General features: G+C 74.5%; 46 protein-coding genes and 1 tRNA gene (1 of these 47 cut by a window edge). 24 read left to right on the plus strand and 23 right to left on the minus strand.

Features of this window, described 5'->3' with window-relative positions; all coding sequences use genetic code 11:
- Together EV188_RS27105 and EV188_RS27110 are read left to right on the plus strand one after the other, a co-directional pair.
- On the plus strand, positions 1-873 hold the 3' portion of the coding sequence (locus EV188_RS27105) for a heparinase II/III family protein (protein ID WP_133829450.1). 1,305 nt of this gene lie to the left of the window's left edge; the window shows 873 of its 2,178 coding nt (coding positions 1,306-2,178); the start codon falls outside the window, past its left edge; it ends in the stop codon at positions 871-873.
- Between the two features lie 124 nt (positions 874-997).
- Positions 998-3,109: a lipopolysaccharide biosynthesis protein gene (locus EV188_RS27110; protein WP_133829451.1), complete on the plus strand. Its 2,112-nt coding sequence runs from the start codon at positions 998-1,000 to the stop codon at positions 3,107-3,109.
- Positions 3,110-3,219: 110 nt separating this feature from the next.
- Here EV188_RS27110 and EV188_RS27115 read toward each other — a convergent pair whose 3' ends face one another.
- Both EV188_RS27115 and EV188_RS27120 read right to left on the minus strand, forming a co-directional pair.
- On the minus strand, positions 3,220-4,251 hold the full coding sequence (locus EV188_RS27115; protein WP_133829452.1) for a hypothetical protein: 1,032 nt from the start codon (positions 4,249-4,251) through the stop codon (positions 3,220-3,222).
- Positions 4,248-5,009 carry a polysaccharide lyase family 20 protein gene (locus EV188_RS27120; RefSeq protein WP_133829453.1) on the minus strand — a complete coding sequence of 254 codons (762 nt, stop codon included), beginning with the start codon at positions 5,007-5,009 and terminating at the stop codon, positions 4,248-4,250. The genes EV188_RS27115 and EV188_RS27120 overlap by 4 nt, the downstream gene beginning before the upstream one ends.
- Positions 5,010-5,483: 474 nt before the next feature.
- Between EV188_RS27120 and EV188_RS27125 the strand changes: the two genes are divergently transcribed.
- Positions 5,484-6,572, plus strand: coding sequence for a glycosyltransferase family 2 protein (locus EV188_RS27125; protein ID WP_166660114.1), 1,089 nt, complete (start codon positions 5,484-5,486; stop codon positions 6,570-6,572).
- The gene (locus EV188_RS27130) at positions 6,569-7,783 is read left to right on the plus strand and encodes a glycosyltransferase family 4 protein (protein WP_133829455.1); all 1,215 of its coding nucleotides are present in this window, start codon (positions 6,569-6,571) and stop codon (positions 7,781-7,783) included. Before EV188_RS27125 ends, EV188_RS27130 begins: the two co-directional genes overlap by 4 nt.
- Positions 7,784-7,804: 21 nt before the next feature.
- On the opposite strand, the gene EV188_RS27135 is transcribed toward EV188_RS27130, so the two are convergent.
- A complete protein-coding gene (locus EV188_RS27135; protein WP_133829456.1) occupies positions 7,805-8,953 on the minus strand; it encodes a class I SAM-dependent methyltransferase in 1,149 nt (382 codons plus the stop codon).
- A 51-nt stretch (positions 8,954-9,004) separates the two neighbouring features.
- Between EV188_RS27135 and EV188_RS27140 the strand changes: the two genes are divergently transcribed.
- Positions 9,005-9,553, plus strand: a complete 549-nt coding sequence (locus tag EV188_RS27140; RefSeq protein WP_133829457.1) for a dTDP-4-dehydrorhamnose 3,5-epimerase family protein — start codon at positions 9,005-9,007, stop codon at positions 9,551-9,553.
- Between the two features lie 41 nt (positions 9,554-9,594).
- Here the strand turns inward: EV188_RS27140 and EV188_RS27145 are convergent, their stop codons facing one another.
- From EV188_RS27145 to EV188_RS27165, 5 genes are read right to left on the minus strand one after another with little or no spacing between them, the layout of a single operon-like run.
- Positions 9,595-10,620, minus strand: coding sequence for an NAD-dependent epimerase/dehydratase family protein (locus EV188_RS27145; RefSeq protein WP_133829458.1), 1,026 nt, complete (start codon positions 10,618-10,620; stop codon positions 9,595-9,597).
- A 35-nt stretch (positions 10,621-10,655) separates the two neighbouring features.
- On the minus strand, positions 10,656-11,312 hold the full coding sequence (locus EV188_RS27150; RefSeq protein WP_133829459.1) for a PIG-L deacetylase family protein: 657 nt from the start codon (positions 11,310-11,312) through the stop codon (positions 10,656-10,658).
- 3 nt (positions 11,313-11,315) lie between these two features.
- Entirely contained in the window at positions 11,316-12,137 is an 822-nt protein-coding gene (locus tag EV188_RS27155) for a glycosyltransferase family protein (RefSeq protein WP_133829460.1), read from the minus strand.
- On the minus strand, positions 12,134-13,405 hold the full coding sequence (locus tag EV188_RS27160) for a class I SAM-dependent methyltransferase (protein WP_243742028.1): 1,272 nt from the start codon (positions 13,403-13,405) through the stop codon (positions 12,134-12,136). Before EV188_RS27160 ends, EV188_RS27155 begins: the two co-directional genes overlap by 4 nt.
- A gap of 10 nt (positions 13,406-13,415) precedes the next feature.
- The gene (locus tag EV188_RS27165) at positions 13,416-15,230 is read right to left on the minus strand and encodes a sugar transferase (protein WP_243742029.1); all 1,815 of its coding nucleotides are present in this window, start codon (positions 15,228-15,230) and stop codon (positions 13,416-13,418) included.
- 545 nt (positions 15,231-15,775) lie between these two features.
- On the opposite strand from EV188_RS27165, the gene EV188_RS27170 reads away from it, so the two are divergent.
- From EV188_RS27170 to EV188_RS27190, 5 genes are all read left to right on the plus strand, one after another.
- Positions 15,776-16,732: a polysaccharide lyase family 20 protein gene (locus EV188_RS27170; RefSeq protein ID WP_208114389.1), complete on the plus strand. Its 957-nt coding sequence runs from the start codon at positions 15,776-15,778 to the stop codon at positions 16,730-16,732.
- Between the two features lie 73 nt (positions 16,733-16,805).
- A tRNA-Gln gene (locus EV188_RS27175) sits at positions 16,806-16,876 on the plus strand.
- 174 nt (positions 16,877-17,050) lie between these two features.
- Positions 17,051-18,061: a helix-turn-helix transcriptional regulator gene (locus EV188_RS27180; protein ID WP_166660116.1), complete on the plus strand. Its 1,011-nt coding sequence runs from the start codon at positions 17,051-17,053 to the stop codon at positions 18,059-18,061.
- A gap of 197 nt (positions 18,062-18,258) precedes the next feature.
- Entirely contained in the window at positions 18,259-20,289 is a 2,031-nt protein-coding gene (locus EV188_RS27185; RefSeq protein WP_166660117.1) for a lipopolysaccharide biosynthesis protein, read from the plus strand.
- Positions 20,290-20,426: 137 nt separating this feature from the next.
- Positions 20,427-21,395 (plus strand): polysaccharide lyase family 20 protein, encoded by a 969-nt coding sequence (locus tag EV188_RS27190; protein ID WP_133829464.1) that lies wholly within the window; start codon positions 20,427-20,429, stop codon positions 21,393-21,395.
- A gap of 7 nt (positions 21,396-21,402) precedes the next feature.
- Here EV188_RS27190 and EV188_RS27195 read toward each other — a convergent pair whose 3' ends face one another.
- Positions 21,403-22,341, minus strand: a complete 939-nt coding sequence (locus EV188_RS27195) for a glycosyltransferase family 2 protein (RefSeq protein WP_133829465.1) — start codon at positions 22,339-22,341, stop codon at positions 21,403-21,405.
- Positions 22,342-22,580: 239 nt separating this feature from the next.
- On the opposite strand from EV188_RS27195, the gene EV188_RS27200 reads away from it, so the two are divergent.
- Both EV188_RS27200 and EV188_RS27205 read left to right on the plus strand, forming a co-directional pair.
- Entirely contained in the window at positions 22,581-23,672 is a 1,092-nt protein-coding gene (locus EV188_RS27200; RefSeq protein ID WP_133829466.1) for a carboxylate--amine ligase, read from the plus strand.
- A 48-nt stretch (positions 23,673-23,720) separates the two neighbouring features.
- Entirely contained in the window at positions 23,721-25,142 is a 1,422-nt protein-coding gene (locus EV188_RS27205; RefSeq protein ID WP_133829467.1) for an MFS transporter, read from the plus strand.
- A 1-nt stretch (position 25,143) separates the two neighbouring features.
- Here the strand turns inward: EV188_RS27205 and EV188_RS27210 are convergent, their stop codons facing one another.
- A complete protein-coding gene (locus EV188_RS27210; RefSeq protein WP_133829468.1) occupies positions 25,144-25,944 on the minus strand; it encodes a phosphatase PAP2 family protein in 801 nt (266 codons plus the stop codon).
- Positions 25,945-26,116: 172 nt separating this feature from the next.
- Here EV188_RS27210 and EV188_RS27215 point away from each other — a divergent pair, with 172 nt between their 5' ends.
- The 4 genes from EV188_RS27215 to EV188_RS27230 all read left to right on the plus strand — a co-directional run bounded on the left by EV188_RS27215 (position 26,117) and on the right by EV188_RS27230 (position 31,020).
- The gene (locus EV188_RS27215; protein ID WP_133829469.1) at positions 26,117-27,835 is read left to right on the plus strand and encodes a GGDEF domain-containing protein; all 1,719 of its coding nucleotides are present in this window, start codon (positions 26,117-26,119) and stop codon (positions 27,833-27,835) included.
- Between the two features lie 131 nt (positions 27,836-27,966).
- Positions 27,967-29,433, plus strand: a complete 1,467-nt coding sequence (glmU, locus tag EV188_RS27220; RefSeq protein WP_133829470.1) for a bifunctional UDP-N-acetylglucosamine diphosphorylase/glucosamine-1-phosphate N-acetyltransferase GlmU — start codon at positions 27,967-27,969, stop codon at positions 29,431-29,433.
- Between the two features lie 8 nt (positions 29,434-29,441).
- Entirely contained in the window at positions 29,442-30,413 is a 972-nt protein-coding gene (locus EV188_RS27225; RefSeq protein WP_208114397.1) for a ribose-phosphate diphosphokinase, read from the plus strand.
- Complete coding sequence (locus tag EV188_RS27230; RefSeq protein ID WP_133829472.1) at positions 30,406-31,020, plus strand: class I SAM-dependent methyltransferase; 615 nt, start codon at positions 30,406-30,408, stop codon at positions 31,018-31,020. Before EV188_RS27225 ends, EV188_RS27230 begins: the two co-directional genes overlap by 8 nt.
- Before the next feature lie 276 nt (positions 31,021-31,296).
- On the opposite strand, the gene EV188_RS27235 is transcribed toward EV188_RS27230, so the two are convergent.
- The gene (locus tag EV188_RS27235) at positions 31,297-31,932 is read right to left on the minus strand and encodes a class I SAM-dependent DNA methyltransferase (protein ID WP_133829473.1); all 636 of its coding nucleotides are present in this window, start codon (positions 31,930-31,932) and stop codon (positions 31,297-31,299) included.
- 150 nt (positions 31,933-32,082) lie between these two features.
- Here EV188_RS27235 and EV188_RS27240 point away from each other — a divergent pair, with 150 nt between their 5' ends.
- Positions 32,083-32,793, plus strand: a complete 711-nt coding sequence (locus tag EV188_RS27240; protein WP_133829474.1) for a 50S ribosomal protein L25/general stress protein Ctc — start codon at positions 32,083-32,085, stop codon at positions 32,791-32,793.
- A 9-nt stretch (positions 32,794-32,802) separates the two neighbouring features.
- Complete coding sequence (gene pth / locus EV188_RS27245) at positions 32,803-33,393, plus strand: aminoacyl-tRNA hydrolase (protein WP_208114390.1); 591 nt, start codon at positions 32,803-32,805, stop codon at positions 33,391-33,393.
- Here pth and EV188_RS27250 read toward each other — a convergent pair.
- Genes EV188_RS27250 through EV188_RS27260 form a run of 3 tightly spaced genes read right to left on the minus strand, consistent with a single transcriptional unit; the run spans position 33,390 to position 36,171 of the window.
- A complete protein-coding gene (locus EV188_RS27250) occupies positions 33,390-34,034 on the minus strand; it encodes a response regulator transcription factor (protein ID WP_133829475.1) in 645 nt (214 codons plus the stop codon). The two genes, pth and EV188_RS27250, sit on opposite strands and share 4 nt — an antisense overlap.
- Entirely contained in the window at positions 34,025-35,767 is a 1,743-nt protein-coding gene (locus EV188_RS27255; protein WP_133829476.1) for a sensor histidine kinase, read from the minus strand. The genes EV188_RS27250 and EV188_RS27255 overlap by 10 nt, the downstream gene beginning before the upstream one ends.
- Positions 35,764-36,171, minus strand: a complete 408-nt coding sequence (locus tag EV188_RS27260; RefSeq protein ID WP_133829477.1) for a LytR/AlgR family response regulator transcription factor — start codon at positions 36,169-36,171, stop codon at positions 35,764-35,766. Before EV188_RS27260 ends, EV188_RS27255 begins: the two co-directional genes overlap by 4 nt.
- Before the next feature lie 111 nt (positions 36,172-36,282).
- On the opposite strand from EV188_RS27260, the gene EV188_RS27265 reads away from it, so the two are divergent.
- Genes EV188_RS27265 through EV188_RS27275 form a run of 3 tightly spaced genes read left to right on the plus strand, consistent with a single transcriptional unit; the run spans position 36,283 to position 38,140 of the window.
- The gene (locus EV188_RS27265) at positions 36,283-37,029 is read left to right on the plus strand and encodes a CPBP family intramembrane glutamic endopeptidase (protein WP_166660119.1); all 747 of its coding nucleotides are present in this window, start codon (positions 36,283-36,285) and stop codon (positions 37,027-37,029) included.
- Entirely contained in the window at positions 37,026-37,538 is a 513-nt protein-coding gene (locus EV188_RS27270) for a DUF6653 family protein (protein WP_133829479.1), read from the plus strand. The genes EV188_RS27265 and EV188_RS27270 overlap by 4 nt, the downstream gene beginning before the upstream one ends.
- A complete protein-coding gene (locus EV188_RS27275; RefSeq protein WP_133829480.1) occupies positions 37,538-38,140 on the plus strand; it encodes a hypothetical protein in 603 nt (200 codons plus the stop codon). The genes EV188_RS27270 and EV188_RS27275 overlap by 1 nt, the downstream gene beginning before the upstream one ends.
- Here the strand turns inward: EV188_RS27275 and EV188_RS27280 are convergent.
- From EV188_RS27280 to metG, 6 genes are all read right to left on the minus strand, one after another.
- Entirely contained in the window at positions 38,088-39,881 is a 1,794-nt protein-coding gene (locus tag EV188_RS27280) for an ABC-F family ATP-binding cassette domain-containing protein (protein WP_133829481.1), read from the minus strand. The genes EV188_RS27275 and EV188_RS27280 overlap by 53 nt on opposite strands.
- A gap of 82 nt (positions 39,882-39,963) precedes the next feature.
- Complete coding sequence (locus tag EV188_RS27285; protein WP_133829482.1) at positions 39,964-40,968, minus strand: 4-(cytidine 5'-diphospho)-2-C-methyl-D-erythritol kinase; 1,005 nt, start codon at positions 40,966-40,968, stop codon at positions 39,964-39,966.
- 38 nt (positions 40,969-41,006) lie between these two features.
- Entirely contained in the window at positions 41,007-41,909 is a 903-nt protein-coding gene (gene rsmA, locus EV188_RS27290) for a 16S rRNA (adenine(1518)-N(6)/adenine(1519)-N(6))-dimethyltransferase RsmA (protein ID WP_243742030.1), read from the minus strand.
- 21 nt (positions 41,910-41,930) lie between these two features.
- Complete coding sequence (locus EV188_RS27295; RefSeq protein ID WP_133829484.1) at positions 41,931-43,460, minus strand: resuscitation-promoting factor; 1,530 nt, start codon at positions 43,458-43,460, stop codon at positions 41,931-41,933.
- A 302-nt stretch (positions 43,461-43,762) separates the two neighbouring features.
- Positions 43,763-44,620 carry a TatD family hydrolase gene (locus EV188_RS27300; protein WP_243742031.1) on the minus strand — a complete coding sequence of 286 codons (858 nt, stop codon included), beginning with the start codon at positions 44,618-44,620 and terminating at the stop codon, positions 43,763-43,765.
- 31 nt (positions 44,621-44,651) lie between these two features.
- On the minus strand, positions 44,652-46,451 hold the full coding sequence (metG, locus tag EV188_RS27305; RefSeq protein ID WP_133829486.1) for a methionine--tRNA ligase: 1,800 nt from the start codon (positions 46,449-46,451) through the stop codon (positions 44,652-44,654).
- A gap of 94 nt (positions 46,452-46,545) precedes the next feature.
- Here metG and EV188_RS27310 point away from each other — a divergent pair, with 94 nt between their 5' ends.
- Entirely contained in the window at positions 46,546-47,523 is a 978-nt protein-coding gene (locus EV188_RS27310) for a helix-turn-helix transcriptional regulator (RefSeq protein ID WP_166660120.1), read from the plus strand.
- On the opposite strand, the gene EV188_RS27315 is transcribed toward EV188_RS27310, so the two are convergent.
- From EV188_RS27315 to EV188_RS27325, 3 genes are all read right to left on the minus strand, one after another.
- Entirely contained in the window at positions 47,520-48,632 is a 1,113-nt protein-coding gene (locus EV188_RS27315; RefSeq protein ID WP_133829488.1) for a class II histone deacetylase, read from the minus strand. The two genes, EV188_RS27310 and EV188_RS27315, sit on opposite strands and share 4 nt — an antisense overlap.
- Positions 48,633-48,728: 96 nt before the next feature.
- Positions 48,729-49,358 (minus strand): uracil phosphoribosyltransferase, encoded by a 630-nt coding sequence (gene upp, locus EV188_RS27320; protein ID WP_133829489.1) that lies wholly within the window; start codon positions 49,356-49,358, stop codon positions 48,729-48,731.
- On the minus strand, positions 49,351-50,259 hold the full coding sequence (locus EV188_RS27325) for a haloalkane dehalogenase (RefSeq protein ID WP_133829490.1): 909 nt from the start codon (positions 50,257-50,259) through the stop codon (positions 49,351-49,353). The genes upp and EV188_RS27325 overlap by 8 nt, the downstream gene beginning before the upstream one ends.
- Positions 50,260-50,354: 95 nt before the next feature.
- On the opposite strand from EV188_RS27325, the gene EV188_RS27330 reads away from it, so the two are divergent.
- Complete coding sequence (locus EV188_RS27330) at positions 50,355-51,713, plus strand: primosomal protein (protein ID WP_133829491.1); 1,359 nt, start codon at positions 50,355-50,357, stop codon at positions 51,711-51,713.
- 150 nt (positions 51,714-51,863) lie between these two features.
- Positions 51,864-52,916 carry a PA containing protein gene (locus EV188_RS27335; protein WP_133829492.1) on the plus strand — a complete coding sequence of 351 codons (1,053 nt, stop codon included), beginning with the start codon at positions 51,864-51,866 and terminating at the stop codon, positions 52,914-52,916.
- The last annotated feature ends 135 nt before the right edge of the window (positions 52,917-53,051 follow it).

Genomic DNA, 53,051 nt, shown 5'->3' on the forward strand with positions numbered 1-53,051 from the left:
GCGTACGCCCCGGACGGCGGCCTCGCCATCCTGCGCTCCGGACGACGCCGGGTGCTCGTCGACGTCGGGCCGCTGGGCTACCTGTCGATCGCCGCGCACGGGCACGCGGACGCGCTGGCCGTGGGCGTCGCCGTCGACGGGCACGACCTCGTCGGCGACCCGGGGACCGGCAGCTACTTCGTCCACCCCGACTGGCGCACCGCGCACCGCTCCACCCGCGCGCACCCGACGGTCGCGGTCGACGACGCCGACCAGTCGGTGATGGGCGGACCGTTCCTGTGGACCGAGCACGCCGCCGTCGCCGTCCACGACGTCGACCTCGACACGGGCCGCGTGGACGCCGAGCACGACGGCTACCGGCGCCTCGAGGCCCCCGTCGTGCACCGGCGCGTCGTCCACGCCCCGCCGGACGACGACGTGGTGCTCGTCGTCGACGTGCTCTCCCCCGTCGGCGAGGGCGGCGAGCCCGTGCCCGCGGTCCGCACCACCTGGCCGCTGCACCCGGACCTGAGCATCGACGACAGCAGCGACGGCACCGTCGTCGCCCGCCGCGACGGCGAGCCGGTCCTGCGGATCGTCACGTCGGCCTCGGCGCCCGCGGCCGGGTGGCGGCTGCGCGGCGGCGACGCGGACGCGGGCGACCTCGGCTGGTGGTCCGAGCGCCTCGAGCAGCGCCGGCCGTGCTGGTTCGTCGGCGCGGAGGTCACCCCGAGCCGGACCGAGCCCGTGATCGTGGCCACGCTGCTCGTCACCGGCGACGCCGCGGGCCGCCCGGCACCGTCCCCGATCGTGGACCCCGGCCGTGACGGGGCGGTCCGCGTCCACTGGACGGGTTCGTCCGGTCCGCGCGCGACGGTGGTGGGTGCCCGCTGAGGCGGGATCCGGGAGTGGTCTCCCGTCCCCGATACGATGAATCGTCGCGCCCATCCGGGGCGCGACGCCGCGGGGTCGTCCGGTTCCGGACACCGCCGCCGGCCACCGCAGCGATGACGGGTCGATGACGCAGCCTCCGGAGAGCGACGGGCCCGGACAGGGTCGCCCGCACGGCTCCCCCGACCCCTCCCGTCCTCGCCCCCACGACCACGCCGAGCCCGGCGTCGGGCAGGCCATGCCCGAGACCGAGGTCGATCCGCCGTTCGAGGGCGGCGCCTCCCCGCAGGAGGAGGCCCCGGACGAGCACAACCCCTCACTGCAGGGGCTCGGGAGCCGGCTGCGCCGCGGCGCGCAGTTCGCCGCGGTCGCGCTGATCTTCACCCAGCTGATCTCGCTGATCCAGACGGTCTTCGTCGCCCGCCTGCTGACGGTCGAGGAGATCGGTGTCTTCACGGCCGGGACGCTGTTCGCGAACTTCGCGGTGACCATCGCCGACGGCGGCATGCGCGCGGCGCTGATCCAGCGCGAGGAGGACGTCGAGAAGGCCACCGAGACGGCCTTCTGGGCGAGCCTGTTCACCGGCGTGATCATGGCCGGCCTCACGCTCGCCGCGTCGCCGCTGATGACGCTGTTCTTCGACAACGACGAGATGGTCGGCCTCGTCTGCGCGGCCACGTGCGGCACGCTGCTGATCCACTCGCTGGTCAACGTGCCCGAGGCGCTGCTGCAGCGGCGCTTCAACTTCAAGCGCCGCCTGGTCGTCGACCCGCTGACCGCGGGGTCGTTCGCGGTCGTCACGGTCACGCTCGCGTTCGCCGGGTTCGGCGTCTGGGGCATGGTCATCGGCCTCTACGCCTCGCAGCTCGCGACGCTCATCTCCTGCTGGGTGATGTGCAAGTGGCGCCCTGGCAAGACCCGGCCGAGCTACCGCATCTGGCGCGAGCTGGCGAACTTCTCGTTCCCGCTGATCGTCTCCAACCTCACCGACCGGTCCCGCGACCTCGTCCAGCAGGGCCTCATCGGCCGCACGCTCGACGTCGGCGCCCTCGGTCAGTACCGCTACGGCCGGCGCATCGGCGTCCTGCCCGGCACGGCCATCATCCAGGTCGCGTCGTACGTGCTCTTCCCGGCGTTCTCGCGCATCGCCTCGGACGCGAAGCGCTTCCACGACGGGTTCCTGCGCAGCCTGCGGGCGCTGTGGACCGCGACGATGCCGTTCTCCGCCATGCTCATCGCGCTGGGCCAGCCGATGATCGTCGTGCTGCTCGGCGAGGAGTGGCGCCCAGCAGGCCTGTTCGTCGCGGCGATGGCGGGCTACGGGCCCGGCGCCGCGATGAGCGCGATCGGCATGGAGTCGATCAAGGGCGCGGGCAAGAGCCGCCGCATCCACGTCATCACGGGGCTGTCGATCGTGGTCGGCGTCGGCGGCCTCCTCCTGCTGCTGCCCTACGGGCTGGTCGGCGTCGGCATCGCCGTCTCGATCGACGCCGTGCTCGGCGGGTTCGTCAGCCTCGTGCTCGCGCGGGACCTCGCGAAGGTGTCGTGGCGCGAGCTCTTCCGCGTGCTGGTGCCGGCACTGGTCGCGGCGGCGATCGCCGGGGTGGCCGTCGGGTTCCTCGAGCACACGGTGGTCCACTCCGACCAGCTGCCGATCCTACTGGGCCTGCTCGCCCTCGCCGGCGAGACGCTCCTGCTGCTGGGCCTCTTCGCGGGAATCCTCTACCTCATCGACCCGAGCGCCCTGCGCGAGATCCTCTCGGCGGTGCGCAAGCGCCGGTCGGGCGGGGACGACGAGGACCAGGGCGCCGAGGCCGCCGAGCCGGAGCCCGAGGACGAGCCCGTCGGCTGGCGGCGCGACCTGCTCGACGCCCCGACCGTCGTGCTCGCGCTGCCCTTCTTCGCCGACGACGTCGCGACCACCCAGGTGCCCCGCCGCCCCGCCGCGCCGGCCGGACCACCGCGGCCGCCGGTGCCGGCCCGGCCGGCGGGCCCCACCCCGCCGCCGCACGGGCCCCTGCTCGACCCGCCGACGACGGCCCTCGACCCGGTCTCCTCGCTCGACGCCCCGACGACCGCGGTGGCGGCGACCCCGGAGCACCCGCCGAACGGGAACGGCAACGGGAGCAACGGCAACGGCAGCAACGGGGGCAGGAGCCGCCTCGTCTCCGTCGTGACCCGCCGCCAGGGCCGGCGCACGCCGCCGACGGACGGCGACGAGCACGGCGACGGTTCCTGAGGCCCCCTGCTACCCAGGAACCGCCGCCCCGCCCGTCGTGTGGAGCGAGGGACGCCCTCGCTGCCTGCCACGCAGCCGGGGACGCCCTCGCTCCACGTCACGCGAGCGCGCTACACCGCGCCGCACGCCGGCGGCGCGCCGCCCGTCCCGTCGGCGAACGGCCCGGCGCACGGCGCGCGACGCGGGCCGCCGAGCGGGCCCCCGCCCGGCGAGCCCGGGGCGTTGTTGTCGACGAGGTCGAGCTGGGCGAAGAGCTCGCGCATCTGGTCGGACCCGATGTTCGGGAGCTCCTTCTCGGCGCCGGCCTGCACCGACAGCGAGTTGGTCGTCTCGCCCGAGGTGTCGTCGACGACGTACGCGCCGTAGGTCTGCATGGCCTGGGCGATCTTCTTGACGTCGGGGTCGGTGATCCCGGACAGGTCGGCGTCGGGCGGGACCGCCATCAGCGAGCCCATCTTCACGCCGGGCGCCGAGCCGCCGTACTCCTCCTCGTAGTAGCCGTCGGCCTTGGTCGCCGGCCACCGGTGGCCTTCCTCGGACGTGCTGCAGGAGCGCTTGCAGTTCAGGCTGATCTTCAGCGCGTGCGCGATCGGCGCCTCGCCGGACACCTCGCCGACGCGGACGCTGCCGCCGAGCCCCGAGAGCCCCGAGCCGCCGTGGCAGCCGGGCAGCCCGTCGGAGGTCAGCGACACCTCGTCCCAGCCGTGCTCGTAGGACGGGTCGCCGCCGGCGTCGAGCTTGAGCGGCTGGCCCTGGATCACCGTCTGCCGCGTGCCGTCGTCGACGAGGAACGTCGAGCAGTGGTTCCACGAGCCGTCGGCGGTGAGCTCCGGGTCGGTGTGCACCTTCACCTCGCGCCCGGCCGCGTCCAGGGTCTTCACCGGGAACGACGGATCCACCGAGATGTCCTCGATGTCGAGGTAGACCTCACCGACGCCACTGTCGAACGGCACGTAGCGCGCTTGGGTCGACAGCGGCAGGTTCCACGGGGAGTCCCACGAGAACGGCTGGCGGTAGAGGTCCCGCGTCGGCCCGGTCCCGCCCGGCTCGGCAGCCTGGCCGACAGGAGCCCCCAGCGCCGGGCCCCCGAGGACCCCGACGACGGCGAGCATCGCGGTCGCCAGCAGGCGTGCGCCCCTCACGGCGCCGTCACCCGGAGCCCGTCCATGGTCAGGTTGACCGTGCCGCTGGAGCTGGTGCTGCGGTAGATGCCCTGCTTGAGGTAGTTCTCGCCGTCGACCATGGTCGCGCGGTTGGTGCGCTGCACGGTCTGGCGGCCGTTCTCCCACGCCTCGACGAACCCGGCGTCCTTGTTCTGCGAGAACTTCACGTGCAGCACGTAGTCGACCCACTCGCCGCGGCGGATCGGGCCGATCGTGCGCCGCGGTGCCGAGCGCACGCCGTCACCGCCGATGTCGACCGTGCCCTTGCTGAGGTCGATGGCCAGCGGCGGCGAGCCCTCCGCGCTGTGCCACTGCAGGATGATGAAGAAGCGGCCCTTCACGTCCGGCATGTCCTGCGGGTACTGGACCGACCACTCGTACCAGCGCTCGTCGCCCTCGTGCACCAGCGCGCCGGGCGCGCTCGACTGCACCTCGCTGCGCTCGCCGCCGCCGAAGTTCGGGACGTCGCCGGGCTTCACCGTGAACCGCGCGGCGTGCTGCCCCTGCCGCACGTCCGGGGCGTCGGTGATCGTCATGTTCGCGTTGCCGCGGCCCACCCCGCCGCAGCCGCCGTTGACCAGCTTCGACTGGCAGACGCCCCACTGGCTGAAGTCGCCGGTCTCCCAATCGCCGAGGAAGACCTGGTTGCCGCCGACGGTGACACCGCCGCGGGTGCTCGCGAACTCCCCGCCGCCGTTGCCGACGCTGACGCCGGCCCCGACCCCGCCGACGTCCACCTCGGCCTCGACCCCCGCCGAGGGGCCGTTCGGGTCAGTCGGCGGTGTGGGCTCGGATGCCCACGCGGCCGCCTCCGTCGCCGAGACCGACAACGCGAGTGCCAGCGCCGCCACCATGCGGCCCCCTCGTCGCCTTCCGCCTCGTGACGAGACGCCGGTGCCGTTCTTCACGCGTACCCCTCCAGACCGTCGACCGTCGGGCCCTCACCGCTCGTCGCAGACGGAGCAGTGATGCCGTCCGTTCGTCGCATCTAGACGACCACTCGTCGCCACTGACCACAATTACACGGGCAGATGAGGCTGGAGGGCACGATGAGGCGGCTGTGGCAGGCGTGATTTAGGGGTAGGACGGCCCGCCGGACACGTTCGAGGCACCGTCGTCACCGGAACGTGGATCACGGTGCGACACCGTGGTCCTTCCCGGGCCCCGGGCGGCCGATCGGGCGAAAACCCCTCGGCGGTAGCGTTCGGGGGGTGACCACCAGCTCCGACGGCGCCGGCCTGCCGGGAGAGCGGCCTGCGTTCAGCTTCCTCACGACCGCGTACCGCGCCGAGGACACCCTGGGCCGGACGATCGACGCGGTGCTCGCGCAGACGCGGGGCGACTGGGAGCTCGTCGTCGTCGACAACGGCAACGACGACGCCGTCGCCGCGGTCGCACAGGCCCACCTCGCCGACCCCCGCATCCGCCTCGTGCGCCAGGAGAACAAGGGCGCCGTGGGCGGGGTGCGCGCGGCGGCCGAGGTCGCGACCGGGCGGTACCTGGTGGTGCTCAACGCCGACGACGCGATCACCCCGGAGTTCGTCGCGCGCACGGGCGCGGTGCTCGACGCCGAGCCGACGGTCGCCGCGGTCACGTGCGACGCCGTGCAGTTCACCGACCCGGGGCAGCAGCCGCTGGCCCGCACCTACCTGCAGGCGGCCGGGCTCGCCGAGGCCCCCGAGGGCGCGGTGCGGCTGCGCGTCGCGGACGTCGTCGACGGCCCCTGCCCGTACTACTGCGCCCCGATCCGCCGGGACGTGTGGGACGCGCTCGGCGGCATGGGCTTCGAGACCGACGCCCCGCTCGTGCACGACCTGGAGTTCTGGCTGCGCGCGATCCTCGCCGGCCACGACGTCCGGATGATCGGCGACAAGCTGGGCCTGTTCCGCATGGAGGCGGGCTCGGAGAGCCGCCCGGTGGACGCCGAGCACAGCGAGGAGTTCGAGCGCCAGCGCGAGACCGTGCTGCGCCGGGCCGCCGAGGAGGCCTCCCAGCACGGGGACCCCGAGGCCCGCGCCTCCCTCGACCGCGTCCTGGGCCGCCTGCGCTACCAGCAGGCGATCCGGCGCGCGCGGGTCGCGTTCTCGCAGGGGGACCCCCACGCCGCGCGCCGGCACGTCACCGAGGCCCACGAGCAGCGCCCGACCGCGCGCACCGGCGCCCTGGTGCTCGCCCTGCGGGTCGCCCCGCGCGCGCTCGGCGCCGTGCACCCGCTCAAGCGCGGCGTGCAGGCCCGCGTCAAGGCGCTGCGCTCCCGCGACTGGCGTGCGCGCTGGTCGCGGCACCGGACGGTGCGATGAGGATTCTCGTCCTGGCGTCGCGGCGCATCGCGTCGCGGCAGAGTGGCTACGACCTGCGCGTCGCCCACCTGTGCGCCCACCTGCCCGGGGAGTCCCACCTCGTCGTCATCCCGCTCGAGGAGGAGACCGACGGGCCGGTGGGCATCGCCGTCGACCCGCTGTTCGCCTCGATCGAGGTGCTCGCGGCGTTCCCGCCCGGGCGCGAGCGTCCGCGGCGCTACCTGCGGGCGTCCAACGACCACTACATGCAGCTCTCGCGGCCCGGCCGGTTCGCCGAGGCCCGCGACCGGCTGCGCGAGATCGTGGCCGAGAAGGAGATCACGCACGTCGTCGTGTTCGGCGTCGCGCTGGCCGAGCTCGCCGTCACCCTCGAGGGCGTCACCACCGTCCTCGACGTCTGCGACAGCGGCGTGCTCACCGCCGAGCGCGCCCTCTCCGGCAGCGCGCACCCCTCGCGCGGGCTGCAGCTCTGGAAGGACCGCCTCGCGCTGCGGCGCAAGCGGGCCACCGAGGGCAGCCTGCCCGACCGGTTCGACGTCGTCGTCACCATCAGCGAGCCCGACACCCGCGCCATCGAGCGCCTCCACGGCAGCCGCGGGGTCGTGCGCACGATCCCCAACGGCGTCGACGACGCGTTCCTCACCCCGCTGCCCGAGCCCGGCGCCCGCCACGGCGTCGTGTTCTGGGGCAACCTCGGCTTCGCGCCCAACCGCGACGCGCTCTGGTTCTTCCTCAACGAGATCTGGGAGCCGCACCTGCGCGACGCCGGCGTCGAGCTCTGCGTCGTCGGGCCCAACGCCCCATCGTGGCTCGCCCAGCTCGCGGAGCACGAGCCGCTGATCGTCCTCACCGGCTACGTCGAGGACCTGCGCACGGCCGTCGCCCCGTACCCCGTGATGATCAACCCGATGCGCACCGGCAGCGGGCTGAAGAACAAGGTGCTCGAGGCGTTCGGGATGGGCGTCGTGGTCGTGTCGACGCGGCTCGGCGTCGAGGCGCTGCCCGAGGTCCGCGACGGCGTCTCGCTGATGACCGCCGAGGGGCCCGGCGCGTTCGCCGACGCGATCCGCACGGTGCTCAAGGACCCCGAGCTGGCCGACGAGCTGCGCGCCGGGGCCCACCGGCTGGTCGAGGAGCACTACCGCTGGGACGCCGTCGGGCGCCGCTGGGCGGACCTGGTCACGGCGAGTCCGCGGCACGCCGGGCGCTGAGGCCCGGCGCACCGACGAGGCTCAGGCGGGCGCCACCGTGCGCACGGTCGGGTCGACGATCACCCAGTGGCCGCCGCCGGCCTCCACCTCGGGGATGCGGCGGCGCATCTCACCGAGCATGTCGGTGACGAAGAGCACGACCTCGTCCGGCCGGCGCGCGACGACCTCGTCCGGGGCCACGATCGGGATCCCGACGCCGGGGAAGCGCCGCCCGTGCTTGGCCGGCGCGCCGTCGGCGACGGCGGGCAGGAGGTCGGGGCCGATGCCGGCGCGGTTGAGCAGCGGCACCGCGCGGGACGCCGCCGCGTAGCCCAGCACGCCGTGCTGCTTCTCGCGGGACGCGACGAGGTGGGCGTGCAGCTCCTCGGCGCTGCGCCGGGCGGCCTCCTCCAGGCCGGCGACGACCGCCGGGTCGGTGACCCCGAGCGCGGTCTCACGCTCGATCAGCGACGTCACCGCGGCGGGGTCGCGCGGGCCGTCGACGCCGTGGCGCCGGGCGGCGACGAGCACCGTCCCCCCGTAGAGGTCGAAGAGGAACGCGTGCGTGACCTCGAAGCCGATCTCGTCGAGCATCCGCGCGAGCACGGGCGTCGCGTAGTAGGCGTAGTGGCCGTGGCGCAGGGCGTTCCAGCCGCCGTCGGCGACGATCGCGGCCAGCGTGTGGAACTGGAGCAGCAGCACGCCCCCGGGCGCGGTGGCGGCGGCCCGCTCGGCGAGCCCGGCCCGCTGGTCGGGGGCGTGCATGAGCCCGAAGCAGTCGACGACGACGTCCGCGGGCCCGTCCGAGGCCTCCGCCAGCCCGGTCGCGCCGAGCATGCCGAGCCACGAGCCGCCGTGCGGGCTGCCGAACTCCGTCACCGTGCCACCGCCCCCACCGGTCGCGGCCTGCAGCAGCCCGGCCGCCTCGACCCGCGCCACCGCGTCCCGCGCCTGCGCCACCAGGGCGTCCGGCTCGGCCCCGCGGGGCTCCTCCGGGGTCGTGGGGTCCTCGGCGAGCTGCGCGAGCCCACACGTGCCGCACAGCCACATCCGCAGCGGGTGCACCGGGTCGGGGCCGGGGTCGTCGGCGGCCGGGAAGTGGTCGGCGGCGGGCTGGTCACCGAGATCGAGGACGACGGTGCCGTCCGTGGCGCCGCACCAGCGGCAGGGGTCGGTCGGACGGGAATCCACGGACGGGATCCTCTCGCGGTCGGCGCGGACGGGGATGGCAGGGTTCGTCGGGTGGAGGTTCGCACGGCAGGCATCGAGGGTGTGCGGGTGCTCGTCCCCACGCCGCACCGCGACGACCGGGGGCTGTTCACCCGCACGTTCGACACGGCGATCGCCGCGGAGCACGGCATCGACCTGGGCCCGCAGGCGCAGGACAGCCAGTCGCGCTCCCGGCAGGGCACGATCCGCGGCATGCACGGCCGCGGCGGGCGGGGCGAGGCCAAGCTGGTCCGCGTGGCGCACGGGGCGGTGCTCGACGTCCTCGTCGACGCCCGGCCGGACTCGCCGACGTTCGGGCGGGTGGAGAGCTTCCGCCTCGACGACGAGGACTTCCACCACCTCTGGGTGCCGCCGGGGCTGCTGCACGGCTTCCAGGCGCTCACCGAGGTCGCCGACGTCTGCTACCGGATCGACCGCCCGCACGCGCCCGGCGAGGACGTGGCCGTGGCCCACGACGACCCGGACCTCGCGATCACCTGGCCGCAGCCGGTCACCGCGATCTCCGAGCGCGACCGCACCGCCGGCTCCTGGAAGTCCCTGGTCGCCCAGCTACGTGCGTGATCTGCTGAGCTCGATCGCTCAGAAGATCACGCACGTAGGGGTCAGCTGGGGCGCAGGGAGGAGTCGAGGGTGCCGGCCTCCTGGCGGCTCTTCAGCACCGCGAGGCGGGTGAAGCGCCGGTCGAAGGCCTCCTGCGTCAGGCCGCGGGAGCGGTACTCGCGGATGAGCTCCTCGGCGCCGTCGGCCACCGACCACGCGGGGCGGAAGTCGGGCAGGAACTTGCCGATCTTCGTGAAGTCGACGCGGTAGGAGCGCGGGTCGCCGCCGGTCTCGCCGGTGATGACCAGCTCGGCCTCGGGCACCGCGACCTTCACCGCGTCGGCGATGTCGCGCACCTGCACGTTGTTCTCCGTCGAGCCCACGTTGAACGCCTGCGCGCGCACCGTGTCCGCCGGCGCCGCGAGCGCGGCGACGACCGCGGCGCCGATGTCGCGGGCGTGGGCCAGCGGGCGCCAGGGCGTGCCGTCGCTCATGACGAGGATGCGGTTCGACAGCAGCGCGTGGCCGACGAGGTTGTTCAGCACGATGTCGGCGCGCAGCCGCGGCGAGAACCCGAACGCGGTGGCGTTGCGCATCGACACGGGGACGAAGTCGGCGTCGGCCATGTCGACGAGGTCGGCCTCGACGCGCACCTTCGACTCGGCGTAGGGGGTCACCGGCTTCATCGGCGCCTCCTCGTCGAGCACGTCCTCGGTGCCCGACGCGCCGTACACCGAGCAGGTCGAGGCGTAGACGAAGCGCCCGACCCCGGCCTCCTTCGCCAGCCGCGCGAGGCGCGTGGAGGCGTGGTGGTTGATGTCGTAGGTGTGCTGGGGCGCCAGGGCGCCGAGCGGGTCGTTCGACAGCGCCGCGAGGTGCACGACGGCGTCGAACCCGGCGAGCTGCTCGGCGGTGACGTCGCGCAGGTCGACGGCCAGCGCCGGGGGCTCGGGCGCGGGCAGCTCGCCGAGCACGCAGTCGGCGTAGAGGCCGGAGTCGAGGCCGGTGACCTCGTGCCCCGCCTGCGTGAGCTGCGGCGCCATGAGGGTGCCGAGGTAGCCCTGGTGGCCGGTGAGCAGGACGCGCATCGCGGCGGTCACTCCTTCGTGTGGTGCTCGGGACGTCAGCCCGACCGTACGGGGCCGCCGAGGCGCGCCCGCGTCAGGTGGAACCCCTCCGCGTAGCGCACGCCGGCCTGCACGCCGCGCACGCGCGCGAGCCCCCGGAACGTCTCCTCGTCGAACCAGGCGCGGGCCACCTGTGACGGGTAGTGCTCGTGCAGCAGCCGGACCTTGTCGGCGACGACGTCGGGATCCAGCGGCCACAGCAGCGGCGGCTGCGCGAGGTCCGGCTCGGCCTTGAGGATCTCGTAGCCGAGCGTGAGGTGGTCGCGGAAGACCGTCGGCACGAGCTTGGCGAGCTCGCGGTGGTCCTGGTGGTCGTCACCCCGGTGCCCGGCCAGGACGAGGTCGGGCTCGCACGTGCGCCGGAACGCCTCGAGCGCCTCCTTGGCCCACTCCCAGTGCGTCGGGAGCCGGCCGTCGGGCATGTCGAGGACGGTGACCGCGAGGTCGGCGCCGGGGCAGAACGCCGCCAGCGCGGCGCGCTCCTCGGCCTCTCGCGGCGTCCCGCCGCCGGAGAGCACGAGCACGCGCACCCGGAGACCCGGATGCGCGCGGCACAGCGTCAGCACGGTGCCGCCCGCGCCGATCGGGATGTCGTCGCAGTGCGCGGCGAGCAGGACCAGCTCGTCGAGGCTCTCGGGGAGCAGCGCGCGCACGGCTCAGCGGCCGAGGGCCTCGTCGACGAGGCCCTCCAGCGGCGCGCGCTCGGGCTCGCGCTCCCACACCATCCACGGCCGGGTCCCGGCCCGGTAGGCGGCCTCGAGGGCGTTGCGCTCCTTGAGGGTGTCCGCCGGCTGCCAGAACCCGTCGTAGGTGTAGGAGAGCAGCTTGCCCTCCTTGGCCAGCGAGGTGCAGGCGTCGCCGACGAGGTCGCCGTTCTCCGGGATGTAGTCGATCGCCTCGGGCCGCAGCGCGAAGTACCCGCCGTTCTCGCGGATCCGCATGTCGGTGACCGGGTAGATCGAGTTGACCCGCTCGCTCGGGTCGATGTCCACGATGTGGAACACCGCCTGCGGCGGGACGGCGAGCAGCGACGCCGTGGCGTCCGAGCCGCGGAAGCGCTCGATCATGTCGTCGATCGGGGCGTCGGTGAGCACGTCGGCGTAGTTGGCGAGGAAGATCTCCTCGTCCTCGACGAGGTGGCGCACGCGGCGCAGGCGCTCCCCGATCGGCGACTCCAGGCCGGTGTGGACGAAGTGGATCGTCCAGTCGGCGATGTCCGAGCCCTGCAGCTCGACCTCGCCGTGGCGCATGACGAAGTCGTTCGACTCGGTCTCGTGGTAGTCGAGGAAGTAGTTCTTGACGTGGTGGGCTCCGTAGCCCAGGCACAGGATGAACTCCTTGTGCCCGTAGTGCGCGTAGTAGCGCATGACGTGCCAGATGAGCGGGCGTGGCCCGACCATCTGCATGGGCTTCGGGGCATCGGAATCGCCGTTGCGCATCCGCATGCCGTAGCCACCGCAGAAGAGGACGACCTTCACGGGTCCACCACCTTGCCAGAGCCCGGCTCGACCACCTGCAGCGAGGGGATGGGGTAGACGAGCTTCCCGCCCCAGTCGGCCACGTGGGCGAGCTGCGCGGTGATCTCCTCGCGCAGGTTCCACGGCAGCACGAGCACGTAGTCGGGCCGGTCGGCGTCGATCCGCTCCGGCGGGTGGATCGGGATCCGCGTGCCCGGCGTGTAGCGGCCGTGCTTGTAGGGGTTGCGGTCGACGGTGTACGCGAGCAGGTCCGGGCGGATGCCGCAGTAGTTCAGCAGCGTGTTGCCCTTGCCCGGCGCGCCGTACCCGGCGACGACCTTCCCGGCGTCGGCCGCCTCGATGAGGAAGCGCACCAGGTCGTTGCGGATGCGCGAGACCTCGCCGGCGAACCCGGCGTGCCCCTCGACCGTCTCCAGCCCCGCCGCGGCCTCCTCGGCCAGCACGTCGGCGACGGCCTGCGACGGGCCCGCCCCGAGCTCCGTGGGCCGCGCCCAGCACCGGATCGACCCGCCGTGGGTGGGCACCAGCTCGACGTCGACGAGCTCGAGCCCGCCCGAGCGCAGCGCCTTCTGGGCGGTGCCGACCGTGTAGTACTGGAAGTGCTCGTGGTAGATCGTGTCGAACTGCCGGTGGCGCATCAGGGTCAGCAGGTGCTGCACCTCGATCGACACCCAGCCGTCGTCGGCCACCATCGCGCGCAGGCCCTGCGTGAAGCCCACGACGTCGGGGATGTGCGCGTAGACGTTGTTGGCCACGACGAGCGCCGCGGGACCGTGCTCGGCGCGGACGGCCGCCCCGGTCTCCGGCGAGAGGAACGCCGTGATCGTCGGCACGCCCTTCTCCCGGGCCGCCGCGCCGACGTTGGCGCTCGGCTCGACGCCGACCGCCCGCATCCCGTCGGCGACGACGTGCTGGAGCAGGTAGCCGTCGTTGCTCGCCGCCTCGACGACCAGCGAGTCGCTCGTGAGGCCGGCCCGCTCGGTCGCCGCCGTGACGAACCGCCGCGCGTGCTCGACCCAGGACGTCGAGAACGACGAGAAGTACGCGTACTCGGTGAACGTCTCGTCCGGGTCGATCAGGGGCGGCAGCTGCACGAGCAGGCACGAGCGGCAGACCCGCGGGTGGAGCGGGAACGTCGGCTCGGGCGCCTCGAGGGCCTCCGCGGTGAGGAACAGCTCACAGGGCGGCGTGGCGCCCAGGTCGACGAAGCCGGCCAGGTCGGCCGAGCCACAGAGGCGACAGATGATCTTGCTGGCTGGGTTGTCCAAGGCTTCCGTCTCAGTAGGCACCGTCCCCGCGGAACACCGCGGAGACCGTCTTCCACATGATCACCAGGTCCATCGCGGGCGACCAGTTCTCCACGTACCGCAGGTCCAGGCGGACCGACTCCTCCCACGACAGGTCGGAGCGGCCGCTGACCTGCCAGAGGCCGGTCATGCCCGGACGGACGAGGAACTTGCGCTTGGCGGCGTCGGTGTACGCGTCGATCTCGCCGGGCAGCGGCGGACGCGGTCCGACCAGCGACATCGAGCCGCCGATGACGTTGAACAGCTGCGGGAGCTCGTCGAGCGAGTAGCGGCGCAGCAGTTGGCCGATCCGCGTGACGCGCGGGTCCTTGCGCAGCTTGAACAGCGGCCCGGAGCCGTCGTTGGTGCCGGCGAGCAGGTCCTCGCGCAGCTTGTCCGCGTCCGGGACCATCGACCGGAACTTGATCATCCGGAAGGTCTTGCCGCGCTGCCCGACGCGGGTCTGGCGGTAGAACACCGGGCCGCCGTCCATCTTGACGATCACCGCGATGACCGCGAACACCGGCGCGAGCAGGATCAGGATCGCGGCCGTCGTGACCCGGTCGAACATCAGCTTGAACACGCGCGGCACGCCGGACAGGCGCGGCTCGGTGAGGCGCAGCAGCGGCAGGCCGTCGACGGGGGCGACGTGCAGGCGCGGCCCGGCGACCTCCATGAGGCCCGGGTCGACGACGAGCTCGGAGCCGGTGCCCTCGAGGTCCCAGGCGAGGCGGTGCAGGCGCTTCGGGCTCCAGCCCGGCGTCGGGGCGACGGCGACGACGCCGTAGCGCCCGGTGCCCACGCTGGTGGAGAGGTCGTCGAGGTCGCCGATGACCGGGACGCCGGCCACGTGGCCCTGCCCCTCCTCGCCCAGGCCGGTCGGGGTGCAGGCCGCGATGACGACCCAGCCCATGTGCGGCACGCGGCGGGTGCGCTCGACGAGGTCGCGGACGGCCTGCTCGGTGCCGACGGCGAGCACCGGCAGCATCCCGCGGCCGCGCTTGCGGGCCTGGTGCAGCCAGCGGCGCAGCATGTAGCGCCCGGCCATCGCGGCGAGGCCCGCGACCGGCAGCACGCCGAACACCCAGGGGCGGACGCCCAGACGCTCGACCGAGAGACCGGCGAGGCCCAGCACGATCGCCGCGGAGACGAACGCGCGGATCAGCCGGCTCCACTCCTCGGCGCCCTGACCGAGGGTGCGCGGGTCCCACGCGCGGCAGGCGATGATCGCCAGCGGCACCATGATCGCGACGACGCCGGCGAGCGCCCACGGGTCGGAGGCCTGCGGCCCCACGCCCCCGCCGAAGCCGACGAGCGCGCCGAGCAGGACGCAGACCGCGAGGGTGGCGAGGTCGGAGGCGGCCACGGCGAGCGCGAACTTGCGCTGCCAGCTCGTGGCCACGGCGACGCTGCCCGGCTGCTCCGGGCCCTCGTCCTCCCAGATGCGGACGAACCCGGGCGCGGTGGGCGCGGGCTCCACGAACACGCCGTCGTCACCGGTCGGTGTGCCGGTGCCGGTCGGCGTCGTGAACGGCGGACCGGTGATCGGCCCGACGTGCTCGGTCGGCACCACCGGCGACGGCTCCACGGGAGCCGGCCCGATCGGTGGGCCCGTCCGGTCGTCGAAGCTCCGGTCGTCGAAGCCCCGGTCGTCGAACCGGGCCGTGGCCCGGCCAGGCACCCGGCCCTGGACGTCCTCCTGCGACAGCCCGGCCTGCTCCGAGATCCTGGCTTGTCCGTTCGTCACGTCGCCCCCGTCGTGGGTCGTACGGGTGGGCACCCCCACCCGCAGCACCTCGTCGGCCATGGACACCTTTCCGCTCGACGTGAGACGCCCGGGGTCACGGTGAGGTTGCGTCGTCATCGCACCCGATTTCGATCGGGTCGCCCGGAGTGCGTTTCCCGCATCGGATGCCGCGGGGATCAACGATCGGCCTCCCCCCACGGTCACGCCGACGCCACCGAGGATTGGACCGTGCGGGTCACACCCACGGTCGAGGACCCCGGCGCGGCTACCGCCCGCCACCGTGGCGGTCATCCTGCCCCACTCCGGGTGCCTGCCGGACGGGGGCCGGTGCCCCGAACGCACGCACCGACCGGGGTCGGCGGTCGCCGTCGGGTGACGAGCACGACCCGGCCGGATGACGAGGCACCGCCGGACCCCCGGACGGAGGCCCCGGGGTCGGCGCCCGTCGGCTCGGTATCGTGCGAACGGACCGACGATCTGCCGGGAATGTCCGGGTCACCCGCAGACCGGCAGCCAGACCGCCCGCGAAGGAGCCGCCCCCGATGCCCCACGACGCCGATCCCGGGTCGATACCCGGACCGGCGCCGCGACGCCGCACCGGTCGCGTGCCCGCTCCTCTGCTCGCCGTCGTGACGGCACTGCTCGCCGTCCTGCCCACGCTGCTGGGCTCCGCTCCGGCGGCGGCCGCGGCGCCCCCGCCGGCGAACGACCGGCCGGTCTTCGAGCTCCCCACCAGCGGTGACCTGCTCGGCGCCTTCGACCGCAACGGCTACAACGAGCAGGACGGCGCCCCGCGCGCGATCCCGTCGCCCACGTCGCCGGGCCGCCAGGCGCTCGAGTTCCGCCTCGACGGCGGCGACCAGCGCTCCGAGGTCGAGCCGCGCGTTCCCGACCAGTACGAGGGCCAGGTCTGGTACTACACCTACCGCGCGGGCCTGGCCGAGGACTTCCCGACCGACACCGAGGACTGGCAGGTCGTCCTGCAGTGGCACCACACCGGTGACTCGGGCTCGCCGCCGGTGGCCCTCGAGGTCAAGCAGGGCCGGCTGGCGCTCGCGTCGGAGGGCGAGAACCTCCAGGACCTCGGCCCGATCCGCGGCGGCGACCGCATCGACGTGTCGATGCGCGTCGCGTTCTCCCAGGATCCCGAGCGCGGCAGCGTCGACGTCTGGCGCGACGGGCGCCACGTGCTCGACGGCTACCGCCCGCCGAACGGCACCCTGCTCGACCAGGGCAACTACCTCAAGCTCGGGCTCTACCGGGCCACCCGGATCGACGAGGGCGGCCGCCTCTGGGTCGACGACCTGCGGGTCGGGCCCACGATGGCCTCGGTGGCCCCGACGGGCATGGGCTCCGGGACCGCCGGCGGCGACCCGGTCGCCGAGGACGCGGCCGCGCCCGCGGGCCCCGCAGACATCGCCGCCGAGCGCGACGTGGACACGGTCACGTGGGTTGCCGGCGCGCTGCTGCTCGGCGTCGTGGTGCTGCTCGTGGCGACCCGGTCGGCCCGGCGGGCGCCGGCCCCCCGCGACCCCGGTCCCCGCGAGCCCGCCCGCCGCTGACCTGCGCCCCGGCGGGGCGGTGGGCGCCGCGCGCCCCGTGGGACGATGGTCACCGTCGCCCCCGGGCGACTCCTCCGCCGTGGTGTAAGGGCAACACCTCGGATTTTGGTTCCGATGATCCTGGTTCGAATCCAGGCGGCGGAGCGCGCCACGGCACCGCGCCGTGCCCGTGCCGACGCTGGTGTCGCCTCACGGACAGTCCTATCGTTCCCCGTATCGGTAGGGCCCGCCCGTGACCCGGGGGGACGCAGGACGGGCGGCCGGCACGGTGGAGCACCCCGCCCGCGCCGGGTCGCCCTCGAGGTGCCGGGGGGACACGTGCACCCAGAGGACGCCGACGGCGGCGAGGGGGACGACGGGCCGGTGAGGCGGCGGCGGCTGACCGCCACCGACACCGACGAGGCCGTCGAGCTGATGCGGTCGGTCTACGGCGACCAGGAGCCGCGGTTCCGCCTGCCCCGGCGCGAGGCCCGGCTGAGCATCGCCTCCCGCTCGGTGACCGCCCCGGGCGGCACGTTCAACCTCGACCGCGTCCGGCACAGCCTGGGCATGGACGTCCGACGTGCCCCGGTCGACCGGACGGCGGTGCTCCTGCCGGTCACCGGGCGCGTGCGGTTCACCTGCGGCGACGAGGAGGCCACGGGGCTGCGCCTGGTCCCGACCCGCGAGGCGTTCGACAGCGCGTGGGACGACGGCGTCGACGTCGTGGGGTACGCCGTCGACACCGACGCCGTGAGCCTTGTCGGCGGCGAGCTCTCGGGGCTGGAGCCGTCCGCGGTGCGGTTCGACTCCATGCTCCCGGTCGACGCGGCCCGCGAGCGCTATCTCGTGCAGGCGATGAGCCACCTCGGCCGCGACACCCTCGACAACCCCGAGGCCCTCGCCACCCCCCTCGTGCGGGCCGCGACGCTGCGCCACCTCGCGACGGTCGTGCTGCTCACGTTCCCCAACACCGCGCTCGACGCCGCCGAGGACCCCACGCGCGCCGGGCCGGGGCGCGCCGAGCCGGCCACGGTGCGCCGGGCCGCGGCGTACATCGAGACGCACGCCCACGAGCCCATCGGGCTCGACGACATCGCCGTGGCCGCGCGCATCGGGGCCCGCGGCCTGCAGCACGCGTTCGCCCGGCACCGCGACACGACGCCGCTCGGCTACCTGCGCCGGGTCCGCCTCGACCGGGCGCACCGCGAGCTGCGCGGCGCGGACCCGAGCGCCGGCGACACGGTCGCGGCCATCGCGACGCGATGGGGATTCGCCCACGGGGGTCGTTTCTCGGCGGAGTACCGTCACGTCTACGGTTGCTCGCCCAGCGAGACCCTGCGCCGCTGACCGCACGCCCTGCTCAGGGCCGTCTCGGGAGACGCACCGGCGACAGCGGTCCGTCACCACTCCGATACGCTGCGCACCATGCCTCGCTCCCCGCGCCGGCACGATCGGCGACCGACTGCCCGCCCGGGCGGGGTGACCTGTGTCCGGCGTCCACACCCGACGCCCGGCTCCGGAGAAGTGACCGTGCCACTCCGCGCATGACCGGGCCCGCGCAGCCGGGAGAGCCGGCGCCGACCACGACCGTCGCGAAGGACAGGACGGCCGAGGCGACCGCGCAGCCGTCGATCGACAAGCTCGGCAAGACCCTCCAGCGCGGCGCGAAGATCTCCGCGATCGTCCTCGTCGTCACGCAGTCGATCTCGCTGATCCAGACGCTGGCGGTCGCGCGGCTGCTCAGCCCGGCCGAGGTCGGCGCCTTCACGGCCGGCTCGATCCTCGCGAACTTCCTCGTCACGTTCTCCGAAGGCGGCCTGCGCGCCGCGCTGATCCAGCGCGAGGACGACCTCGAGGACGCCGCGGACACCGTGTTCTGGGTGACGCTGGTCAACGGCGTGCTGATGTCGGGTCTCGCGTTCGCCGTGTCCCCGCTGATCGGCGCGTTCTTCGGCGGCGACGTCGCCGGGGCCGTCTGCGCGGCGACCGCCGCGGTGCTGACGATCCACGCGCTCACCAACGTGCCCGACGGGCTCATGCAGCGGGGCTTCAACTTCAAGCGCCGCATGATCGTCAACCCGTCGACGGCCGTGACGTTCGCCGGCACCGCGATCGCGCTCTCGGCGCTCGGCTTCGGGGTGTGGGGCCTGGTCATCGCCCTCTACGCCTCGCAGATCGTCACGCTCGTGCTGACCTGGTGGCTCGCCGGCTGGTGGCCCGGGCGGGGTCGGTTCAACGTCGCGCTCTGGCGGGAGATGGCGCGCTTCGCGCTGCCGCTCATCGCGAGCGAGTTCGCGCAGAAGGGCCGGGAGTTCCTCGAGGCGGGCCTCACCGGCCGCTTCCTCGGCCAGGGCCCGCTCGGCATGTACCGCTACGGGCGGCGCATCGCGACGCTCCCCGGCACGGCGATCATCCAGATCGCGTCCTACGTGCTGTTCCCGGCGTTCTCGCGCATCGCCAAGGACGCCGGCCGCCTGCGCCGCGGCTTCCTGCGCGCGATGACGGCGCTGTGGGTGACCGCGCTGCCCGCCGGGGCCCTGCTGGTCGCGATCGGCGAGCCGCTGGTGGTCGTGGCGCTCGGCGAGGAGTGGCGCGGCGCCGGGCTCGTGCTCATGGGCATGGCCGCCTACGGCCCCGGCATGGCGCTCGGCTCCATCGGCAAGGAGGCGATCAAGGGCACCGGCCGCAGCCGCCTGCTCAACTGGATCACGGCGACGAGCCTCGTGGTCACGGTGATCGCCCTGTTCACCCTGCTGCCCACGCTCGGCCTCCTCGGCGTCGGCATGGCCGCCTCCGCCGAGGCGATGGCCGCCGGGTCGCTGGCCATCGGCATCGGGATGCGCGTCGCGGGCGTCCGCGTCCGGGACGCGCTGCGCGTGCTCCTCCCGGTGCTCGTCGCCGGCGTCGTCGCGCTGGTCGCGACGTCCGTGCTCGAGAACGGGTTCTTCCACTCCGACCAGCGCCCGATCATCGTCGGCATCGGGCTGCTGATCGTCGACGTGCTCGTGTTCGCCGGCCTCTACCTCGGCCTGCTGCGCATCCTGTCGCCCTCGGTGAGCCGCGAGCTCTACGCCGGCGTGCGCTCGACGATCAAGCGGCCGCGGAAGAAGTCGGGTGCGGACGCGGCGACCCCGGAGCCGGCGCCGGAGACCGTCGTCGAGGACGCGGTCGACCCGATCACCGGCCGCCCGACCGAGGCGATCCCGTCGCGCCAGGCCGCGCTGGACGACGCCCCGACCGTCGTGCTCATCCCGTCCGGCGCGGGACGGGAGACGGCGCCGGAGTGGGCCGTCGCGATGACCGAGCGGCTGTACGCGGCGCCGTTCGCGAGCCACGGCAACGGGCACGGCAACGGTCACCGCAACGGCAACGGCCACACCAACGGCAACGGCCACAGCAACGGCCACGGGCCGGGCAACGGCCACGGACCGAACGGCCACCCGCCCGCCTACGGCCGTCACGCGGCCGCCCCGCACCGTCCGCCGGGCCCGGGGCGCGAGGACCGTGAGGGGCGCCACGTCAGCCGGGCGCAGCCCCTGCGTGTCATGCGCGGCACCCCGCGCGACGACGGCTGAGACCCTGCTCCGGGGCCTCCGAACCGACGGGCCCTTCACCCCGTCCGGGTACGCTCGACCACGCCGAGAGGTGCGGTGCCCCGTCGACGAGGGCGCCCCTCCCGGTCAGTCCGACGTCCTCGACATGCGGGAGCGGTGTGACCACGAGCGAGGGTGCACGCACGGCGCGGGAGCGCCGGCCCCGGGCACGGCGCCTCGTCGCGGTGATCGCCGCCGGGATCGTCGCGGTCCTCGTGGGGCTCCTCGCACCCGGTCCGGCGCTGGCGTCCTCGCCGACGCCGCCGGGCGGTGACGGGCTGATCTGGCGCGCCGACGACGGCGGCGACATGCTCGGCTCGTTCCAGCGCAACGAGTACAACGAGCAGGACGGCGCGCCCCGCGAGGTGTCCTCGCCGTCGGGCCACGGTCAGGCGCTGGAGTTCTCGCTGCAGGGCGGCGACCAGCGCAGCGAGCTCCTGCCGCGCGTCCCCGACGGGCGCGAGGGCGACGTCTACTACTACGGCTACCGCGGGCGCCTCGCCGACGACTTCCCCGTCGACGCCCAGCGCTTCCAGATCATCATGCAGTGGCACCACTACGGCGACGAGGGCTCGCCGCCCGTGGCGATCGCCGTGCAGGACGGCCGGCTGATGATCACCGGCGGGGACAACGACCGGAACGAGGCCTACCAGCAGGCGATCGCCCCGATCCGGCCCGGCGACGAGATCGACATCATCGTGCGCATCGTGTTCTCGCGGGACCCGGAGAAGGGCACCGTCGACGTCTGGAGCGGCGGGCGCCGCACGGTCACGGCGTTCCACCCGCCCGACGGGACGCTCTACGACGACGGCGACTACATGAAGGTCGGGCTCTACCGCTCCGAGGACCTCTCCGACCCCGCCAGCCTGACCCTCGACGACGTCGCCGTCGGCCGCACCCGGCAGGCCGTCGACGCCGCGATGGTCGACCAGGGCGCGTCGAGCGCCCAGGGCACGCCGGACGCGGGCACCGAGGAGTCGACCGGCTCGGACAGCTCGCTGCGCACCGGCCTCGCCGTCGGCACCCTCGCCCTGATCGGCGCGGTCGTCGCCGTGGTCGCCGTGGTGCGGCGCCGCCAGCGGCTCTAGGGAGCCCTCAGGCGCTCTCGGCGGCCTGACGGTCCCGGCGGTGCAGCACGTAGCCCAGCGGCGCCGCGGCGGCGTGCAGGAGCTTCGCCTGCGGGCTCGTCAGCGCCCGGCCCTGCTCGCGGAACCCGCGGCCGTCGTCCCACGAGAAGCGGGCGTAGTTCGCTGCCGCGCGCACGAACCCGCGCGGGTCGTAGCGGAACCAGCCCAGCTCCTCGTTGAGCGTGATCTTCCAGCGCAGCGCGAACGCCGGCGCCCGCCAGATCGCGGCCGCCCGGCTCTTCTGGGTGATCGAGTCGTCGCCGTCGACGTGGTAGGTCCGCAGTACCTCGTTGACGAACCGCGTCCGGTAGTGGCGCGAGATGCGGTTCCACACGATCGCGTCGGGCACGTTGGGCTGGCCGTCGACCTCGGGGAACGGGAACTCGCGGCGCACCGCGGTGGTCTGGAAGCCCCACTTCTCGCCGGTGACCCCGTACCGGTAGCGGATCTCGAGCGCGTCCGAGTCGGTGGGGTCGTGCGGGAAGCGGGAGCCGACGATCTCGCCGTGCTGGTCGTCGCACAGCGCGGTGACGGCCGAGAAGCCCGGGCGCCGGTCGTCCGGGATGCCCTTCCAGTGCGCGGCGAAGCGCTCGAGCGCCTCGGGACGGCACTCGTCGTCGGAGTCCAGCGGCAGGAACAGCTCGCCGCGGGCCTCACGGGCGCCCAGGTTGGCGGCCTTGTGCTTGCCGCCGTGGTCCTGGCGCAGGTATCGGATGGGGAAGTCCGCCTCGGCGGTCCAACCGGCCACGAGCTCTTCGGAGCCGTCCGTCGACCCGTCGTCGACGATCAGCCACTCGAAGTCGCGCAGGGTCTGCGCCTGCAGGCTCTTGTACACGCGGGGCAGGGTGTGCGCCCGGTTGTAGCTGGCGGTGAACACCGTGAACAGCGGCTCGGGGAGCGGGGCCACCTCCGGGAGGCTACCGGGGCGCCGGGCGGCGGCTCGGGCGGGCTCGCACCACCCGTTCGGAGGCCGTTCGTCCGCTTCGCCCGGGTCGCCCGGTCGGGGAAACGGGGCCTCCCTACTCTGATCGCATGACGACGCACCGAGTCGGGGGTGCGGCCGATGCTCTGCCCGCGTACGTCCTCGGGGGGTACGAGGCGGGGTTGGCCGTGGTGGGTTCTCTGGGACGAGCGGGGGTCCCCGTCGTGTCCGTGGTGTCCTCACCACGCGAGACGACGCGGCACTCGCGCCACGTCACCGCGTGCGTGACGGCGCCGGATCCGGCGGACCGCGCACGGGAGCACGTCGACGCGCTGCTGCGCCTCGCCGACTCCCACGGGCCGGGTGTGGTCGTGCCGACCACCGACGAGGCCCTGGAGGCCGTCTCGGCCCAGCACGACCGCCTCGCGGCACGGCACCTGGTCGCCTGCCCGACCGAGCCCGTGGCCCGCACGTTCCTCGACAAGCGCATCACCAGCGAGGTCGCCGAGCGCGCCGGCGTCGAGGCGCCGCGCACGGTCTCGCCGGGCTCGTACGACGAGCTCGAGCTCCTCATCGAGCGCCTGCGGCTGCCGTGCCTGGTCAAGCCGGCCGAGAGCTACCGCTACAACCGGGCGTTCGGCGTCAAGATGAAGCGCGTCCACACGCCCGACGAGCTGCGCACGGCGTGGGGCGAGGCGCACGAGCTCGGCATCGGCACGATGGTCCAGGAGCTCATCCCGGGGCCGGAGACCGGCGGGGTCAACTACAACGTCTACGTCGCCGGCGGCGAGCCGCGCGTCGAGATGACCTCCTGCAAGCTGCGCCTCTCGCCCCGCGACTTCGGCTACCCGAGCGCGGTGGTCAGCCGGTACGTCGGCGAGGTGATCGAGCCGGGCCGGGCGATCGTCGCCGCCATGGGCATCGAGGGCTTCGCGAACGTCGAGTTCAAGCAGGACGAGCGCGACGGCCGGTACAAGCTCATGGAGGTCAACGGGCGGCCGAACATGTCCGGCCGGCTCGCCGTGCGCTGCGGCGTCGACTTCCCGCTGATGACCTACCGCCACCTCGTGCACGGCGAGATGCCGGCCGCGACGCCGTGGCCGGAGGGCGTGCACTGGGTGAACGAGTTCAAGGACACCCGGATCGTGCTCGACCGCTGGCGCGACGGGCGGCTCCCGTGGCTGGGCGGGCTGAAGCCCTACCTGTCGACAGGGGTCTTCGGGACGTTCGACGCGCGCGACCCGCGGCCGTTCCTCGCCCGCGTGCGCGACGGCGTCGCGACGCCGGAGACGAAGACCCCGGCCGTCGCGCACTGACGCCGACGAGGGGTCTACCCGCAACATCACCCGGGTAGAGCCTTCGCCATGCCGGAACCCGGGACGAACTCCGACGGACCCCACACCGTCGACGGCGTCACCGTCACGCCGCCGGGCCTCGTGCGGCGCGCGGTCACGGCGTCGGGGATCGGCAACGTCACCGAGTGGTACGACTTCGGTGTCTACGCCTACCTGGAGACGACGATCCAGGTGGTGTTCCTGCCGCCGGGCACCGCCGGGGGCCCCGTCATCACCGCCGCCCTGTTCGCGGCGTCGTTCGTCGCGCGACCCTTCGGCGGGCTGTTCTTCGGACCGCTGGCCGACCGCATCGGCCGCACCAAGACCCTGGCCACGACCATGCTGCTGATGGCGGTGGCCACGTTCGGGATCGGCCTGCTGCCGACGTACGCCTCCATCGGCATGGCGGCGCCGCTGCTGCTGCTCCTGTGCCGGCTGCTGCAGGGCTTCTCCACCGGCGGCGAGTACGCCGGGGCGATGACGTTCGTCGCCGAGTACGCGCCGGACCGCCGCCGCGGCTTCCTGGCGAGCTTCCTGGAGTTCGGCACGATCACCGGCTACCTGCTGGGCGCGGGCGTGGTCACCGTGCTCCAGGCCGTCCTCGGGGAGGACTCCCCCGAGCTCCTGAGCTGGGGCTGGCGGATCCCGTTCCTCATCGCCCTGCCGATGGGGATGATCGGTCTCTACCTGCGCTACCGCCTCGAGGAGACGCCGGCGTTCAGCCAGCTCTCGGGGTCCTCGGAGGAGCAGGGCAAGCAGTCGTTCCGGGAGTTCTTCCGCGCGGCGGCCCGCTACGGGTGGCGCCCGGTGCTCGTCTGCGGCGGCCTGGTGATCGTCTTCAACGTCACCAACTACACGCTCACCACCGTCGTGCCCACCTACCTCACCGAGACGCTCGGCGAGTACGGGGCGCCGACGGTGACGACGACGACCTCGCACGTCCTGCAGATCGTGCTGTTCCTCGTGCTCCTGGCCGTCGTGCCCGTGCTGGGCAGGCTCGCCGACCGCGTCGGCCGCAAGCCGATCATCCTCACCGGCTGCGTCATGCTCCTGGTGCTCGCCCTCCCGGCGTTCCTGCTGCTGCGCACGGGGTCGATCCCCGGCGTCCTCGGGGGCCTGCTCCTGCTCGGCCTCACGATGGTGTGCTTCAACGCGACGATGCCCTCGACGCTGCCCTCGCTGTTCAGCACCGGCGTGCGCTACGGGTCGCTCGCGATCACCTTCAACGTCGCGGTCTCGGTGTTCGGCGGCACCACGTCGGTCATCGTCGAGGGGCTCATCGCCCTCACCGGGGTGCTGGTGATGCCGGCGGTGTACCTGGTGCTCGCGGCCGTCGTCGGCCTCGTCGCCGTGCGGTACCTGCGGGAACCGGGGACGTCGCCGCTGCCGGGCTCGCAGCCCGCGGCCACCTCGGACGAGGAGGCCCGCGAGCTGGCCCGCGCGAACGGCTGAGTCAGCGGGCGGCCCGCGGCAGCACGTCGGTGGGCCGCTCGCGGGGGTCGAACGAGCGCGGGTCGGGGCCCGGGTCGCCGACGACGTCGGACCAGGCGTCGATCGCCAGGGCCGCCCCGAGCACGACGGCCGCGGCGACGCCGAGCGCGCCGAGGGTGTCGGTCGGGTAGTGGTAGCCGCGGACGACGAGGCCCACGCCGACGGCGAGGACGAGCGCGGCGAGGCCCGACACGGCGAGCAGGCGCAGCGCGCGCGGCACCGCGGTCAGGCCGAGCACCAGCACCCCGCACGCGACGGCGAGCGAGGCCACCGACGTCGTGTGCCCGCTCGGGAACGCCAGCTCGCCGCCGCGCGTGCGCTCCACGAGCGGCTTGAGCACCAGCGAGGTCGTCACCATCGCGGTCGGCGGGCCGAGCAGCACCAGAGCGAGCCCGCGCCCGCCGCGCAGGAACCAGGCGAGCGGGGCGAGCGCGACCAGCGCCACGGCGACCGGCAGCGGGCCGCCCAGCGCCGCGAACGCCTGCGCCAGGACCCGGGACGCGCCGTGCTGCGCGTCGAGCAGGGCCGTGAGCTCGCGGTCGGTGCTCCCGGCGTCCGTGGCGCCCGCGTACCGCCAGCCCAGCACGGCCGTCACCAGCGCCGCCGCGAGCGCCGTGAGCGCCACCCGGGAGCGGGCGCCCGCACGGACCAGGGGGCCGGACCGTTCGGCGTACCCCGCGGCCCGGGGAGCGGGGCGCGAGGTGGCGATGGGGCGGGTGATGCGGAGCGGGGTCGGAGTCGTGCCCGTCGGCGAGCGCGTCATGGGCGCCCACCCTGCACGATCACCGGGCCGGGTCGAGGAGGCTCCCCGGGACGGGGCAGAGTAGGACCCCATCGGTCGGCGCGGCGTCAACCCCGAGGCGCGGGTCTCCGCCCGATCGTCCGAACCGGGCCCCCGTCCGGAGGTCCCGTTCCGGAGAGCGCCGGAGGTGGGCATGCCCGCGGATCACGGCCCGGACGGCACGACCACGATCCACGCCGTCGCCCCGGCGGCGCACGCCCGCGCCGAGGCCCGGGCCGCGCTGCTCGACCGCACGCGGAACGCCGTGCTGACCGCCACCCTCGTCCCCTCCCCCGACCCGCGCGGCAGCGCCGCCGCGCTCGACGCCGTGCTCGGCGCGCCCGCCGCCCGCACTGCCGAGCCGGGGCTGCGGGCCCTGCTGCTGCGCCAGAGCCTCGTCGCCCGGGTGCTGCTGGCCGCGGAGCCGGCCGTGTCCCCCGGGACGTGCACGCGGGACACGGAGACCGAGGCCCAGCTCGACGAGCTGCTCGAGCTCGTCGCCGCCCACGGGCTGTCGCTGTTCGGCGCCGACGCGCAGATGCTGCGGGCCCGCCGCGCGCTGCTCGTCGACGACGAGGAGTCCGCGCTCTCGGCCGTGGCGACGGGCCTCGCGCACCTCGAGGAGCCCGTCCTCGTCGACCACTCCCCGACCGTCGCCGAGCACCGCCACAACGTCGCCTGCTCCCGGCGCCTCGCGGCCAGCACGCTGGTCTCGCTGGGCCTGCACGACCTCGCCGACACCCTCGTCGAGCACCCCGGCGAGGACGGCACGGGCGGCTACGAGCGCGTGCGCCTCGGGGTGTCCTGGGGCGTGCGGCTCGAGCGCGCCGGGCGGCCGGGCGGCGAGCGCCTCGGCGACGCCGTCGCCCTCGCCTCGGCGATCGGCCCCCGGGCGGCGGGCGTCCAGCGGCCGCTGCTCGCCGCCGCCGGGGTGCTCGCGTGCCCGGACCGCGGGCCGGCACCGACCGCCGAGGAGCGACGGATCGCCCGGCGCGGGGCGGCCGCGCTGGCGGCCGGGCACGTGGTGCCGTCCCAGCACGACCGCCTCATCGTCGAGCTCGCCCGGGCCCGCGCCCTCGAGCGGGCGGGCGACCACGACGCGGCGGTCGCCGTGCTCGCCACGCGCCGGACGCGCCCGCCCCGGGGCGAGGCGAGCCTGATGCTCGCGGTCACCCGCGAGCTCGCGCGGCTGCGCACCCGGATCGCGACCGCGGGCGGGCCCCGGCAGGCGGCCGAGTCGGCGCTGGGCGACTACGTCGCCGACCTCGAGGCCGAGCTGTGGACGCTGCACCGCGCGCGGGCGCTCTCCCTGCGCACCGGGCTCGCGCACGACCGCCTGCGCCGCGAGCACGGCCAGGTCACCGCCCTCGCGCTCGCCGACCCGCTCACCGGGCTGCCCAACCGCCGCGCCCTCGACCAGCACCTCGAGGAGGTCCTCGCCGGCACCGCCTCCGCCGCCGTGGCGATGATCGACGTCGACCGCTTCAAGCAGATCAACGACACCGTCTCCCACGCGCGCGGCGACGAGGTGCTGCGCGGCGTGGCGACCGCGCTGCGCTCGTCGTTGCGCGCCCCCGACCTCGTCGCGCGCTACGGCGGCGACGAGTTCGTCGTCGTCCTGCCCGAGACCGCGGTGGGCGACGCCGCCGCCGCGCTGGGCCGCGCCCGGTCGGCGGTGGCGGGGCTGCCCGCCGCGCGCGGCTGCCCGGTGACGCTCTCGGTCGGCGTGGTCGCGGCGCGCAGCGGCGAGGGCCCGGCGGACGTCCTCGCCCGCGCCGACGCCGCGATGTACGCCGCGAAGCGGGCCGGCGGCGACGCGGTGCGCACCCACGACGGCCCGGCGACCGGGGCCTTTGCGGCGAACCGGACATGACCTCCCCGGCGGCACGCCCCGGCCGCACGCCCCGGCCGGGCGGCGAGGAGGCCGCCGTAGGATCGGACCGTCGAGCCCCGGACCCGGGGCCGGTCCGCGCAGGAGTGGCAGGAACGGGAGTCACCGAGCCGATGGCGCCGAGCCCGACCGCCAGCCCGACCGCCGTCGTCGTCCTGGCCGCCGGTGAGGGCACCCGGATGCACTCGGCGACCCCGAAGGTGCTCCACCCCGTCGGCGGTCGCAGCCTGCTCGGCCACGCGGTGCACGCCGCCGCCGGCACGGGCCCCGAGCACCTGGTCGTCGTGGTCGGCCACGAGCGCGAGCAGGTCGGCACCCACACGCTCGGGCTCGCGGCCGAGGTCGACCGCGAGGTCCTCACCGCCGTGCAGGACCGCCGCCGCGGCACCGGGCACGCGGTGGCCTGCGGCGTCGACCGGCTGCCGTCCGACCTCACCGGCACCGTCCTCGTCTCCTACGGCGACGTGCCCCTGCTCGACGCCGCGACCCTGCGCGCCCTCATCGGCGAGCACTCCTCCGGCGACTACGCCGTCACGCTCCTGACCGCCGAGCTCGACGACCCGCGCGGCTACGGCCGCGTCGTGCGCGACGACGCGAACCAGGTCACCGCGATCGTCGAGCACCGTGACGCGACGCTCGAGCAGCTCGCGATCGGCGAGGTCAACTCCGGGGTCTACGCCTTCGACCTCGCGTTCCTGCGCGACGCGCTGAGCCGCCTGACCACCGACAACGCCCAGGGCGAGCTGTACCTCACCGACGTCGTGGCGATCGCCGCCCGCGAGGCGCGCGGGGTCGGTGCCGTCGAGACCGAGGACCCCTGGCTGGTCGCCGGCGTCAACGACCGGGTGCAGATGGCCGAGCTGGGCGCCGAGCTCAACCGCCGGCTGCTCGAGCGCTGGATGCGCGCCGGGGTCACGGTCGTCGACCCGCGCTCGACCTGGGTGGACGTCGGCGTCCGCCTCGAGCGCGACGTCACGCTGCACCCGGGCACCCAGCTGCACGGCACCACGAGCGTCGCCGAAGGTGCGTCGATCGGCCCCGACACCACGCTGACCGACGTCGCCGTCGGCGCGCGGGCGGCGGTGGTGCGCACGCACGGGTCGTCGTCGCGCGTCGGCCCGGAGACCTCCGTGGGGCCGTTCGCCTACCTGCGCCCGGGCGTCGAGCTCGACGCCCGGGGCAAGATCGGCACCTTCGTCGAGGTCAAGAACGCCCACATCGGCGAGGGCAGCAAGGTCCCGCACCTGACCTACGTCGGCGACGCGACGATCGGCGAGGCCAGCAACATCGGCGCGTCGTCGGTGTTCGTCAACTACGACGGCGTCACCAAGCACCGTACGGTCGTGGGGTCGCACGTCCGCACCGGTTCGGACAACACGTTCGTCGCACCGGTGACGGTCGGGGACGGTGCCTACACCGGAGCGGGCACCGTCGTCCGCGAGGACGTTCCCCCCGGGGCCCTCGCGGTGTCCTCGGGGCCGCAGCGCAACCTCGAGGGCTGGGTGACCCGGAAACGTCCGGGCACCGCCGCGGCGCAGGCCGCCGAGCAAGCTACGAAGGCCGAGCAGGAGGACCCGTGACCGTCAGCATGTCGTCGACCCCGAAGAAGAGCCTCATGCTCTTCTCCGGACGGGCCCACCCCGAGCTCGCCGAGGAGATCGCCAAGGAGCTCGACGTCACGATCACCCCGCAGGCGGCGTACGACTTCGCCAACGGGGAGATCTTCGTCCGCTTCGAGGAGTCGGTCCGCGGCTCCGACGCGTTCGTGATCCAGAGCCACACGGCTCCCATCAACCAGTGGATCATGGAGCAGCTCATCATGATCGACGCCCTGAAGCGGGCGTCGGCCAAGCGCATCACCGCCGTGGTCCCGTTCTACGGCTACGCCCGGCAGGACAAGAAGCACCGCGGCCGCGAGCCCATCTCGGCGCGCCTCATCGCGGACATGCTCAAGACCGCGGGTGCGCACCGGATCATGACGATCGACCTGCACACCGACCAGATCCAGGGCTTCTTCGACGGCCCCGTCGACCACCTGCTGGCCAACAAGGTCCTCGCCGAGCACCTGCGCGACACCTACGCCGACCACGACCTCGCCGTCGTCGCCCCCGACTCAGGCCGTGTCCGCGTCGCCGAGAAGTGGGCGGACATGCTCGGCGGCGTCCCGCTCGCCTTCATCCACAAGAGCCGCGACAAGACCAAGCCCAACGAGGTCGTCGCCAACCGCGTGGTCGGTGACGTCGAGGGACGCTGCTGCATCCTCGTCGACGACATGATCGACACCGGCGGCACGATCGCCAAGGCCACCGAGGCCCTCCTCGCCGACGGCGCGTCCGACGTGGTCATCGCCGCCACCCACGGCGTGCTCTCCGGCCCGGCCGTCGAGCGGCTCTCCACCTGCGGCGCGCGCGAGGTCATCGTCACCAACACGCTGCCGATCCCGGACGAGAAGCGCTTCCCGTCGCTGACCGTGCTCTCCATCGCGCCGGTGATCGCCCGCGCCGTGCGCGAGGTCTTCGAGGACGGTTCGGTGACGAACCTCTTCGACGGAAATGCCTAGCCTCTGGACCGAGCACGTCGTCCCGCGGCTCGTCGACGTCACGCTCGGCACCGAGGACGTCCGCGCCCTGCGGGAGCGCGTCGTGTCGCGGGCGCGCGGCGAGGTCGTCGAGCTGGGGTTCGGCAGCGGGCCGACCCTGCCGCTCTACCCGGCGGCGGTGACCTCGGTGCGTGCCGTGGAGCCGTCGGCCGTGGCCCGCCGGCGCGGGGCGCGGCGGATCGCGGAGGCGTCGATCCCGGTCGAGCACGTGGGCCTCGACGGCGCCGACCTCGACCTGCCCGACGACTGCGCCGACACCGTCGTCAGCACGTTCACGCTCTGCACGATCCCGGACGTCGACCGCGCGCTGCGCGAGGTCCGCCGGGTCCTGCGCCCCGGCGGGCAGCTGCTCTTCCTCGAGCACGGCCTGTCGCCCGACGCCCGCACCGCCCGCTGGCAGCACCGCCTCGACGGGTTCCAGCAGCGCGTCGCCGGCGGGTGCCACCTGACCCGCCCCATCGACGGCCTCGTCCGCGACGCCGGCCTGACGGTCACGGACCTGAGCCACGACCGCCTGCGCGCCCCCGGCCCGATGGCGTACCTCTACCTCGGTGCCGCGACCCCCTGACCTCACCTCGCCGATCCACTGCGCGCTCCTGCCCTCCACCCCGGCCGGCGATCGGGGCACTCGGAGATCACCGAGCGGAAAGGCACCCCCGGAGGGCATCCGAGGGCGCATATCGACCTGCTGATCTCTACGCGACCCGCCGGGGAGCTCATGATCGCCGTTTCGGTGACGATCGCCCTCAAATCTGACAGCGAACGTCACCAGGACGGCGATCACGGGCGATCCGGGTACACAGCGCGCTCCTGATCTCCGCCGCGACCCCCTGAGACAGCGTGCTCAGCGGCGGCGCGCCAGCATCGCCGCCTGGGGCAGCGGAGGCGCGAGGGACGCCGGTTCGGGCGAGCGGACGAGGCGCGCGGTGACGTCGAATCCCGCGGCGTCGAGCAGCGCGGCGACGTCGTCGGGCTGCAGGCGGCGGAAGTCGAGCGAGACACGGTGCCCGAAGGCCTCGTCGTGGTGGCGGATCTCGTCGCCCACCTGGAACGCGAGCAGCAGGTGCCCGCCCGGTCGCAGTACGCGCGCGAACTCGGCGAGCACCGCCGGCACCTCACCGGCGGGCACGTGGATCAGCGAGTACCAGGCGACGAGACCGCCGAGCGCGGCGTCGGCGACGTCGAGGGCGGCCATGTCGCCGACGTCGAACGCGATCTCCGGGTGCTCGCGACGGGCGAGGGCGACCATTGCCGGCGAGAGGTCCACGCCCCGGACCCGCACACCCAGCCCGTGCAGGTGCGCGGTGACGCCGCCCGGCCCGCTGCCGACCTCGAGCACGTCACCCTCGACCAGCTCCGCGAACGCCCCGAGCACCGCGCGGTCGAGCGCGGCCTTCGCCAGCTCGTCGCGGAAGTGCTCGGCGTAGGACGCGGCGATGGCGTCGTAGCCGGCGCGGGTCGCCTCCCGGTCGAGGATCACCGGCGCAGCCTAGGTATCGTGGGGCCAGCACTTCGGCGAGGGCCGGTCCCAGCACCGGCCGTGATCGACGCGGTGCGGCCTCCCGGTGCTCCGGGTCGTGGCCGCGCGCGGCGCGCCGACCCGTGGACGACACCGCAGGAGAGAAGCACCATGGCCGACGAGATCCGCATCGCCGCGGAGAGCCGCACCGAGTTCGGCAAGGGCGCCGCGCGTCGCGTGCGTCGCGCCGGCAAGGTCCCCGGCGTCCTGTACGGGCACGGCACCGACCCCGTGCACCTCGCGTTCGACACCGTCGAGTTCGCCAAGGTGCTCCGCGAGAACGGGCGCAACGCCCTGCTCACCGTCACCGGCCTCGGCGGGCAGCCGCCGATGGCGCTGGCCAAGAGCATCGTGCGCGACCCCATCAAGGGCTTCTTCGAGCACGTCGACCTCGTCCTCGTCCGCCGCGGCGAGAAGGTCCAGGTCGACGTCCGCGTCGTGATCATGGGCGAGGCCGCCGCGGGCACCCTGGTCTTCCAGAACGAGGACACGCTGACCGTCGAGGCCGACGCGACCAACATCCCCGAGGAGATCACGGTCGTCATCGAGGACGCCGAGATCGGCACCCAGTTCCTCGCCGGCGAGATCCGGCTGCCCGACGGCGCCGAGCTGATCTCCGACCCCGAGCTCCTCGTCGTCAACGTCACCGAGGCGCCGACCGAGGAGGCCATGGAGGAGGAGATCGACACCGAGGGTGCGGGTGTCGAGGAGGACGCCTCCGAGGAGGAGGCCGCCGAGACCGGCGAGTCCTCCGAGGCCGCCGACGGCGACCAGCCGGCCGAGGGCTCCTCCGACGCGTCCGAGTCCTCCGACGAGAGCTGACCGACGCACGTGAGCTCCCCCGCTGCCCGGCCCGACGGCCCCCTGCTGGTCGTCGGGCTGGGCAACCCGGGCCCCGACTACGAGGGCACCCGGCACAACGTCGGGTTCGTCGTCGCCGACGTCCTCGCGGGGCGCCTCGGCAGCCGGTTCTCGCCGCACAAGCGCTCCGGCGCGGACGTCGCCGAGGGCCGGCTGGCCGGACGCCGCGCGGTGCTCGCCAAGCCCCGCGGCTACATGAACCTCTCGGGCGGCCCGGTGGCCGGCGCCGCCCGCTTCTTCTCGGTCGACCCGACCGACGTGATCGTCATCCACGACGACCTCGACCTCGAGTTCGGCGTCGTGCGCCTCAAGCGCGGCGGCGGCGAGGGCGGGCACAACGGGCTGCGCTCGATCTCGAAGTCGCTCGGCACCAAGGACTACCTGCGCGTGCGCTTCGGCATCGGCCGCCCGCCGGGGCGCCAGGACCCCGCCGACTACGTGCTCAAGCGCTGGTCGGGCGCCGAGCGCAAGGAGCTCGACGTCTCCGTCGAGCTGGCCGCGGACGCCGTCGAGGCGCTCGCGTCCGAGGGCCTCGAACCGGCCCAGAACCGGATTCATTAGGCCCGCAGGTACGCCAGCACGGCGAGGACGCGGCGGTTGTCGTCGGGCGCGGCGTGCAGGCCGAGCTTGGTGAACGCCGAGCGCGCGTAGGCCTCGACGGTCTTCTCCGAGAGGTGCAGCCGCTCGCCGATCCCGTGGTTCGAGCGGCCCTCCGCCATCACCGCGAGGACGTCGCGCTCCCGGTCGGACAGCGCGTCGACCGGGTTCCGGACGCGGCGCCGGCCCACGAGCTGGGCCACCACCGACGGGTCGACGACGACGCCGCCCGCGGCCACGCGGCGCAGGGCGTCGGTGAGCTCCTCGACGTCGGCGACGCGCTCCTTGAGCAGGTATCCCGCGCCGCCGGTGTCGGACTCGACCAGGGCCAGCGCGTAGTGCGGCTCCACGTGGGCGGAGAGCACCAGCACGCCCACACCGGGGTGCTCGGCGGCCAGCGTCCGCGCGGCGTCGAGGCCCTCGGTGGTGTGGGTGGGCGGCATCCGGATGTCGACGACGACCGCGTCCGGCGGATCCGCCCGCACCGCGGCGAGCAGCGCCTCGGCGTCGCCGACCTCGGCGGTCACCTCGATCCCGGCGTCGGCGAGCAGGCGGGCCACGCCGACGCGGAAGAGCACGGCGTCGTCGGCCACGATCACCCGCACGGCACGCTCGCCGTCACGCGCGTCCCGCGCCCGGCGGGGCTCTCGACGCGCAGGGACCCGCCCAGCGCCGCCACCCGGTCGGCGAGCCCGCGCAGCCCGGAGCCGTCCGCGTCCGCGCCGCCGAGGCCGTCGTCGACCACCTCGACGCGCAGCCCGTCGCCCTCGGGCACCACGCTGACCTCGACCTTCGTGGCCGCCGCGTGCTTGGCGGCGTTGGTCAGGGCCTCGGAGACGACGAAGTAGCAGGTGCGCTCCACCGTCTCCGGCGGGCGGTCCGCGGGGACGTCGGTGAGCACGACGGGCAGCGGGGCGCGCTCGGCCAGCGACAGCAGGGCCGGCGCGAGGCCGCCGTCGGTCAGCAGCGGCGGGTAGATGCCGCGGGCGAGCTCGCGCAGCTCGGCGAGCGCGGCCGTCAGCTCGTCGGCGGCCTCGGCGAGCAGGGCGTCGAGCTGATCCGACGACTCGTTGCGGGCCAGGCGCAGCGCCAGCCCCACCGCGACGAGGCGCTGCTGGGCGCCGTCGTGCAGGTCGCGTTCCACGCGCCGACGGGCGGCGTCGGCAGCCTCGACGAGGCGGGCGCGCGAGGCCCGGACCTCGCGCAGCTGGTGGCGGACCTCGGCGTGCAGGCGCTCGTTCTCCAGCGCCAGCCCGGCGCCCGCGGCGACGGCCTCGACGAGGTCGGGCTCGGCGGTCAGCGCGGGGTCGTGCAGCAGCGCGGCGATCGGCTCGCCGTCGCGCTCGAGGAACGTGACCGCGCGGGAGCCCACCTCGACGCGCGCGCCGGCCGGGTCGACGTAGTCCTCGGTGCCGGGCAGGCGGTGGACCAGCTCGACGGTCGGGTCGTGCAGCGTGCGCGCCACCACGGACCGCAGGTGCTCCGGCGCGGTGTCGGTCCCCACCCCCGCCCCCGCGCCGCCGAGCTCGACGACGAGCCGCCCGACCCCGGAGCGGTCGAGCCTGCTGCGCAGCAGCCCCAGCAGCAGGGCCGCCGGCCACACCACCAGCACGACCTGCGCGGACCACGCCAGCCACACCCCCGCCGACGGCGGCAGGAGCAGCAGGATCGCGGTCCGCTCGACGAGCAGGGTGCCGACCACGATCGTCCCGCCGACCAGCCCCGGCGTCAGCGCGCGCCGCGCCGCGGGCCCGGACGCCCGCCAGCGCAGCCAGACCGACACCAGCACCGACATCAGCAGCACGACGACCACGGCCTGCACGGTCAGGTCGACGACGTCGGGCCGGAACTCCCCGCCCGACGGCGTGATCACCAGGCCGTTGGGCGGCGGCCCGTCACCCCGGCCGCGCTGCGCCCCGACGGCCAGGAAGACCGCGTCCAGCGGCACCGAGAGCAGCCACCCGACGCCGACGAGGACGCGCTGCGCCGTGCTCTCGGTGCGCCCGGTCGGGAACGTGACGAGCAGCTGCACGAACACGCTCAGCGCCACCGAGCCCAGCAGCACGCCGGCGACGAACGCCGGGGTCGTGTCGACGGCGACGACGAACCGGGCGAGCCACGCGAACCCGAACACGACCATGAGCACGCCCGTGCGGCTGTCGGGCCGCCGGCGCCGGGCCACCAGGCCGACGCCGACGAACGACCACGCCACGGCCAGCGAGAGGACGAGCGTCGGCGCGACGAGCTCGTCGGGGACCGTGTAGCCGCCGCGCACCAGGGCGAGCGACGCCGCGACGCCCGCGAGGACGGCGGCCACGGACACCAGGCGTGCCGTCACGGCGCACCGCCCACCTGCCGGGTCGAGCTCCGGTCCGCTCCGTCTCCCAGCACCCGCCGCAGCGCCTCCCCCGACAGGTCGTCCTTCGCGATGAAGCCGCGCGCCGGGCTGGAGTCCACGCGCGGCCCGTAGTCGTGGCGGGCGCGGCTGGACACGAGCACGACGACGGGCGCTCCGTCGACGGCGTCGTCCCCCGCCAGCACCTCGGCCACCCCGAAACCGTCGAGGTCCGGAAGCCGGATGTCCAGCAGCACCACGTCGGGCGCGAGCGCGCGGACGGCCTCGAACGCGTCCGCGGCGTCGCCGGCCTCGCCGACGACGTCGAAGCCGTCCGCGACGAGCAGGCGGCGTGCGAGCGAACGGAACGACGCATGGTCGTCGACGATGAGCACGCGGGCGGTCACGCTCGCCGACGCTGGCACCGCAGCGCGTCGCGCCACTACGGGGTTGACCCTGCTCGTCGCGAGGGATGTCCTGCTACTCGCGCGCCGCCGCCGCGCGGACGCTCCAGGGGCATGACGGTCATCCGCAGGCACCCCCTCGTCACGTTCTTCGTCCTGACCTACGTCCTCGCGTGGGTGTGCCTCCCGTTCGGGTTCTTCGGCTCGTTCGCGCCCCTGGTCGCCGCGCTGATCGTCGTCCCGATCACCCAGGGCCGGGCCGGCCTCGCCGAGCTCGGGCGCCGCATCGTGCGGTGGCGGGTCCCCTGGTGGTGCTGGGTGCTCGCGATCGGGGTGCCGCTCGCCGTGCACGTGCTCGCGGCGGTGCTCGGGGACCCGTCCCCGATCCGGTTCGTCTCGTGGGGCGACGTGCTGCTGGTGTTCGTGGTGCGCCTCATCGACCCCACCGAGGGGGGCATGGGCGAGGAGCCGGGCTGGCGCGGGTTCGCGCTGCCCGGGCTGCAGGCGCGGCTCTCGCCGCTCGCCGCGACCGCGGTCCTCGCCGTGGTGATCACCGTCTGGCACCTGCCGCTGGTGTTCCTGGAGGGCGGCGATCACCGGTCGACGCTCGCCGGCATGATCATCGGCACGGTGGGCGTGACCTTATGGTACTCGTGGCTGTTCGACCGCTCCGGCGGCAGCGTCCTGCTCTGCATCGTCGCCCACGCCGTCGAGGGCGCGATCCAGGACGACACCGTCCTCTACTTCGGCCTCTGGCTGGCCCTCGCGGTCGTCCTCGTGGTCGTCGACCGGAAGACGTGGCTCGGACGCGCCCCGGCCGACGCCACCACGCGGCTCCCCGCCGTCGGGACCCCGCGATGAGCACCACCACCGACGGCCGCGTCGCGCGCCTGTTCGGCCTGACCGGCGACCGCTGGATGCGTCACGCCAACCCGTGGAGCGTGTGGACCCGCTTCGCGGTCCTGCCGCTGCTCGCCCTCGCGGCCTGGAGCCGCGTGTGGATCGGGTGGTGGGCGGTGCTCGCGGCCGCGCTGGTCCTGGTGTTCATGGTGGTCAACCCGCTGCTGTTCCCGCCGCCGCGCTCGACACGGCACTGGGCGTCGAAGGCCGTGTTCGGCGAGCGGATCACGTCGGAGAAGACGCAGGTCCCCCCGCAGTTCGCGAGGTCGCGGGTGCCGGTGGTGGCGTCGTCCCTCCAGCTGGTGGCGCTCGCCGCGCTCGTCGTCGGCCTGGTCCGCCTCGATCTGCTCCTCGCCCTCACCGGGCTGCTCTTCTGCCAGTGCGCGAAGGCCTGGTTCCTCGACCGCGCGGTGCTGCTCTTCGAGGACATGAAGACGCGCGACCCGCACTACGCGTCCTGGGAGTACTGATGGACGGCCTGCCCCTCGCCCGCCACGCGGGCCCGATCGCGATCGTCGCCGGTGCGCTGCTCGTGCTCACCGACCTCGCCCGCCTCGTCAGCGGCCGCGCCGTCGCCGACTTCGCGTCCGACCCGCTGACGATCGCCGCGAACGCGGGCTACGCCGTGGCCCTCGTCGTGCTCGCCGTCGCGCTGGTGGCGCTGTACCTGCGCGACGCGGCGGCCCTGTCCACGCTCGGGTTCGTCGCCGCCCTCGTCGGCGTCGTGTTCTTCGGCGGCAACATGTGGTTCGACGGCTTCGCCGCGCCGTGGCTCGCCACGGTCGCGCCCGGGATCTTCGCGCTCGAGCGCACCGGGGCGCTCGTCGTCGGCGCACTGGCGAGCTACGTCCTCTTCGGGCTGGGCTGGGTGCTGTGGGGCGCGGCGCTGCTGCGCGCGCGGGTGCACCCGTGGCCGTTCGGCGCGGCGTTCGTGGTCAGCGGCGTGCTGGGGCTCGCGGCCGGCGCGGCACCGTTCGGGGCACCGCTGGGGCTGACGGTCGCGGCGCTGGGCCTGTGGCTCAGTCGACCGCGTTCTCCAGCCACGACTCCTCCAGCTGCTCGCGCTCGCTGACCAGCGCGCGCAGCTCGGCGTCGAGCTCCTGGAGCCGGCCCGGCTCGGTGGCCGCGGCGGCGAGCTTCTCGTGCAGCCTCGTCTCCTCGGTCGCGATCTTCTCCAGGCGCCGCTCGATGCGCGCGACCTCCTTGCGGGCGGCGCGGCGCTCGGACTCGGAGCGCCCGGAGTCGGCCGGCGGCGCGGAGCGAGGGGCGCCCTGGCGGCCCCCGGCGGAGCGAGGGGCGCCCTCGCTGCGCTCCTCGAGGGCCGCGCGCCGGCGCAGGTACTCCTCGATCCCGCCGGGCAGGTCGGTGATCCGCCCGTCGCCGAGCAGCGCGACGGCGCGGTCGCAGACGCGCTCGGTGAGGTAGCGGTCGTGGCTGACGACGACGAGCGTGCCCGGCCAGCCGTCGAGGAGGTCCTCGAGCTGCTGGAGGGTGTCGACGTCGAGGTCGTTCGTGGGCTCGTCGAGCAGCAGCACGTTCGGCTCGGTCATGAGCAGGCGCACGAGCTGCAGGCGACGCCGCTCGCCACCGGAGAGGTCCGAGACCGGCGTCCACTGCCGTGAGGCCGGGAAGCCGAAGCGCTCGGCGAGCTGCGAGGCGGTCTGCTCGTACCGGCCGATCGTCACGCGCTCGGCGATGTCCTCGACGGCCTGCAGCACGCGGCGGTGCATCGGCAGGTCGGACAGGTCCTGCGACAGGTGGGCGAGCCGCACGGTGGTGCCCTGGATGCGCTTCCCGCCGTCGAGGGGGCGCTCGCCGCCGACCGCGCGCAGCAGCGTCGTCTTGCCCGACCCGTTGACGCCGACGATGCCGATGCGGTCGCCGGGCCCGATCCGCCACGTCTGCCGGTCGACCAGCGTGCGGTCACCCACGGTCAGGGTCGCGTCCTCCAGCTCGACCACCGTGCGCCCGAGACGGTGCTTGGCCATCGTCACGAGCTCGACGGTGTCGCGGGGCTCGGGCACGTCGGCGATCAGCGCCTCGGCGGCCTCGACCCGGTAGCGGGGCTTGGACGTGCGCGCCTGCGGCCCGCGGCGCAGCCACGCCAGCTCCTTGCGGGCGAGGTTGCGGCGGCGCTGCTCGGCGGCGTCGGCGAGCCGGGCCCGCTCCGCCCGCGCGAAGATCCAGTCGCCGTACCCGCCCTCGTACTGCTCGACGTGCCCGTCGACGACCTCCCAGGTCCGCGAGGCGACGGTGTCGAGGAACCAGCGGTCGTGCGTGACGACCACGAGCGCCGTCCGGCGGGCGATGAGGTGCTCGGCGAGCCAGCCGACGCCCTCGACGTCGAGGTGGTTGGTGGGCTCGTCGAGGACGAGCAGGTCGAGCTCGCGGACCAGGGCGGCGCACAGCGCGATCCGCTGGCGCTCGCCGCCGGAGAGGCCCTCGACCGACGCGTCGAGCCCGCGGTCGCCGCCGGGGCGCAGACCCTCGACGACGGCGCGGCTGCGCGGGTCCGCGGCCCACTCGTGGTCGGGCACGGGGCCGCCGAGCACCGCCTCGCGAACGGTGGCACCGGACAGCTGCGTCTGCTGGGTCACGAGCGCCATCCGCAGCCCGCGCACCGGGCTCACGCGCCCGGAGTCCGGGGTCAGCGCGCCGGCGAGCACCGAGATCAGCGTCGACTTCCCGCCGCCGTTGCGCCCGACGACGCCGATCCGGTCGCCGGTGTCGACGCCGAGCGAGACGCCGTCGAGGACCGGCTTGGGGCCGCCGAAGCCGATCGACACCGACTCCAGGTTGACGAGGTTGGGCACGGTTCCAGTCTCCAGGGGACGCGAACGGGGACTTCGCGCGCATAGAAGCAGCGAACAGCACGTTCGCTGCGGAAGGGGATTGTCAGGCGTAGGCGCCGGGGCCGGGATCGGGACGCGGCGGGGAGGGCGGGCCGGGCGATCCGCCGTCGCCGTCGACGACGCGGGCCCCGGGGACGGGCCCGTGGGCGACGCGGACGGTGCGGCACACGCCGGCGCCGGCGAGCTCGGCGGCGACGCGGACCGCGGCGTCCTGGCCGTCGCAGAGGAACACGCAGGTCGGCCCGGAGCCGGAGACCACGCCGGCGAGCGCGCCCGCGTCGACGCCGCCGCGCAGGGTGCGGCGCAGCCCGGGGTCGAGGCTCACGGCCGCCGCCTGCAGGTCGTTGCCGAGCAGGAGCGCCAGCGAGCGGGCCTCGCCGGACGCGAGCGCCTCGAGCACGGGCTCGACGTCCCCGACCCGGCGCGGCGCCTCGGGCCGGGCGCGCAGGCGGTCCAGCTCGCCGAAGACGGTCGGGGTCGACAGACCGTGGTCGGCGACCGCGACCACCCAGTGGAACGTGTGCCGCGAGAGCACCGGGACGAGCCGCTCGCCGCGGCCCGTGCCCAGCGCCGTGCCGCCGTGCAGCGCGAACGCGACGTCCGAGCCCACCTCGGCGGCGATCTCCATGAGCCCCTCGCGCCCCATCTCGACGCGCCACAGGCTCGCGGCGGCGAGCAGCGCGCCGGCCGCGTCCGCGCTGCCGCCCGCCATCCCGCCGGCGACCGGGATCGCCTTGTGCAGCCCGACCCGCACGTCGGGCTCGCGGTCGACGCGCCGGGCGAGGGCCTCGACCGCGCGCCAGGCGAGGTTGGTGGTGTCGGCGGGGACCTCGGAGACGTCGACGCCGTCGGCCCCCGAGACGCTCACCCCGGGCTCGATCGCGTCCCGGACCGCCCGGGTCACCGTGACCTCGTCGGCGATGCTCAGGGCCTGGAAAACGGTGACGAGGTCGTGGTAGCCGTCCTCGCGCAGGTCACCCACGGCCAGGTGCAGGTTGATCTTGGCCGGGACGCGGACGGTGACCGGCGGTCCGACGGCGGAGAGCACCTGCCCAGCGTACGGACCACGCCCGTTCGCTCAGGGCGTCAGGGCATCCGGGGCCACGTGCCGCATCGAGGGTCGAGCTCCGCTGCGCTTCGTCTCCGGCCAGCACGCGCGATCGCCGTGAACGCGTCCACGTCGAGCGCCTCGCCCCGCGCCCCGGGATCGACGCCGGCGGCGCGCAGCACGGTCTCCGCGGCGGGCGCCGACCCCGCCCAGCCCGCGAGCGCGGCCCGCAGGGACTTGCGGCGCTGCGCGAAGGCGGCGTCGACGACGGCGAACACCTCGGCGCGCTCGACGTCGGCGGCCGCGCGGGCGTGCCGGGTGAACGCGACCAGCCCCGAGTCGACGCCCGGGACCGGCCAGAACACCGCCCGCGGTACCGGTCCGGCGCGGCGCGCGTCGGCGTACCAGGCGAGCTTGACCGACGGCGCCCCGTAGGCCTTCTCGCCGGGACGCGCGGCGAGGCGCTCGGCGACCTCGGACTGCACCATCACCAGCCCCGACGCCAGGCCCGGGAGCACGGCGAGCAGGTGCAGCACGACGGGCACGGCGACGTTGTAGGGCAGGTTCGCGACGAGGACGTCGGGCGCCCTGGGGAGATCGTCGGCAGCGAGGCGCAGCGCGTCGCCGGTGACGACCCGCAGGTCACGCTCGGGCGCCCGCTCCGCCGCGGTGGCGGGCAGCCGGCCGGCGAGCACCGGGTCGATCTCCACGGCCACCACGCCGGCGGCCGCCTCGAGAAGCGGCAGCGTCAGCGAGCCGAGCCCGGGGCCGACCTCGAGCACCACGTCGTCCGGCCCCACCCCCGCGAGGCGGACGATGCGGCGCACCGTGTTGGCGTCGTGGACGAAGTTCTGTCCCAGACGCTTCGTCGGGCGCAGGTCGAGCTCGGAGGCGAGCGCCCGGACGTCGGTCGCGCCGAGCAGGCGTACCGGGCTCGTCACGGGGCCCAGTCTGCCCCCGGCCTACTTCTTGCCGCAGACCGGCCAGGCGCCGTAGCCGCCGCGGTCGTCGCGGACGCGCTCGGCGACGGCGATCTGCTCCTCGCGCGAGGCCTGGTGCGGCAGCGAGGCGTACTGGCCGCCGCCGTAGGCCCGCCAGGTCTGGCGGTCGAACTGCAGGCCGCCGTAGTAGCCGTTGCCCGAGTTGATCGACCAGTTGCCGGTCGACTCGCAGCGGGCGATGCGGTCCCACTTGGCGCCGTTCGACACGGCGGGCGCCGTCTTCTTCGGCTTGGTGCCGCGGTGGACCACGCCGCCGACGGGCTGGCGCGTCACCTGCGACTCACCGACCTGCGTGCGCCCGGTCTCGGCGCCGTTGGTGGCGTTGACCGTCCAGGTGACGATCTCCTCGCCGGCCTGGCCCGCCTGCTCGACGCGGGTCTCGCCCTGCTCGAGGTCCGGGTCGTCGACGGTGCGCATGGGCGGCGCGACCGGTCGGGTCTCGGTGACCTGGTTGACCGTGTTGCGGGTGACGGTGACCGTCGACCCGTTGGTGAGGCCGTCGCCGCCCGCGAGCGTGTCGGTCGGGCTCAGCGCCGCGAGGCCGTTCTGCGCGAGCAGCTCGGGGCCGTTGAGCGCGGTGGTCGTGACCTGGCGGGGCGCGGCGCCGCCGTCGACGAGGGTGACCGTCTTCGGGGTCCGCACGTCGAGGTTCATCCCGTTGACGGGGATGTTGGCGTTCATCGGCACCGAGCTGGCGATCCCGTCGGTGGGGAGGCCGAGCTGCGCCAGCGCGTCGGAGACGGTGCGCGCCGTGGTCTGGAACGTCTGCGGGCGCCCGTCGACCATCAGCGCGACGTCGCGCGAGCGGTTGATGACGAGGTGGTCGCCGTCGTGGACGTCGGCGTTCGGGCCGGGGGCGAGCTGGTCGCCCGGGCCGATCTCGATGTCGCCGCTGTCCAGGGCTCCGGCGACGTCGCCGGAGAAGGTGTGCACGACCTGGTCGACGCCGTCGACCGTGACCGTGACCTCCTTGTCCAGCGCGACCGCCGTGCTGCCGCCGGCCGCCACCGCGAGCAGGGCGACGGCGACGCCGCCCTTGACCGCGTTGGAGCGGCGCTTGGTGTCGGGCGCGAGGCGCTCGGGGTCGTCGAACGAGGTGAGCCCGGCGGGGGCGGCGGCGGTGAGGTCGCCGTGCGGGTCCTCCGTGACCTCCTGCTCGCCGGTGAACGACTCGAGGTCGTTCCACTCGTCGAGGCTCGTGAGGGCGATGGGGCCGCTCGCGCCGTGGGCGTCCTGCGTCGGCAGCGGGCCGGTGATGTCGTCGAACCAGGCCGGGGCCCGGTCGTCGAGACCACGCGCGCCATACGCGGTGTTGTAGCCCGTGTCGTAGCCGAACTCGTGCGCGGCGTCGTAGCCGTAGTCCGAGGCGTACTCGGTGCCGTACTCGGTGCCGTAGGCGTCGTGGCCGACGACGGGGAGCCCCGCGGTGTCGGTCTCGCCGTTCCCGGCGTATCCGGCGCGGCCGCGGCCGGTGGCGGTGTCCGCGCTCATCGTCCGGCCTCGGCGGGGAGCGCGGCGACCACAGGGAGCACGAGGGCCCTCAGAGCGAGCAGGGAGCGCACAGGGGAGTCCACTTCTGTCGTACATCCGGGCAGGAACCGCGCCCTGGGGAGACCGTCACGACCTCGTGCCGTTCTCCCTGTGCTTCGGACCTGGGGAAGTCCTCCGTCACGCGGGCCTCGGGGGTGGTTCCATCCCGGCGAGTCACAGCACGGTAACGAGTTGGGTGTCGCCACCATCAAGCCGACACGACCGTGTTGCGCCGAACGGCACGCCGCCGACGACGAGCGTGGCTACTCGGCGCTCTCTCGTGCGACGGAGCGTGAAGGTTGAGGCTGTTCGGCCAACCGGAAAGCCCGCTGGGCGTTGTCGGCGCTGATCTGGGCCAATCGTTCCGCGGGCTCGTCACGCAGCTCCGCGAGGGCTCGCACCGTGTGGGGGACGACGTAGGGCTCGTTCGGCCGACCGCGGTACGGGTGCGGAGTCAGGAACGGGGCGTCGGTCTCGACCAGCACGAGCTCGCCGGGCATCCAGGCCGCCGCTCGTCGCAGCTCGGCGGCGTTGGCGTTCCGGAACGTCGCGGTGCCCGAGAGCGAGGCGTACCAGCCCTCGTCGGCGCAGCGGCGGGCGAGCTCGGGCCCGCCGGAGAAGCAGTGGAAGACGGTCACCGGCGGGGCGCCCTCGGCGCCCAGGACGTCGAGGATCGCGTCGTGGGCGTCGCGGTCGTGCACCACGAGCGGCAGCCCGGTGCGCTTGGCGAGGTCGATGTGCCAGGCGAAGGCCTCGCGCTGGACGTCGAGGGACGCGCAGTCCTCGCGGCGCGTGGTCCAGTAGTCGTCCATCCCGGACTCGCCGACCGCCACCACCCGCGGCCGGGCCGTCAGCTCCTCGATGGCGCGCCGGGCGTCGTCGGTGAGGTCGTTCGAGCGCGTCGGGTGCAGGCCGACCGCGGCGAACACGCGCGGGTCGGTGTCGGCCGCCCACGCCGCCCAGCGGGCGGACGCGAGGTCGTCGGCCGTCGTGACCATCGCCGCGACCCCGGCCTGCGTGGCGCGGTCGAGGACCTGCGCGAGGACCTCGGGCTCCCGCGCCCCGCAGGCGTCGAGGTGGGTGTGGGCGTCCACCACCCGGTGCTCGAGGGGCTCGGGCACCGGGGGCGGGACATTGCGGTCCGACTTGCCGCTACTCACCGGTCTGGATCGGCGCCCACGACGGCCCGGTCTCGCCGAGGCTCGGGTCGAGCTTGGCGAACAGCGGGGTCGGCCGGGCCAGCGGGCGGCCCACCGGGATCGGTGTCGACTCCCAGCGCGCCTGCTCGCTCGCGTAGTCGCCGGTGAGGACGGAGTGGCTGGTGCCGAGCTCGCCGGACGTGCCCGCGTCCTCGCGGTGCGGCTGCTCCGCCCACACCCCGGTGCCGCCGAGCGCCTCGTGGACCTTCTGCGCCGCGTGCGGCAGGAACGGCGTCAGCAGCGTGTTCGCGTCCTGGACGACCTGCAGCGCGGTGTGCAGGATCGTGTCGCGGCGCGCGGGGTCGTCCTTGCGCTTCCAGGGCTCCTGGTGCGACAGGTACGCGTTGGCCTCGCCGACCACCCGCATCGCCTCGCCGATCGCCTGCTTGAACCGCGAGCGGGCGAGGTGGGCGCCGACCGTCTCGAACGCCGCGCGGGACTGCGCGAGCAGCGCCTCGTCGGCCGGGTCCGGCGCCGTCGGCTCCGGGACCGCGCCGACGTTCTTGGCCGCCAGCGACACCGAGCGGTTGACGAGGTTGCCCCACTCGTTGGCGAGCTCGAAGTTGGTGCGCCGGACGAACTCGTCCCAGGTGAAGTCGGTGTCCTGGTTCTCCGGGCCCGCCACCGAGATGAAGTAACGCAGCGCGTCCGGGCCGAACTCGCGCAGGAAGTCGCCGACGTAGATGACGGTGCCGCGGCTGGTGGAGAACTTCGAGCCGCTCATCGTCAGGAACTCGGAGCTGACGACCTCGGTGGGCAGGTTGAGCCGCCCGAACGAGCCGACCTCGCCGCCGCGGTCGCCCTCGCCGTTGTGGCCGAGCAGGATCGCGGGCCACATCACCGAGTGGAAGGTGATGTTGTCCTTGCCCATGAAGTAGTACGCCTGCGACTCCGGGTCGCACCACCACTGCTTCCAGGCGTCCGGGTCGCCGGTGCGCTGGGCCCACTCCACCGACGCCGACAGGTAGCCGATGACCGCGTCGAACCAGACGTAGAAGCGCTTCATCGGCGCGTCCTGCCAGCCGTCGAGCGGGATGCGCACGCCCCAGTCGAGGTCGCGGCTGATCGCGCGCGGCTTGAGGTCCTCGGCGAGGCGGCGGCTGAAGTTCAGGACGTTCGGGCGCCAGTGGGTGCGGGTGTCCAGCCACGACGCCAGCGACTTCGAGAACGCCGGCAGGTCGAAGAGCAGGTGCTCGGTCTCGACGAACTGCGGGGTCTCGCCGTTGATGCGCGAGCGCGGGTTGATGAGGTCGGCGGGGTCGAGCTGGTTGCCGCAGTTGTCGCACTGGTCGCCGCGCGCGCTCGGGTAGCCGCAGATCGGGCAGGTGCCCTCGATGTAGCGGTCGGGCAGCGTGCGCCCGGTGGACGGGCTGATGGCGCCGAGGGTCTTCTCGGTGCGCACGTAGCCGTTGTGCCACAGCGCCGTGAAGAGGTCCTGGGTCACGCGGTGGTGGTTGTCGGTGCTCGTGCGCGTGAACAGGTCGTACGACAGGCCGAGCCCGACGAGGTCGTCCTGGATCACCCGCGAGTACCGGTCGACGAGCTCGCGGGGCGTCGTGCCCTCGGCGTCGGCCTGCACCTGGATCGGCGTGCCGTGCTCGTCGGTGCCCGAGACCATGAGCACCCGGTTGCCGACCATCCGCTGGTAGCGCGAGAAGACGTCGGAGGGCACACCGAACCCGGACACGTGGCCGATGTGCCGCGGACCGTTGGCGTAGGGCCACGCCACGGCGGTCAGCACGGGGATGCTCATGCGTCCATTCTCCTCACCGCTGCCACCGGACTTCCGGCGGCAGGGGTGCGCAGACCGGTGACGCGGGGACCGGATCGACCTAGCCTCGGTCGGTGTGAGCGACACCACCGAGGCGGTGACGAGCACCGCGCTCGGCCTGCTCCGGGCCGCCGGTGCGGCCGGCGCGGGGGAACGCCGCGTGGGCGACGCCGTCCTCGACGTCCTGCACACCGACCCGGCGGTCTGCGCCTCGGCGTGGGACGTGGTCGAGCCGCTCGACGGGCGGGTGCGCACGGTGTGCGCCCGCGGCTACCGGTCGACGATCTCGGCCTTCCTGCGGTCGCCGGCTTTCCTGGTCGACGACGACGGGTACCGGCTGCTGCGCGAGCAGCCCGACCACCCCGCGCGGAGCTGGAGCGACGTCGACGGCTACGAGACCGGGCCCTCGGTCACCCGGGTCTTCCGCCCGGGCGGCTACACCGGCGGCGCCACCGTTCGGCTGACGACGCCGGGCGGGCGCTACGTCGGCAACGTGCACCTCTCGACCGCGGGCGGGTGCTCGCCCGGCCCCGGGCTGGTGGCCGCCCTCAACCTCGCCGCGGGGACGCTGGCGACGCTGCTCGACCCGACACGGCGCCTGGAGGCGGTCGCCGACGGGCTGGTCGACGGGACGCGGCCAGGTGACGCCCGCGCCGCTCTCCTGGGCCCCGGCGGCGACGTCGCGCCCCTGCCCGGCCGCGCCGCGCCGCCGCGTCTCGTCCTCACCGCTGCTGCGGTGGCGAGACCCGGCACCTACCGCGTGGTCCTCGAGGCGCGCTGGCACCTCGTGCGCCTCGTCCCGGTCAGTGCGGGCGTGCTGGTCCTGGTCACCGAGGAGGACCTGCCCGCCGGGGTCAGCGCCCGCGAGCTCGACGTGCTGACCCACGTCGCGCAGGGCCTCACCAACCGCGCCACGGCCCGGCGGCTCGGGATCGCCGAGCGGACCGTCGCCCACCACCTCGAGCGCGTGACGGCGAAGCTCGGCGCGACCTCCCGGGCCGCCGTCGCCGCCGTGGCCGTGGCCGAGGGGCTCCGGCGGCTGCCGCCCGGTTAGGGCGTCGGGACGTCCGACACCAGCGGCACCAGCCCGTCCACGACGTCCTTCTGGTGCGGCGCGAGGTCCTGCCCGGCCATCGCGGAGAGGAAGTCGAGGAACGGGTCGTCGGCCTCGGTGCGGATGCCGCTGAGCTCCTCGAGCACCGCCAACCCGCAGAACGGCACGTAGCCCGCGGAGTACCCGCCCTCGTGCACGCCGAGGAGCCGCCCGCCCGCGGTGGACGCGGCGACGTCGAGCATCCGCCGGGTGAGCCGGCGGTAGCCCTCGCTGTGCAGCATCTGGCGGCCCAGCGGGTCGAGGGCACTGGAGTCGAACCCGGAGGCCACGAACACGAACTCGGGGCGGAACCGCTCGAGCGCGGGCACCACGACCTCGTCGAACGCGTACTCGTACCCGCCGGTCCCGGTCCCGGGCGGCAACGGGACGTTGATGTTGCTGCCGTGCCCGTCGCCCTCGCCGCGCTCGTCGGCGTAGCCCGACTCGTGCGGGTAGTAGCCGTCCTGGTGCAGGGAGATCGTCAGCACCGAGGGGTCGTCCCAGAACGCCTGCTGCGTCCCGTTGCCGTGGTGGACGTCCCAGTCGACGACCGCGATCCGGCTCATCTGCCCGGGGCCCGCCGCCTGCAGGTGCCGGGCGGCGATGGCCACGTTGCCGAACATGCAGAAGCCCCGGCCGCGGTCGCGCTCCGCGTGGTGCCCGGGCGGGCGGGTGATGGCGTAGGCGTTGTCGACGACCCGGTCGCGCACGGCCTCGGCCGCGGCGATGACGCCGCCCGCCGCCAGCGCCGCGATCTCGAAGCCGCCGCCCGCGAACGGCGTGAGCTCGCCCGCGTCGCCGCCGTTGTCGTCGGAGAGCGCCTTCATCCGGTCGACGTACTCGCGGTCGTGGACCCGGCAGAGTTCCTCGACGCTCGCAGGCCGCGGCTCGAGCCACTGCAGCTGCGCCGACAGCCCCGTCGCGTCGAGCAGGTTCTTGAGCCGCCGCTTCGTCCGCGGGTTCTCCGCGTGCTCGTCGGGCTCGAGCCACCCGCCCGACGGGATGAACACGCTCGCGTGCCGCGTGTCCCACCACATGTACTTCTCGTGCCACAGCGCACCGGTCGTCATGGCTCCCGAGCGCACCGCATGTCGCGCCCGGGATCCATGGGCCGTTCTGCCCATTGCCGCCCGACGGCCCCTCCTACGGCCCCTCCTACAGCCCTCCTACGGCATGGCCCCGAACTGCCGGTCCCCCGCGTCACCGAGCCCCGGGACGATGTAGCCGTGCTCGTTGAGCCGCTCGTCGAGCGCGGCGGTGTAGACCGGCACGTCGGGGTGGGTGGCGGCCAGGTGGTCGACGCCCTCGGGGGCGGCGAGCAGGCACACCGCGGCGACGTCGTCGGCGCCGCGCGCTTTGAGCAGGTCGATCGTGTAGGCCATCGAGCCGCCGGTGGCGAGCATCGGGTCGAGCACGAACACCGGGATGCCGGCGAGGCTGCCGGGCAGCGACTCCATGTAGGGCGTCGGCTGCAGCGTCTCCTCGTCGCGCGCGACGCCCACGAACCCCATGATCGCCCCCGGCACCTGGGCGTGCGCCGCCTCGGCCATGCCCAGCCCGGCGCGCAGCACGGGCACGAGCACCGGCGGGTTCGCGAGCACCGCGCCCGTCGTCGTCGCCACCGGAGTGCGGATCTCGAGCGGGGCGGTCTCCGCCTCCCGCATCGCTTCGTAGACGACCATCGCGGTCAGCTCGCGCACCGCCGCCCGGAACGACGGGCGGTCGGTGCCCACGTCGCGCAGGGTGGACATCCGGACGTCGACGAGCGGGTGGCGGACGACCCGGGGATCAGCCATGGGCCGGGAGGCTAGCGACGAACGCCGCGACGACCCGGCCCAGCTCCGCGCCCGCGTCCTCCTGCAGGAAGTGGCCCGCCTGCGCGATCAGGGGGTGGTCGAGCCCGGCCGCGCCCGGGACGTGCTCGCGCAGCACCGGGGCCATCGCGCCGGTGATCGGGTCGGAGTCGCCGAACGCGGTGAGGAACGGGCGCTCGTAGCGCCCGAGCGCCTCCCACGCCGCGGTGTTGGGCCCGTTCTCCGGGTCGTCGGGGCGCGTGGGCACCAGCAGCGGCATCGCCCGCGGGCCGGCCTTGAACGACTCGTCCGGGAACGGCGCGTCGTAGGCGGCCCGCTCGGCCTTGCCCAGGCCGCGGGCGCAGCCGGAGGCGACGAGGCGCCCGACGTCGAGGTGCTCGGCCTTCTCCACCGCCTTCCGGAACTGCCACCACACCGCGGGCATGTCTACGTCGCCGGTGGGCAGCCCGGTGTTGGCCGCGACGACACCCGCCCAGCGCTCCGGCTCCGCGGCCACGAGGCGCAGCCCGATCAGCCCGCCCCAGTCCTGGCCGACCAGCACGGCGTCGCGCAGCCCGAGGGCGTCGACGGCCTGGGTGATCCACGCGACGTGGCGGGCGTAGCTGTGGTCGGCGATCCGGGCGGGCTTGTCGGAGCGCCCGAAGCCGACCAGGTCGATCGCGACGGCGCGCAGCCCGGCGGCGACCAGGGCCTCGACGACGTGCCGGTACAGGAACGACCAGGACGGCTCGCCGTGCAGCAGGAGCACGGCCGGCGCGTCCTCGGGGCCGTCCGCGTAGGTGGCGACGCGGACCCCCTCGTCCCCGACGGTGACGTACTCGGGCGCGAGCGCGAAGTCGGGCAGGTCCTCGAAACGGTCGTCCGGCGTGCGCAGCAGGTCCACGAGGGGCAGGGTGGCACGGCGGTACAGGCAGGTCACGATGGCTCTCATAGGGTGCGCCGCGCACCCAGTCCCCCGGTTCGCGGAGGCCGCCCGGCATGGCGCAGGACATCATCCCGATCACGCTGGCGCTCACCGCCGGCGACCTCGTCACGCTGTGGGCGCCCCGGTGGCGCCAGGACGGCGAGGAGTGGGAGGCCTTCCTCGGTGACGACGACGCGTTGTTCGCCTTCGCGGACGCCGCCGACCTCGCGGCGTGGGTCGCGACGGCCGAGGAGTCCGGGCAGGCGCACGACCTCGTCGACCACCCCGCGTGGCCCGTCGTCGTCAAGCTCTCGGTCGACGAGCTGACCCCCGAGGACGTGCAGCGCTACGACGTCGTCGGCGTCCCCGAGCTCGTCGCGGGCGACCCCGACACCTGGACCCTCGACGACCTCGCCGAGGTCGCCGCGATGTGCCGTTCGCTCGCCGACGTCTGCGACCTCGAGGTCGTCCACGAGGTCCTCGACGCGACGCCCGCCTTCGCCGCGCTGACCGCGGGCCCGACGGCGTTCGGCGGACGCGACGGCCAGGCGCTGTGGGCCGAGCTGGCCGAGGTCGTCGACGAGCGCTGGGACGAGGTCGTCGACGCGCTCGACGCCATGGTCACCACGCCCGAGGTCGACGAGGACCTCGCCACGCGCCTGCGGGCGACGGCGACGCCGCGGGAGACCCCCGACGACACCGACGAGGTCGGCGAGGAGGCCGAGCCGGCGGAGAACGCCGAGGGCGACCCCGAGGACCCCGAGGCCGTCGCGACCGATCCGAAGGACGCGGTCGACGACGCCCCCGCCGACCTCCGCGAGGACGTCGCGGGCGAGTCGCTGCGCAGCGACCTCGTCGACGCCGCCGAGGAGCCCGAGGAGAGCTTCTGGGAGGAGGTCGGCATCGACCCGATCGCGATCACGACCTCCGAGGGCGAGGTCATCACCCTGCGCTGCTACCTCGACGACGAGCCGGTGTTCCTGGGCCGCCGCGGGACGATCGAGACCTTCGGCTCGTCGCGGGCCCTGCGCACGTGGATCGCCAACGAAGGCGCCGACGGCCACGACCTCGCCGACGTCGCCACCTGGGACGAGGTCGTCGGCGCGGCCACCGGCGGCGACCTGGAGATCGAGGTCGCGCCGGAGAACCGCTACGTGCTCGCCGGGATCGCCGACGACATCACCGAGGGCCCCGACGTCGTCGACGCCGAGCAGCTCGAGCTCGCGGTCGAGCTCGTCATCGACGCCGCCGACTGGGCGGGCGACACCCGGACCCGCGAGGCGCTGGCGCCCTCGGAGAGCCTCGGCTGGCTCGTGTCGTTCGTCGTGCGCCCGGACCCGACGCGCCTGACGCCCTCCGCGCCGTTCGACCGCGAGGCCGCCTCGTGGCGCGGTCTCGAGGACCGTTTCCTGGGGCGCCTGCGCCGCCACTGAACCCCAGGGCACCCCTGGTGCTCGTGTGGTGGACCTTCGCCAGGCTGTCCATCACCCGGATGGGGTGGCCTCCCGGGGGGTGTTTACGCTTCGGCCCCGCCGAGTCCGACCGTCCCCGGGGCCGGAACCGTCGCAGGAGAGTGGGCGCGCGTGATCGACAACAGCCAGACCATGTCCTTCGACCGCATGCGCAGCATGCTGGTGCGGGCGGCCGAGGTCCGGGACAGCGAGCAGCAGCAGATCTTCGACTCGCTGGACGAGATCCACGGCCGGCTGGCGGCGCTCGACACCCTCGGCGCGCTCCGCAAGCGCCTCTCCGACGTGCCGGACCGCACCGAGATGAGCGTGCTCGCCGAGCGCCTCGACGAGACGGTCGCGAAGCTCGACGCCCAGGACTCGTCGGTCTCCTCGCTCGCCCGGCTGGTCGAGGGCCTGGTCGACCGCGTCGCCGACCGCCTGGCCACCCCGTTCGCGCAGCTCGACGGCCGCCTCGACGGCGTCACCGGCCGCTTCGAGGGCGTCGCCGGCCGCATGGACGGGCTCGAGGACCGGATCGCCGGCCTCCACAAGCGCCTCGACGACCTCGACAACCGCCTCGACCGCCACGAGATGCGCCTCGACGGGCTGCCCGCCGCGGTCACCGGGCCGGTGCGCGAGCGCGTCGACGCCGTCGACTCGAGCCTGCGCGACCGCCTCGACGACCTGGCCCGCGGCGTCTCCGAGGAGATCACCGGCACCCGCGAGGCCGCCCGCACCGACGCGAACGCCACGCGCACCGAGACGACCACCCAGGTCGGCGAGCTCACCACCCGTCTCGAGGCGCTCTCGAGCAGGCTCGAGCAGGTCGGCGGGCGCCTCGACGGCGTCGAGACCGGGCTGAACGACCGCGTCGGCGCGCTGTCGACCTCCGTGGAGACCGGGCTCGACCGCCTCGACGGCACCCTGGTCAGCCGCCCCGACCACGAGGCCGTCGTCGCCCTGGTCCGCCAGGCCAACGAGGAGTCCGAGCGCCGCAACGCCGGGCACCTCGACGAGGCGATGGCGACCTTCGCCGAGATCATCCTCGGCCCGGGCGGCGGCTCGTCCGGCTCGATGCCGGCGCCGCGCCCGACCCAGCGCCGCGGCTCGCGCAAGCCCGTCACCCGCGAGACCCAGAACAACGGCGCCGAGCTCCCCACCGAGAACATGAGCGCCGAGGACTAGCCGGCTTTTCCCGAGCGAAGGGCACCTTCGCTCGACTAGATGTACTGGGCCATCACGTTGGTGACAGGCGGGTGATCGGGGCTCGGCCGCGGCAGGCGGTGTGGGGACGTCGGGTGTTGTAGTACTCGATCCACG

The organism is Actinomycetospora succinea, assembly GCF_004363095.1.
GTDB classification, from domain to species: domain Bacteria; phylum Actinomycetota; class Actinomycetes; order Mycobacteriales; family Pseudonocardiaceae; genus Actinomycetospora; species Actinomycetospora succinea.

Coding starts and splice junctions, on each gene's coding strand:
- metG (WP_133829486.1), bottom strand. CDS start 46,451: ATGAGCATCCCCGTGCTGACCGCCGTGGCGTGGCCCTACGCCAACGGT.
- EV188_RS27330 (WP_133829491.1), top strand. CDS start 50,355: ATGGCGCAGGACATCATCCCGATCACGCTGGCGCTCACCGCCGGCGAC.
- EV188_RS27215 (WP_133829469.1), top strand. CDS start 26,117: ATGCCCGCGGATCACGGCCCGGACGGCACGACCACGATCCACGCCGTC.
- EV188_RS27275 (WP_133829480.1), top strand. CDS start 37,538: ATGGACGGCCTGCCCCTCGCCCGCCACGCGGGCCCGATCGCGATCGTC.
- EV188_RS27205 (WP_133829467.1), top strand. CDS start 23,721: ATGCCGGAACCCGGGACGAACTCCGACGGACCCCACACCGTCGACGGC.
- glmU (WP_133829470.1), top strand. CDS start 27,967: ATGGCGCCGAGCCCGACCGCCAGCCCGACCGCCGTCGTCGTCCTGGCC.
- EV188_RS27265 (WP_166660119.1), top strand. CDS start 36,283: ATGACGGTCATCCGCAGGCACCCCCTCGTCACGTTCTTCGTCCTGACC.
- upp (WP_133829489.1), bottom strand. CDS start 49,358: ATGGCTGATCCCCGGGTCGTCCGCCACCCGCTCGTCGACGTCCGGATG.
- EV188_RS27165 (WP_243742029.1), bottom strand. CDS start 15,230: ATGGCCGACGAGGTGCTGCGGGTGGGGGTGCCCACCCGTACGACCCAC.
- EV188_RS27315 (WP_133829488.1), bottom strand. CDS start 48,632: ATGACGACCGGTGCGCTGTGGCACGAGAAGTACATGTGGTGGGACACG.
- EV188_RS27210 (WP_133829468.1), bottom strand. CDS start 25,944: ATGACGCGCTCGCCGACGGGCACGACTCCGACCCCGCTCCGCATCACC.
- EV188_RS27270 (WP_133829479.1), top strand. CDS start 37,026: ATGAGCACCACCACCGACGGCCGCGTCGCGCGCCTGTTCGGCCTGACC.
- EV188_RS27145 (WP_133829458.1), bottom strand. CDS start 10,620: ATGCGCGTCCTGCTCACCGGCCACCAGGGCTACCTCGGCACCCTCATG.
- EV188_RS27185 (WP_166660117.1), top strand. CDS start 18,259: ATGACCGGGCCCGCGCAGCCGGGAGAGCCGGCGCCGACCACGACCGTC.
- EV188_RS27225 (WP_208114397.1), top strand. CDS start 29,442: ATGTCGTCGACCCCGAAGAAGAGCCTCATGCTCTTCTCCGGACGGGCC.
- EV188_RS27230 (WP_133829472.1), top strand. CDS start 30,406: ATGCCTAGCCTCTGGACCGAGCACGTCGTCCCGCGGCTCGTCGACGTC.
- EV188_RS27240 (WP_133829474.1), top strand. CDS start 32,083: ATGGCCGACGAGATCCGCATCGCCGCGGAGAGCCGCACCGAGTTCGGC.
- EV188_RS27130 (WP_133829455.1), top strand. CDS start 6,569: ATGAGGATTCTCGTCCTGGCGTCGCGGCGCATCGCGTCGCGGCAGAGT.
- EV188_RS27295 (WP_133829484.1), bottom strand. CDS start 43,460: ATGAGCGCGGACACCGCCACCGGCCGCGGCCGCGCCGGATACGCCGGG.
- EV188_RS27110 (WP_133829451.1), top strand. CDS start 998: ATGACGCAGCCTCCGGAGAGCGACGGGCCCGGACAGGGTCGCCCGCAC.